Here is a 56,601-nt window from a genome sequence, read left to right as displayed (position 1 = left end):
GGGCGCTATATCTGCGGTCGTGTAACGGTGAACGCGGACAGGATGCGACGCCAAACCACACTCCCGAGTTTCTCTAGCGTACGGGGATTCCATTCGATTCCCGGCATTTAAGCGATCCACTCTATAGACGGGAGGCCGCAGCTGCACGCGGATTCTGCGAACGTGCCCCGAAGCGGCGCAAAGGTTACGAAGAATTAATCCTCGCGGCAACGGGTCGACGCTCTCCCCCGGGGAAGGGGGCGGCAATTTCGCATTTCGGATTCCGCGGTGCCGCGCGTTATGCTGTCGGAGGGTTTGAAGCCGTTGAACAAGGCCGTGCGACAGGATCTGACGGAGAACGACCGGCGCCTGCGCCGCGCCCTGATCGCGTTCTTCGCGCGGCGCGTCCAGACCCTGCCGGAAGCCGAGGACCTTACTCAGGACGTCTTCTTCCGCATCGTGCGTGATCCGAAGCGCGAGGCGCCGATGGCGGATGCCTATGTCTTCCGGATCGCGGCGAACCTGCTGCGCGACAAGGGGCGGCGCGAGCGGGTGCGCACCAGCTATCGGGAAGCCCGGGCGATCGAGGATTTCCTGGGCATCGATCCGCTGGACCCGCACCGGGTTGCCGAGGGGCGGGAGAATCTCGATCTCGTCGCGCGCACGATCGCCGAACTCCCCGAGAAGACGCGAAGGATTTTCACGCTGTATCGCATCGAGAACATCGACAAGCGCACGATCGCGGACAGCTTCGGCCTGTCGGTTCGCATGGTCGAGATTCATGTCCAGCGCGCCCTGGGGGCGCTGGCCGGGGCGATGGAGGAATGCCGGTGAGCGGCGGCGATCCGGAAGCGGCCCGCGAGCAGGCGGCGGCATGGCTGATGCGGTTCCATGAAGGGCCGATCGCCCTGGAGGAGGAGCTCGAGCTGGAATTGTGGCTCGAGGCTCATCCGGCCAATCGCGAGGCGCTCGCCAGCATCGCGCGAGCCTGGCGAGGGGCGGGCGAGGCCGCCGAAGTCCCCGAGCTGGTCGCGGTCCGCGCCGACGCGTTGAAGGCGCTCAGCCAGACCGATCGTCGCGCCCCGCGCGGCTGGAGACCGGAGCTGCGCCACGCGCTGGGGGCGCTCGCCGCCTGCCTGCTGCTGATCGTTGCCACCTTCCATTTCTATCCGCGCGGCGAAACCTATCGGACCGGGATCGGCGAGCGCCGCGTGGTCCTGCTGGACGACGGATCGCGGCTCTCGCTGGACGCGGCGAGCGCCGTCGAGGTGCGCTATGACGGCGAGCGTCGTGCGCTGCGCCTGCTCGGCGGGCGGGCGCGGTTCGAAGTCGCCAAGGATCCGCGGCGGCCCTTCACGGTCACGGCCGGCGATCGGATGGTGGTCGCGACGGGAACCGCGTTCAGCGTCGAGCTCTTCCGGGCCGAGGTGCGCGTGGTGCTCTACCAGGGCTCGGTCGCGGTACTCGAGGACGGACCCGCGGACCAGGCACCGCGCCACGTCCTGCTCCAGGGGGACGGCCGAACGCCGGCGGACCGGATGCTCGCACCCAGCACCGCGCTGATCATTCCCACCGGCGCTTCGGCGGCGGCGCGGCTCGAGGCGGTGGACACGGCACGCAGTTCCGCCTGGGAACAGGGGCAGCTCGTCTTCTCGGACGAGCCGCTGGGCGTTGCCGTGGAGCGAGTCAATCGCTATTCCGGCGCCAGCCTGGCGATCGAGGATCCCGTCACCGCGGCGCTGCCGGTAAGCGGCACGTTCAACGCCGGCGATACCGAAGCCTTTGTCGACGGCGTCGTCACGCTCTACGGGTTGCGCAAGTTGCGGCGCGGCGAAACCCTGATCCTGCGCGCGCCCGAACGCTAGGTCGGGGCAGCGATTCCTCTGATGACTGAGGGGAAAACGCCATTCGGCCCGGGCGTTTCGCGATATCGCCCCTCGTGCGTCTTTCTTCCCGGAAGCTCCCGGCGAACGAGGAGCGATGCAGGGGAACAGGGATGAGGGGATCGATGGCGCTGCTTCGCATGGGGGCCGCCGTGATGGCGGTCGCGAGCTGCCTCCCGCCGGTGTCGGCGCAAATGCAGGCCAGCTATCGGCTCGACATTCCCGCACAGGACATGGAGTCCGCGCTCAAGACCGTCGCGGGAGCGACTCATGAGCAGATCGTGTTCCGCGGCGAAGCCGTGCGCGGCAAGCGGAGCAATGCGCTGCACGGCTCCTATACCGCCGATGTGGCGATCGCGGCGCTGATCCGCGGATCGGGGTTGAGCGTCTCGCGCAGCGCGCGCGGCGTGTTCGTCGTCGTCGCCGGGACGGCCGGCACGACCGTCGCGCAGGACGGGGAGCCGGACCTCGAGAAAGCCGTCGCGGCCGAGCAGGAGATCGTCGTCACCGGCACCCACATCGCCGGGGCCCCCATCGCCTCGCCGGTGGTCCGGATCGACCAGCGCCAGATGCGCGAGGCCGGGCAGCGCGACCTGGGCGAAGTGATCCGCAACATCCCCAGCAACTATAATGGCGGACAGAATCCGGGCGCGCGGTTCCAGGCGGGCACGGCCGCCAACACCAATGCGTCGGGCTCCTCCGCGCTGAACCTGCGCGGCCTCGGCCCGGACGCGACGCTCACCCTGCTGAACGGCCGCCGGCTTCCCTATGACGGCACCGCGCAGGCGGTCGATGTCTCGGCGATTCCGCTCGATGCGGTGGCGGAGCTCCAGATCATGCCCGATGGCGCCTCCGCGCTCTATGGGTCGGATGCCGTCGGCGGCGTCGCCAACATCATCCTGCGGCGCGACTTCGAGGGTGTGAGCACCTCGCTGCGTTTCGGCACCGCAACCGACGGCGGCGGGTTCCTGCAGGAATATGGCGTGGTCGGCGGTGGCCGCTGGAGCGGCGGCGGTGCGCTGGTCGCCCTGCAATATGACCGGCAGAACGCGGTGCGATCGGATCAGCGCGACTATACTCGCTATGTCATCGGCCCCAACACGCTGCTCGATGCGCACAAGCATTTCAGCGGCCTCGTCACCGCGCACCAGGATCTTACCGATCGCCTGACCTTCAGTATCGACGGCCTGTACAGCTGGCGCCACAGCGACGGCGCCGAATATTCGACCGTCGCCTTCGCCGCGACGACTCGCTTCAGCAACGAGAATTACGCGATCTCGCCGACGCTGACATGGCGCCTGCCGGGCGATTGGAAGGCGTCGCTGAGCGCGTCCTACGGCGCCAACAAGACCCGACGTTTCGACGATTATATCGACAAGGTCAGCGGCTATAATGACGGCGGCAGCAGCATCTATGACAACTACGCCTATGGCGGCGAGCTGGACGCGGACGGCAAGCTGTTCGCCATTTCCGGCGGCGATGTGCGGCTGGCGGTGGGGGCGGGGTATCGCTTCAACCATCTCAAGGTCTATTCCGCCACCTCCGCCGTGCCCACCGGCGACGGGCGCGGCAATTATTATGGTTTCGGCGAGCTTTCCGTGCCGCTGGTCTCCGCCGCCAACGCTTCGCCCTTCCTGCACCAGCTGACCATCTCGGCGGCGCTGCGCCATGAGGAATATGATCGCTTCGGCGGCGTCACCACGCCCAAGCTCGGCCTGGTCTATGCGCCGGCGCCGGATTTCGATCTCAAGCTGTCCTGGGGGCGCTCGTTCAAGGCGCCGACGCTGCGCAACGAGTTCCAGCTGTTCCGGGTCGGGCTCCAGCCCGCATTCTATTATGGGGGCAATTATCCCGCCGGATCGACCGTCCTGTTCACGTCGGGCGGCAATCGCGACCTGAAGCCGGAGCGCGCGCGAACCCTGTCGACGACGCTCGACCTGCATCCCCGGGCGGTGCCGGGCCTGAAGCTGTCGGCCACCTATTTCGACATCGACTATACCGATCGGGTGATCCAGCCGGTCAGCAACGCCACGCTCAAGGTGCTGGACAATCCCGCGCTGCAGGAGTTCATCGACTATGCTCCGACCCCGGCCCAGCAGGCCGCGCTGATCGCCCGCGACAGCAGGGGCCTCGGCAACTACACGGGCACGCCCTATGATCCGGCCAAGGTGGTGGCGATCATCCGTAACCAGCTCGTCAACGCCGCGCGCCAGCGGATCAGGGGCGTGGATCTGGTCGGCAGCTATCGGATTCCGGTCTCGAGCGGCGACGTGACGCTTTCGGGCCAGGCGAGCTGGTTGCGCAGCAATCAGCGGAACACCGCGAGCGCGCCGCTCACCCAGCTCGCCGGGGTCAATTTCAATCCGCCGCGCTTTCGCGGGCGCGGCGGCGCGACCGGGCATTTCGGCGGATTCACGGCGGCGCTGTTCGCCAACTATACGGGGCCCATCACCGATCTGAACGTCGCGCCGCCGGTGCAGCGAGGCGACATGACCACGCTCGACCTGTCGCTGATGTGGAAGGCGCCGGCGGCGCATGGCCCGCTGAGGGGCTTCGAGATCGGGCTGTACGTGAACAATCTCACCGACGCGCGGCCGCCCTATCTCGCGTCGTTCGACGAGACCACCGTCAACTATGATTCGACCAACTATTCGCCGCTGGGCCGCTTCGTCAGCGTCTCGCTGCGCAAGGCATGGTGAGCGACATGAAGAATCAATCGCACCGCATCCTTCTGCGCGGCGGCGCTGCCCTGGCCGCGCTGGCGCTCGGCGTCTCGCCGCTCATGGTCCGGGGGCAGGCCGTGGACCTCGAGATGACCGACCGCATCGTCGACGAGGGCCAGCGGCGGGGCGAGGTGATGGAGATCGCGCGCTATCTGAGCGACGAGATCGGCAGCCGGCTCACCAATTCGCCCGGCGCGCGCAAGGCCGAGGCCTGGACGCAGGAGAAGTTCCGCGGCTGGGGCCTCGCCAATGTCCACAAGGAAGGCTTCCCCTTCGGGCGCGGCTGGTGGATGGAGCGCGCCAGCGTGCGGATGATCGCGCCCCGGCCGCTCGCGCTCACCGCAATCCCGATCAGCTGGACGCCGGGGACGAACGGCGTGATCACCGCTCCGATCGTCTTCGCGCCGATGACTAGCCGGGCCGATTTCGCCAGGTGGAAGGGCAAGCTGGCCGGCAGGATCGTCCTGGTCTCGAGCCCCGACGAGGCGCGGACTCCACCGGCCGCGTCGCCCGTCACTGCCGAGGAGTTCGCCAGGCTGGCCGCCTATGAGCCGCCCAAATTCACGTCCGATGGCCTGGCCCGGCTGGAGAAGTCCTATTTCTTCCCGCGGCAGATGGAGGAGTTCCTGAAGGCCGAGGGCGCGCTCGCCTATGCGCGGATCGCCAATCGCGACGGCAAGCTGGTGATGGGCGACGGCCATCGCTTCGCGCCGGGCGACGAGGCGCCGCTGCCCGCGGTCGAGATCGCCGCGGAGGATTATCGACGCCTCGTCCGCCTCGCCGATGCCGGGCGCGAGCCGACGCTCGCGATCGAGAGCGTGGTCCATTATGACGACAGCGATCCGCAGGCCTACAACATCTTCGCCGAGATTCCCGGCAGCGACCCGAAGGCCGCCTATGTGATGGCCGGCGCGCATCTCGACAGCGCGGCGGCGGCGGACGGCGCGGCGGACAATGGCGCGGGCGTGGCGATGGTGATGGAAGCGGCGCGCATCCTCTCGAAAATGCCGCGCCCGCGCCGTGCCATCCGCTTCGCGCTATGGGGTGCCGAGGAACAGGGGATGATCGGCAGCTCGGCCTTTGTCGAGCAGCGCCTGGCCGAGCGGGTGCCGCCGGCCGAGCCCAGGGTGGGCGCGGGCGGGCGCTTCTGGCTCCGCTCGATGAGCTGGCCGATCGTGAAGCGGCCGACCTGGGGCGAGATGTCGGTCTATTTCAATCTCGACAACGGCTCGGGCAAGATCCGCGGCGTCTATGCCTATCGCAACCTGGCGGCCGTGCCGATCTTCCAGGCATGGCTCGCGCCCTTCGCGTCGATGGGGGCCACCACGGTCGCCGCGTCGGACAATACCGGGCCGGACAATGAATATATGCAGATGGTCGGCGTGCCGGGCTTCCAGTTCATCCAGGACTGGAACGATTATGGCCGCATGCACCATACGTCGATGGACACGTTCGACCATCTCGACGCCGACGACATGCGCCAGGCCTCGATCATCCTGGCGAGCTTCCTGTGGAATGCGGCGAATGCGGACAGGCCCTTCCCGCGGCGCCCGTTTCCGACCGAGCCGCGGCGGAGCGGGCCGGCGAAGTGATTGTCGGGGTCAGGCGGCGGCGCTGGCGCCGCCTGGCGGGCGCGTGGCGAGCGCCCGCGCTTCCTGCACGGGGAGCGGGCGGCCGAAATAATAGCCCTGCACCTTGGTGCAGCCGAGCTGCTGCACCATGTGGTGCTCCTCCTCGGTCTCCACGCCTTCGGCCGTGGTCGCCATGCCCAGGCTGTCGGCCAGCGCCACCACCGCGCGGATGATCGCGATCGCTTCCTTGGTGCCCTTGGAGGCGCCCTGGACGAAGCTGCGGTCGATCTTGATCGAACTGAATCGGGTGTGCGCCAGATAACCGAGCGAGGAATAGCCCGTGCCGAAATCGTCGAGGCTCAGGCGCACGCCCAGCTCGAGCACGCGCTCGAGCACATGGATCGCCTGGGTCCCCTCGCGCATGAACACGCTCTCGGTCACTTCCAGCTCGAGCCGCTCGGGGGGCAGGCCGGACTGGGCCAGGGCCTGCGCCACCATGGTGGCGAAGCTCGGCGAATGGAGCTGCTCGGGGCTGACATTCACTGCCACGCGCACTTCCGAATCCCAGCGCGCGGCTTCCTTGCAGGCAGTGCGCAGCACCCATTCGCCGATAGCCGGAATCAGCCGGGCATCCTCGGCCAGCGGCACGAACTTGGCGGGCGAGACCACGCCGAATTCCGGGTGGGTCCAGCGCAGCAGCGCCTCGAAGCCGGCCAGCGAGCCGGTGTCCGCCAGCACCACGGGCTGGTAGTTGAGGTGCATCTCGCCATTCTCGACCGCGCTGCGCAGCGCGATCTCGAGCACGCGCCGCTCCTCGGCGGCCATGTGCAGCTGCGGCTCGTAGCAATGGAAGGCGCCGCCGCCGGTGTCCTTGGAGCGATAGAGCGCCAGGTCCGCCGAGCGGATCAGCATCTCGGCGGTGCGCCCGTCGCGCGGTCCCACGGCAAGGCCGACCGAGGCGCCGATGAACAGCGTGTTCTGGTCTATCTCATAGGGGCGCGAGACCGTGTCGATGATGGCCTGGGCCAGCCGCTCGATGCCCGCCGTGTCGGTCGCGTCGCGCACCACCACGGCGAACTCGTCGCCGCCGAGCCGCCCGACCATCTCGTTCTCGCTCATCAGCTGCTTGAGCCGCTCGGAGACGCGCATCAGCAGCCGGTCGCCCACCGGGTGGCCCAGCGTGTCGTTCACTGCCTTGAAGCGATCGAGGTCGATCATCATGAAGGCGCAGCGCGAGCCCCATTTCTCCGCCTCGGCCATCGCGCGGGCCAGCGTCTCGTTGAGCAGCAGCCGGTTGGGCAGGCCAGTGAGCGTGTCGAACCGCGCCATCTTGCTGATCTGGTCGGCCGAGGCGCGCGCCTCGGTCACGTCCGAGCCGACGCCGCGGAAGCCGATAAAGGTGCCGCCCTCGTCGTAGCGCGGGCTGGCGGACATTTCCCACCAGCGCTCCTCGCCATTGACGAAGACCGGCAGCAGCAGGTCGTGAAAGGGATCGCGCGTCTTCAGCTTCTCGGCGAGGTCGCGCAGGCCGGCGGCGAAATTGCCGTCCTCCCAGGTCGGCCCGGCGAGCACCTGGAGGAAGGGCATGCCGTTGATCGCCTTGGGATCGACGCCCAGCGACTTGGAGAAGCGCGGATTGGCGCGGGCGACGCGGCGCTGCGCGTCGATCTCCCACAGCCAGTCGGCCTCGCCCTCGCGCTCGTTCTCGCGCAGGAGCAGGCTCAGCGTCTCGTCGCGCTCGGCGATCGCCATCTCGCCGGCGCGGATCACGACGAGCGCCTTGCCGCGCGCGAAGGTGGCCATGACGAGCAGCACGGTGAACAGCGCGGAAGCGGCGGCGAGCATCGGCGAGGCGATCAGCGACAGCGTCACCACCAGCGCGGTGCCGACGATCGCGACGAAGGTGATGGTGGCGAGCGGCAGCGCGGCCATGGCGACGGCACTGGCGGTCATCAGCAGCGAGACGACGATCCACAGGCCGAGCGCGGCGCTGGCATCCACCAGATGGCCGAAGGCAAGGGGCGGGATCGACCAGGCCGCGCCCAGCGCCACCCCGTCGAGCACAGTGTCGCGCACATCGCCCAGCGTGGCGGTGACGGCGGTGCGGTGGCGCCTGGCGAGACGGCGGAAGGCAACCGCGGTGCCCGCGGCGGCGACGATCGCCCCCCAGCTCGCCAGCTGCCAGAGCGGGACCAGCGGGGCGAGGAGGATCGTGACGAGCGAGGCGCCGATCACATTGGCGGCGAGCATGAACAGCGCCAGCTGGCTGCCGGCATGCAGCTGGGCGGCGCGGATCGGCCCCCAGTCGGTGGTGTCCGCCGGGTCGTACAGGCCCAAAAGCGCACGCGCATCGATGCGCGGCCGGGCGAATTGCGAGGTCGTCTGGCTGTTCACCCGGAGGGTGTAGCCCGGCGCTGGTTAGCGAGTGGTTAGGCTGGGAAGCGGGATGTGCGGATTTTTCCTCAGACTCCCCTCCCTTGCAGGGAGGGGCGCGCGTTCCTCACCCCGTGATCCAGTTCCCATGGAAGCCCGGCGGCACCCGGTGCGGCAGGTGGATGCTCGCCACCGGCGCGCCCGCGAAGTCGCGCGCGTCGAGGATCACCAGCTCGGTCGTCTCGCGCGGCAGGTCGACCACCAGGCCGATCAGCCAGCCCGCGTCCTCGGCCGAATCGGGCGCGGCGGGGACGAAGACGAACTCGCCCGGATGCCGGCCCGGGCCGAAATCGTGGATCTGGCGTGTGCCGGCCTCCAGGTCATGCTTGTAGAGCCGGGTCCCGGCGATCGCGAAGCCGTTCCCGGGCAGCGCCATCGTATAGGCATAGCGATAGGGCTGGCCGAAGCGCCGCTCGTCGGGGCGGGGGAATTCCTGCGGCGCGGAATCGAGGATGCGCCGCTCGGCGGTGCGCGTCGCCGGATCGAGCACGAACCGCTCGAGCCCGCGCGGGCTCTGGTCGGGGCCGCCCGGCGCACCTGCGAACATGCTGTCATAGGTCACCGCGTCGAGCACCACCCGGCCGTCGGGCAGGTCATAAGCGTTGGCGACATGGAAGATGTAGCAAGGATCGATCTCGATCCAGATCGTCTCGTCGCCCCGCCCGTCGCGGGCGAGCAGGCCGATCCGGGCGCGATGCTCAGGGTTCCAGCGATAGGGGAAGCGGGTCCCCTGCATCGCTTCCGCCAGCGAGAAGGTCACCGGCAGGTCCATCACCACCGCATAGCGGGCGGTGAAGGCGCAGTCGTGGATCGAGGGGCCGTGCTCGACTGCGATCGGCTCCTCGCGCACCACCTTGCCCTCGGCCGAGATCACGACATGGTGCACGGTGTCGGGCACCATCGCGGCATAGGTGATCGCATGCTGTTCGCCGGTCAGCGGATCATGGTGCGGATGGGCGGTGAAGGTGCCCGCCAGCGTGCCGCCGAAGTCGCCATAGGCCTGGCGCTCCATGTCGCGCGACAGGGTGACCGGCGTGCTGCCGGCCTCGACCAGCGCCAGGATCTCGCCGGCGATCTCGACGACATTGGTGTTCACCGTGTCGAAGCGGCCGTGGCGCGGCCCGGGGGCAGGGGATTCGCCCAGCGCCGCCGCGGCTGGAGTCGAGCGGATCCAGCGGTTGCGATACCATAGCGCCTTGCCGTCCCGGATCGCCAGGCCATGGACCATGCCGTCGCCGACGAACCAGTGATAGCCCTTGGGGTCCGGGTTCACCGGATTGGGGCCGATGCGCATGTACTGGCCATTCAGCGCCGGCGGGATCGTGCCGGTGACGGGAAGCTCGGTAAGAGTCAGTTCCGCGCGCATCGGCGCGTGGATGCCGGTGAGGAAGGGGTGATCGGTCGCTTGGTCCAGTTCGATCGCGCTTGCCATTGTCGCCTCCGGGGCTATGTTGACGCTGTTCACATAGCGAGCAAATGGTAACAGTGTCAACATCTGAGAGCGGCAAGGCCTATCATCATGGCGATCTGCGCGCGGCGGCGCTGGAGGCCGGGCTGAAACTGCTCGAGACACGCGCCGCCGACGATCTGGGCCTGCGCGAGATCGCCCGGACGGTTGGCGTGAGCGCGACGGCGCTCTACCGGCATTTCCCCGACAAGAAGGCGCTGATGATCGCGCTCGCGAGCGAGGGGCTGCGGCGCCTGTCGGAGGCGCAGCACGAGGCGGCGGATCGCGCGGGCGGCGGCAAGGCGGGTTTCGCGGCGACGGGTGCCGCCTATGTCCGCTTCGCGCTGGCCAATCCGGCGCTGTTCCGGCTGATCTTCGCCAATCCCGATGCCGATCCCTCGGCGCTGGAGCATGAGGATGGCGCGATGGCGTTCCTGAAGGAAAATGCCCGTGCCGCGGCGGCCGAGCATGGCGGTGACGCCGATATGGTCGCCATCCACGCCTGGTCCTGCGCGCACGGCCTGGCGATGCTGATGCTCGACCGGCAGATCCCGGCGGACGATGCGATCATCGATCGGGTGGTCGGCGGGCGGTGGTGACGGGGCGCCTGCCGTTCCGTGACGGGAGGGGAATGGCCTGGGACAGATCGATATTTGGAGGGAGTCGTGCTGGCCCTTTCCACCCCGTCACCCGGCCTTGTGCCGGAGGCACCGGGAGGTACCGTGGAGCCTGGCAACGGCCAGGAGGACGGCAGGGGCGGGCCGAAGCGCCTGAAGGCCGATGCAGCCTGGCTCGTCGCGATGCAGGACTTCGCCCGCTTGCCTCGAACGGCTATGCGAAACCTCTATCAGAACCTTGAGTCTGTTGGAAAAATAGGATCGCGCCGCGCAATTTTCCTGCGCAGTGGCGCTGGCAGGCATCCGATCGCTGCGCGCGCCGGGGAAGAATCGGGGGCCCATAATGTAAATTTCGGAAACTTCCGGCGCGCGCTCGGCGCCTACCCCTGGAGGAATCCCCCTCCCCGAAGGGAGGGGAATCACCTAGCCTTACGCGGCGAGCGCGTAGGGCTTGATCTCACCGTTGAGATAGAGGTTGCGCGCCTTGGCGCGGCTGAGCTTGCCCGAGCTGGTGCGCGGCAGAGTGCGCGGCGGGACGAGCTCGATCACGCAGTTCATGCCGGTCACCGAGCGGACGCGCTCGCGAATCTCGTCACGCAGGCGCAGGCGCTCCTGCTCGTCCGAGGTGCGGCACTGCACCAGCACGGCCGGCGTCTCCTCGCCGCCCGGCGTGGTGATCGCGAAGGCGGCGACGTCGCCCTGCTTGAACGCCGGCAGCTGCTCCACGGCCCATTCGATGTCCTGGGGCCAGTGGTTCTTGCCGTTGATGATGATCATGTCCTTGGCGCGGCCGACGATGTAGATGTAGCCGTCGGACATATAGCCCATGTCGCCGGTGTCGAGCCAGCCGTCGACCAGGCAGGCATCGGTCGATTCCTGGTCGCGGAAATAGCCGACCATCACGCTCGGGCCCTTGCACCAGACCTTGCCGATCGCCTTTTCGGGGAGCGGCGTGCCGTCTTCCTCGCGGATCTCGATCGTCATGTCGCGCGCGGGGACGCCGCAATTGACGATGGCGCGGAACCGCTGCGGGCGATCGCCGCGGGCGGTGTCGCCGCCCGAGAGCTGGGTCTCCTCGACCAGCTCGACCATGATGCCTTCGCCCGGTGGCATGATCGAGACGGCGAGGGTGGCTTCCGCCAGGCCGTAGCTCGGCAGGAAGGCGGTGGCCTTGAAGCCCGCATCGGCGAAGGCGTCGACGAACGACTGCATCACGTCCGGGCGGATCATGTCGGCGCCGTTGCCGGCGACGCGCCAGCGGCTCAGGTCGAAACGGTCGCTGGCCTTGGTCTGGCTCGACATGCGGCGGGCGCAGATGTCGTAGCCGAAGGTCGGCGAGTAGCTGAGCGTGTTGCCCTGGTTGCGGCTGATCAGGTCGAGCCAGGCGAGCGGGCGCCGGGCGAAATCCTCGGTCTTGAGATAATCGGTCGAGACCTGGTTGGCGACGACCGAGAGCAGGCAGCCGACCAGGCCCATGTCATGGTACCAGGGCAGCCACGAGACGCAGCGGTCGCCATCGGTCACGTGCATGCCGTGGCTGTGCGCCGCCAGGTTGTTGAGCAGGGCATGGTGGGTGATCACCACGCCGTGCGGGAAGCGGGTCGAGCCGCTCGAATATTGCAGATAGGCGATATCGGTCGTCTTCGCCTCGGGCAGCGGCGTCGGCACCGCGTCGCGCTGGACGAACTCGGACCAGTCCACGCCCGGCACGCCCCGGCCGCGCGCAGCCTCGGCGCACATCGCGCCGATCTCGGGCGGGAAGAGCAGCATCGAAGGGTCGCAGCTCTGCAGCTGGACGGTGAGCTGGTCGATATAGGATTGGGCGCCGCCGAAGCTGGTGGGCAGCGGCAGCGGCACCGGCCAGGCGCCGGCATAGATGACGCCGAAGAACAGCGAGGCGAATTCAGCGCCCGTCTCCGCGATCAGCGCGATGCGGTCCTCGGGCTTCACGCCCGCGGCGATCAGGCGCCAGGCCTGTTTCAACGCATCCTCGCGCAGCTCCGCGAAGGGATAGGGGCGCACGAGGTTGCCGCGCGCATCGTGGAAATTGAGCCCGCGCTTGCCCTTGGCGGCATAGTCGAGCGCTTCGCCCAGCGTTTCGAAATCCGCAAGGCGACGCGGCAGGCTGTCATCGGTAGGCGTAGGCGCGAGCGTTCCCGCTTCCTTTTCTGCCTCGAGCGATCCCGTAACGTCCAATACCATTCTTTATTCCGTGCCCCTGCGTGGTAGCCAACGTCGTGCCCCCACGACGAATTTTTTGAGGCTAGCCTCTGCTACGCACTGTCGTTCAAAATCGGTTGCCACTGTGGCACAATCATGGCGCATGCCTGCCCCGAGACGCCCCCTGCCACCGCTGAATAGCACCGATCTGGAGCGTTACGCGCTCCGCTATGTCGAACGTTACGCTACGACAAGGGCCAAACTTGCGGCCTATCTGTCCCGAAAACTGTGCGAGCGCGGCTGGGAGGGAGAAAAATCGCCCGATCCGGAGGCTTTGGCCGAGCGCATGGCCGGACTCGGCTATGTCGACGACCGCCTCTATGCCGAATCCAAGGCTGGGGCGATGGCCCGGCGCGGGTTGGGCGCGCGCCGGGTGCGCGAGGCGCTGCGGTTCGCCGGGGTGGAGGAAGCCGATGCCGCCGCGCTGGCGCCGGCGCTCGCGGCGGAGGCGCTTGCGAGCGCGATCGTCTTTGCCCGGCGCCGGCGCATCGGCCCCTATGCCCGCGAGATGGCGGACCGCGCGCTCCAGGAAAAGCAGATGGCTGCGATGATCCGTGCAGGGCATGCGCCGGGACTGGCCCGCGCGATCGTCCGCATGGCGCCGGGGGAGGACCCGGAAACCACATTTGGCGGCGCTTGATGCCAGATCGGCAACAAAGGCAATTCCATTTATGGAAAATACCATGTTAATGTGACCGTTCGGGGGAACAGGAAATGCGTGCTGACCAACAGGTTGCGCAGAACGACTATACAGACACGCCGAACGATAACGGGGGGATTGGCGAGGACCCGGTGGATGAAAGCCAGGTCTTTGCCGGTGTCGTGAAATGGTTCGACGTTACGCGGGGATTCGGCTTTCTCGTCGCCGATGACGCCGCCGTGGGCGACATCCTGATCCACTTCACCGTGCTCCAGGACCATGGCCGCCGCTCGCTGCCCGAGGGCGCGCGGGTGGAGTGCACGGCGGTGCAGCGTCAGCGGGGGCTGCAGGCGCGCGAGATCCTCTCGATCGACCTCAGTCAGGCGATCGAGGCGCCCAAGCGCCAGGCCGAGCGCGCCGACCGGGTGAAGCTGATCGCCACCGCCGGCCCGTTCGAGCCGGTGGCGGTGAAATGGTTCAACCGCCTGAAGGGCTATGGATTCCTGGTGCGCGAGTCTGACTCGGCCGATATATTCGTCCATATGGAGACGCTGCGCCGCGCCGATATCGAGGAGGTCGAACCCGGCCAGTCGCTAGTCGCGCGCATCGTCGATGGCGAAAAGGGGCCGCTCGCCGTGGCGGTCGAAAGGACCGGCTGAGACGATGAGGTTCCTGCATGGGTTGGGCGCGGCGCTCGCCGCGTCGGTGCTGCTCGTCTCGGGTGCGTGCCAAAGCGAGGCGGAGGCCGGGCCCGCCGCGGCGCAGGCGGTGCGCAAGGTCGAGGTGACGGTCGACAGCGCCGGCGGCCCGCGCGTCTTCCGTGTCGAGCTCGCCCGCACCACGGCCGAGCAGGAGCGCGGGCTGATGTTCCGCACCAACATCCCGCGGGACGGCGGCATGCTCTTCGCGCCCTATCCGGCCGACGGCCCGCCGCGCGAGGCGAGCTTCTGGATGAAGAATACGCCCACTGCGCTGGACATATTGTTCATCCGCGCGGACGGAACCATTGCCCGGATCGGCGAGAATGCCGTGCCGTTCTCGGAGGAGAATGTGAAATCGGGCGAGCCGGTGGCCGCGGTGCTCGAGCTCAATGCGGGCGTTTCGGCGAAGCTCGGCATCCGGGCCGGCGACAAGGTGCGCTGGGAGAAGCAGTAAAGATTGCCTACACTCGCGCTCCTCGCTAATCCGCGCCCATGGGTCTAAATCTCAATCCCTTCACTTGGTGGAACGGCGCCACCTTCGGCACCTGGATGGGCCTGCGCGGCAAGACGCGCGTGGGCGAGGACGATCTGGGCAACGTCTATTACGAGGGCGGCCAGGATCCCAACGGCATTCCGCGCCGCTGGGTCATCTATAACGGCTCGAACGACGCCAGCCGGGTGCCGCCGGAATGGTTCAGCTGGCTGCATCACCAGATCGATTCGGCCCCGGACCAGGCGCTGCCGGCGCCCAAGGCGTGGGAGAAGCCCGCCGAGATGAATCTGACCGGCTCGCAGCTCGCCTATCGCCCGAGCGGCGCGCTGGAAAAGGGCGGCTACCGCGCCCGCGCCACCGGAGACTACGAGGCCTGGACCCCCGGCGCATGATCCGCTGCCGTGCCGGAGCCGGCGCGGCCGGGCTGTTGCTCGCGCTCGGCGCCTGCTCGGGCAGCGGCGGCGGCCCGACGAACAATGTTGTTTCGGACGAGATCGTCACTGGCGGTGACGATTCGGACAAGGCGGCCGGCGTGATCACGGTCGATCGTGACGGCAAGGCGATCGAGGATGCGGCGGCGACGCCGATGAAGGACCGTATCGCGGTGCTCGGCATCCTCAACAAGCGCAACGGCGAAGCGCGCGAGTTCAAGCTGAAGCCGGGCCAGGCAGTGCGGATCGGCGATGTGATCGTCCGCCTCAAGGCCTGCGACAAGACTGCCCCCTGGGAGGCGGACCAGCTGACCGGCGCTTTCGTCCAGGTTGACGTGCTCGAACTCGACAAGCAATGGCACCGCGTCCATTCGGGCTGGCTGTTCGCCGAGCGTCCGGCGCTCAACGTGGTCCAGCATCCGATCTATGACGTCTGGCCCAAGAGCTGCGCGATGACTTTCCGCGATAGCGGGCCGGACACGGTGCCGGCGCCGGCGGCGGGCGGCAGCGGATCGGGCAACGCATCGAGCGCGAAGAAGTCGCCGTCGACGGAGGGCGCGCCAGCGGAGAGTCCGGCCGCCGAATCGCCCAGCGCCCCGGCCAGTAACGCGACATAGTCGTCGCGGGGAATTTCGACCGCGCCGAGCGTGGCGAGATGCTCGGTGATGAACTGGCAGTCCAGCAGCGTGAACCCGCCGGCCCCGAGCCGCGCGACGAGATGCGCGAACGCGACCTTCGAGGCGTTGGGGACCCGCGTGACCATCGACTCGCCGAAAAAGGCCCGGCCCAGCGCCAGGCCGTACAGGCCGCCGGCGAGTATATCGCCGTCCCAGCATTCGAGCGAATGGGCGAAGCCGCGGCGGTGCAGCTCGAGGAAGACGCGCTCGATCGGGCCGTTGATCCAGGTGTCCGGCCGATCGGCTGCGCTCTCCGCGCAAAGCTGGATGATCCGCTCGAACGCGGCATCGACGGTCAGGTGGAAGCGGCCCGCCTGGATGAGCTTCCTGAGCGAGCGGGAGAAGTGGAAGCCGTCCAGCGGCAGCACGCCGCGCAGCTTGGGCTCGACCCAATAGACGCTGGCCGCGCCGCGATGATCGGCCATGGGGAAGACGCCCATGGCATAGGCGCGCAGCACCAGGTCAGGGTCCAGCTCCTGCTGGGGCGGCTGGGCGCGGCTCAACGCTTCTTGCCCGCCAGCCGGCGCTCGATCGCTTGCCACAGCCCGGCAAAGGCCTGGGCGCCGGGTGTGCGGGGGGCATAGGCGCCCACCGCGGCGCGGCGCACGCTCATCGCCTCGACGATGCTCGCCATCGGGATCACCGGCCAGTCCGGATGCGCGGCCACGGCCTCGGCATGGAGCTTGCGCCTGCGGTCGACCATCGAATGGACCGGCATCAGCGGCACCTTGCCGCCCTTGCGGACGAGATGCGCGGAGACTTCCTCGAAGGCACGGGTGGAGAGCGGGGAAGGGATCACCGGCACCACGATCAGGTCGGCGGCGCGCATTACCTGCTCGCTCGTCTCGGTCAGGCCGGGCGGGCAATCGAGCAGCATCCGGTCATAGGCCCGGTCGAGCTCGGCGAGCAGCTTGGCCAGCCGCTTCTTCTTGTCGAGCTCGTGGAACGTCAGGTCGAGGCCGCGCAGCGACGTGTCCGCGCCGATCAGGTCGAGCCGCTCGGTGCCGGTATGCTGGACCAGCTTGGCCGGCGCCACGTCCTTGGTGAAGATCGCCTGGGCCTGGTCGCGGGTCTTGCCCTGCGGCTCGACCAGGAAAGTGGCGGCGGCCTGGGGATCGAGATCCCAGAGCAGGGTGCGCCGCGCGGACAGGGTAGCGGCGGCCCAGGCCAGGTTCACTGCCAGCGTCGTCTTACCGACACCGCCCTTCAGGCTGTAGATCGCGACAGTCGCCACCCGGATTCGCTCCCTTCGCCTTCAAGCCTCGCATGAAAAAGGGCCGGCGGGAATGCCCGCCGACCCCTGGATGAAAACGCTGGGTGCCGCGATCAGGCGTGGCAGGCGCGCGAGCCCTTGCCCGGAATCTCGATCGTGGCGTTCTTGGCGGTGCCGGTGACCTTGTAGCCGCCCTCGGCGACGAAGGGCTGGCCGGCTTCCGGCGCCTTGAGCATCTTGCCCGGGCCGTCCTTGGCCTCCTTGATCAGGACCTGCTTGTCGCCCTTGTAGAAGTCGGCGAACACGACGGTGTTGTCCTTGCAGCGCATCGAGACCGAGGAAGCGATCGACGGCGGCAGTTCGACCTTCGGGGCGTTCTTCAGCGCTTCGGCCTGGGGGTCGGGAGCGGTACCCGTGACTTCCTCGGGCTTGTTCTCACAGGCCGCGAGCGACAGGAGCACGGCGGCGGCGGCAAAAAAGGGGGCTTTCTTCATAGCGGGCAGGAGCTTTCGTTCACCATGCAAGAATCGTCAAGCGATTCGTGTTATAGAGTTACATTCCAATTGTGCGGTGCGGTATCACGTCAGGAATATTACGATCCGATGACGGACACCGATGTCATTCATGGAATTCGCTCATTTCCGGAATACGTCCGAAAGCGATCTTTGTCCCCACCCGGTCGATTCTGCCGCCGTGCAACGGGCCGACCGAAACGGCGTTGCGGCCGAATCTATGGTTAATCCGGTCCATCGCGCGGCTGAGCGCGAGCGTGCGCGTCTCGCGGGCCAGCGGATCGTCCGGATCGAGCGCGGCGAACAGCGAGCCCTGCTCGCCCTCCACCGCCGCGATTTCGCAGAGCGTCACGCCCACCATGCGCAGCCGGAAGCCGCCGGGCCGGCGGCGCCCCGCTTCGGCCAGGCGGGGGAAGAGCTGGTCGAGCGCATGGAGGATGACAAAGCTGTCCTGCGTGTCCGGCAGGCGGATCGATGCGCGCCAGCCGGACTTGTCGTCCTCGAACTTGCCATGGAGCACCAATAGCCGGGCGCGATAGCCCTTGCGGCGCAGGCGGCTGGCCGCCTTGAGCGCGAGGCGGCGGGCGGTGAGCCGGGTGGGCTCGAGCCCGCGCTTCTGCGGGCTGAGCACATGGCTGTGTCCAATCGTGCGGCTCTGCGTCGGCTTGTCGGGCAGCTCGACACCGTGGAGCAGATACCAGAGCCGGTCGCCATTGACGCCGCCCCAGGCATTGCCCGCGTCGCGCGGGCGGCGCTCGCAATATTGCCGGATGTCGAGAATGCCGTCCTGCGCCAGCCGCTTCTCCATCTTGGCGCCGATGCCCGCGATGTCGCGCAGCCGCAGCGGATAGAGACATTGGGGAAGCCTGTCCGCCGTCAGCACCACCAGGCCATCGGGCTTCTGCATGTCCGAGGCGAGCTTGGCCAGCAGCCGGTTCGGCGCGATGCCCACCGAGCTGGTGAGACATTCGCCGACATGCCTGCGGATGCCCGCCTTGATCCGATGCGCGAGCGCCACCGCGGCGGCCGGATCATTCTCGTTGTCGAGCAGCCGGCAGGCGACCTCGTCGATCGAGCACACATGGGTGACGGGAACGTGCCGCCAGATCTCGGCCAGCACGGCCTCGTGGAACTCGACATATTTCTCGTGCCGGGCAGGGGTGATCCGCAGGTCCCGGCACAGGCGCCTGGCTTCCCAGACCGGGGTGCCGGTGGAGATGCCGTACCGCTTCGCCTCGACCGAGGCGGCGATGGCGACGGTGGTGTCGCTGTCCACCGGCGCGACGATCACCGGATGGCCGCGCAGATCGGGGTTCAGCTGCTGCTCGACGCTGGCGAAATAGGAATTGAGATCGAGATAGAGCCAGCGCAGCGGCCGGGGCGGGAAGGCGAGGATCGGCGCCGGAAGTTTACAAGGTTTACGGAACGGGGGGGCGGTTTCGCTCTCCTGGAGCGGCGGCGAGGGCGGCGAAAGGGCAGCGGCAAGGCGACTCGCGTCAGGCATGGATTGGAACAATACAGGAACATCATCTCGTGTAACAGCCGGAACCGGGAACTCCGGGCGAGGCCCGTGGCTTGACCCGGTGTGCGTGGCCCGTGCAGGGTCGCGGCCAAGGGAGGATGGTAAATGCGCGCATTCGCCATTGTCGCGTTGCTCGCGCTCGCGGGCTGCGGATCGAGCGAGAAGACCGAAGCGCCAGCGGCCAGGCCCAGCCCGGCCGGGCCGCGGCTGGGCGAAGTGCCGCTCGACCAGCCGTTGCGCGCCACCGACAACGCGCTGACCTGGTCGCTGGAGGTCGCGCCGGGATCGATCACGCTCACGCGCTTCGCCGGGCGGGGGGCCGAGGGCAGCGTGACGCAATTCTATCCGGTCTCGCCGCAGGTCGGTGGCGGCAAGGCGGTGTGGACCACCAAGGACGTCGCCGGCGCGCCCGTGACGATCAGCTTCAGCGATGCACGTTGCATCGAAGGTGGCGATCCCGCGATCGAGCGGCCGCTCACTGCCGATATCCGCATCGGCGACAAGCAGCTCCATGGTTGCGCGGGCGCGCGGCCGGCGGACGGATTGAACTCGCAACCGGCGGTGGCCGGAGGGAATGTCGCCGACAATGCGGCCGTGGCGGACGATGCGGCGGGGAACCGGCGCTAGGGACGCCGCGCAATCGGCAAACCCCGTCATCCTCGCGCAGGCGAGGATCAGGAGCCAAGGGCAAGGCGCGCGAGGCTCGGGTTGCCGTTTCCGGCAAGCACGCGCGTGATTGCTTCGATCATCCCGTACTACTCTGGATCCCTGCCTGCACGGGGAGGGCGGGGGAGATGGCGTGGATGACGACTTGCTCATATGAAGTGAACGGGAGCCGCGGCCCGGCCTTCAGGGGATGAAAGGCCGGGCCGCGGCGGCCGGCGGCGCCCTGGATCGCCGCCGGATGCAGGGGACTAGAGTGCCCGGTCTTCCCCGCGGTGCTCCGCCGAAGCGGTGCGCGTCTGGGCGTCCGCGCGATCGACCAGGCGCAGGAACTCGCTCCGCCACCAGGCCTGTTGGCTGAAGCCCCATTGCGTGCCGGCGAGGCGCTTCACGTCGGCATAGCCCCAGTCGCCGAGCAGGTCGTCGCCGCGCAGCTTCTGCGCGAAGCCCGCCACCGCCACCGCAAAGGCCAGGTCGCCGCGCGGCATCGGCGCGTTCCGCAGCTGGCCGGCGTCGATCGGCCGGGTGATCAGGCGCGAGGCGCCGCCCTCGGGCAGCTTGTAGCGCAACCGGACCTGGGCGAGTTCGCCGCTCGCCGTGCCGCCGCCCGCGCCCTCCGGTCGGCGATTGGCGGCGAAATGGCGATCGGGCAGCCAGCCCTTGGCGCCGGCGGGAACGATCTCGTAGATCGCGGTCACCTGGTGCCCCGCGCCGATATCGCCCGCATCCACCTTGTCATTCTGGAAATCCTGTTCGCGCAGCGCGCGATTCTCATAGCCGATCAGGCGATACTGGCTCACCGCCGCCGGGTTGAACTCCACCTGGACCTTCACGTCCTTCGCGATGGTGAAGAGAGTGGAGGCCAGCTCGGTATCGAGCACTTTCCGCGCCTCGTCGATCCCGTCGACATAGGCATAGTTGCCATTCCCCTTGTCGGCGATCGACTCCATCATCGCATCGTTGAGATTGCCCTGGCCGAAGCCGAGCACGGTGAGCGTGATGCCGTCGTCGCGGTTCTTCTCGATCAGCTGCTCGAGCTGGGTCTGGTCGGTGACGCCCACGTTGAAATCGCCGTCGCTGGCGAGGATCACGCGATTGACCCCATCCTCGCGGAAGTTCCGCCGCGCCATCGCATAGGCGAGCGCGATCCCTTCGCCGCCCGCCGTGGAGCCGCCCGCGCTGAGATCGGTCAGTGCCGCCCGGACCGCGGCGGGGCTGGAGGTCGGCTCGAGCACCACGCCGGCCGCTCCGGCATAGACGACGATCGAGACGTGATCGCCGGCCTTCATATTGTCGGCGACCATGCCGAGCGCGCGCTTCACCAGCGGCAGCTTGTCCGGCTCGTCCATCGATCCCGAGACATCGACGAGGAAGACGAGATTGGCCGGCGGACGCTGGGCGCGGCTCAGATCATAGCCGCGCAGGCCGATGCGCAGCAGCCGCGTCTCGGGGTTCCACGGCGTCTGCGCGACATCGGTGGTGATGCTGAACGGCGCGGACCGATCCTGGGGCAGGGGATAGTCATAGCGGAAATAGTTGATCAGCTCCTCGGCGCGAACGGCGTCCTTCGGCGGCAGCTGGCCCTGGGTGAGGAAGCGCCGGACATTGGCATAGGCGGCGGTATCGACATCGACCGCGAAGGTGGAGACCGGCTCCTGCGCGACCGCGCGGACCGCGGCCACATCGTTCCGCGCATAGCGCTCCGCATTTTCGGGCGCCGCGGCCTGGTCGGCTTCCACCATCTCCTGCGGGGCGGACTGGTAGCTGGTCGAACTGCCCTGCTGGCTGTTGCAGCCGGCCAGGAGGACGGCCGGAATGGCGACGGAAATCAGGAAACTGGCACGCATGCATTCTCTCCTTGCCCGAATATTGCCTCAATCTTGCCGTAAATGTGGCATGATTGTGGCGAAGTCGGCAAGTGGAAAATTCACAGCGTTTCGATAGGATTATTCGAGCAGGGCGCGCAGCGCCTCCCATTGCGGCAGCTTCTTCTCGAAGCCGATGGTGTGGAGAGGGCTCGACGAGGGCAGGGCGATGGTTGCGTAGCGCCGGGTTGCGTTGCCCAATTGCCGCGCGCCGGTCCGGAAGGCGGTGCCGCCGTTGAAGGCGATCGCGCGCAGATCGGGCAGGGTCGCGGCGAGGGCGGCGATGTCATGTCCCTCGACGTCGCGCAGTGCCGCATCGGTGCTGCCGGTGCGCCGCGCGCTGGCGACCACGTCCCACAGGCCGATATGCGCATCGAGCAGGGCGGCGAGGCGTGCCGGATAGTCGAGCGCGGCAAGATCTCGGCCGGCGGCGGGCGAGACCAGGCGCCAGAACTGGTTCTGCGGATGGGCATAATAGCGCTGCTCGGCGAGCGAGCGCTCGCCCGGGAGCGAGCCGAGGACGAGCAGGCGGACCTGGGCATCGACCACCGGCGGAAAGCTGTGCTTGCGTGGATCCATCAAGCGGCGTTAGCCTCTCGCAATGGCAGGCACCATCACCACCTATCGCGACTTCTGGCCCTTCTATCTTCGCGAGCATGCGAAGCCGAGCACGCGGGCGCTCCATTATGTGGGCACGATCCTGACGCTCTGGTTCCTGTTGCTGGCGCTGGGCGGCGCCGGACTGTGGTGGTTCGCGGCGATCCCGCTGGCGGGCTATGGCTTTGCCTGGGCCGCGCATTTCGGCGTCGAGAAGAACCGGCCGGCGACCTTCACCTATCCGCTCTGGTCGCTGGTCTCGGACTATCGGATGTTCTTCCTGTGGTTCGCTGGCCGGCTGGACATGCATCTCCAGCGGGCGGGCGTGCCCGCCTAGGCGCCGGGCGCTAGCCGTTGGCGAGCACCCGGCCGCCCAGCCGGGCGAGCGCCGCGCCGAGGGGGCTGCAGGGATAGGGCATCGGTTCCGACAGGAAGATCAGGTCGGCGGCGCCGTCATGCTCCGCGGCGAGCGCGGCGATCGGCTCGGCGATCTCGAAGGCGAGGCTGGTGGACGGGTGCGCCTGGACCTCGGCCTGCCAGCGGGCGTGGCGGATGCCGGCGGTCCACAGCGATACGCCGCGCCCCTCGATCGCGACGAAGCCGAACTCGCGGGCCTTCGCGGCGGCGCGGAGCAGGCGGCCGCCATCGGCGCAGTCGAGATCGAGCATGCGCACCGCGCGGTGGCCATGGTTGCGGAACTCGGCGAGCGCGCGGGCGATGCGCGCGTCGCAGGGGCCGCGCCGCGGTCCCTCCGGCTCGGTCGACAGGCCGGCGCGGCGCAACAGGCCGCCGAGCGAGAATTGCGTGGCGATCATCGATCCTTCTCCTGGCTGGTGGGCCGGATCCTCAGTGACAGGGATCCCGAAATCCGGCGATGGGGTGAGGCGCCTCGCCGCACGGCAGGCGGAGCGGCGCGATCGGGGCGAGCGTGCGCGCGAGATGCGCGGTCATGGCCGGACATCAGTGCGACAGGATCGAGCGGAGCGGCGCGGTGGCGAGCACCATGCGCGCGCCGGGAAAGGCCCGGCATTCGGACAGCGCGAAGCGAACCGCCGCCTCGCGCGAACGGAACAGGCCTTCGAGCAGCCCGCCTTCTTCCTGCACGACCCAGTGGCCCTGGCTGTCCTGGCCGACGCGCAGGACATGTTCGGAATGGGAAACCATATGCACTCCCCGAGTGGAACGAAGCGAGAGATAGGGGGCTTGCCCGTTAAGCTTCGAGACGGATTTTGGGGCGCGGGCATAAGGGTTCCGTAAAGGCGGAAAGCCCGGCTTCGCCGCGCCCTGCCAGCGCTTGCTTGCGGCGCGGCGGAAAGCGCTCCATCTAGCGGCCATGCATTCGACATCCGATACGCTGGCACTGATCGGCAACACGCCCCTGGTGCGCCTGAAGGGGCCGAGCGAAGCCACGGGCTGCGAGATCTACGGCAAGTGCGAGTTCGCGAATCCCGGCGCGTCGGTGAAGGACCGGGCGGCGCTGTTCATCGTCAAGGATGCTGAGGAGCGCGGCCTGATCGGGCCCGGCGGCTGCATCGTCGAGGGGACGGCGGGCAATACCGGCATCGGCCTGGCGCTGGTCGCCAACGCCAAGGGCTATCGCACGATCATCGTGATGCCCGAGACGCAGAGCCGCGAGAAGATGGACACGTTGCGCGCGCTCGGCGCCGAGCTGGTGCTGGTGCCGGCGGCGCCCTATTCGAACCCGGGGCATTTCGTCCACACGTCCCGGCGGATCGCCGAGGAGACGCCCAACGCGATCTGGGCCAACCAGTTCGACAATACCGCCAACCGCAAGGCCCATATCGTCGGCACCGCCGAAGAGATCTGGGCGCAGATGGACGGGCGGATCGACGGGTTCACCTGCGCGGCGGGCACCGGCGGCACGATTGCGGGCGTGGGGCTGGGGCTCAAGGCGCGGGACGAGAATGTCCGCATCGCGCTCAGCGACCCGCACGGCGCGGCGCTCTACAGCTATTATGCATGCGGCGAGCTGAAGGCTGAGGGCAGCTCGGTCGCCGAGGGGATCGGCCAGGGGCGGATCACCGGCAATCTCGAGGGCGCGCCGATCGACGCGCAGTTCCGCATCTCCGACGAGGAGGGGCTGGAATGGGTCGAGCGGCTGCTCAAGGAAGAGGGGCTCTGCCTGGGCCTGTCCTCGGGAATCAACGTGGCCGGCGCGGTGCGGCTGGCGCGCGAGCTGGGACCGGGCAAGCGAGTAGCGACAATCCTGTGCGACACTGGTTTTCGTTATCTATCAACGCTCTACAATGCGGAATGGCTCGCATCCAAGGGATTGCCGGTCCCGGAGTGGCTCGCACGGGAGTGAACGCCCCATCTTGGCAACGGGGCAGTTCGGCGTTACATTTATGCAACAGATATGAGCGTGGGTTCGCCTGATACTGCCCAGACGATGCAACGTATCTACGTTGGTCTGACGGGGCTCGCCGTGGTTACGGTGCTGATCGTGCTGGCGAGCGCGGTCGTCGCGTGGCGTGCGAACGACATGCCGGTCTCCGCGGTCGGCGCTTCCAACTCGGCCGTCGTTGCCAACATGACTGCCCCGGGCAACTCGCTTGGCGAAAAGACCAAGGAAGAGCCGCTCGCCGAGCTGGGCGCCGCGCCCAGCACCACCTCGACCGAAAAGGTCGACGCCGCCGCGATCGCGCGCCGGCAGCAGGAAGCCCAGCAGAACGGCGAGGCACGCTGATTTCCGATGCCCGTGCGGCCCGGGGATTTGGCCCCACCGGCGCATGGACATCACCTGGATTCTTCGCCCCGCGGTGACGAAGCGGGCATGGGCGGCTCAGCTATCCACAATTTCCTTGCAAGCCCTGCCCGAAACACCTTGAATCCCGAGGAAACTGATTGCGCGCGCCGGTTTTCACGGCGACTCGCGGGATTTCTGCGATTTCTTGCAGGCGCCGGTGCTGGCCGGGCGAATGGGGGCCTGCTAGGCGCGGAGCAGGAAAAGCGAGTAATTTGCGGCACTTGGCGATTTCCCGGGATCGGGCGGGATGGCGCCCCACTTTCCGGAATTATCCGTAGCGATTGGGTTCATTTACGGAGGTGTTTATGAAACAAAAGAAGAACAAAAGCCGATTCTAAGTAAAACATGGCCTGGAATTGGGGCTTGGTGGGGCAAATTCCCGCCCTATCCCCAATTCTCCCGTTGTATCCCCGAGCGCTTGTTGGTAAAACGAGATGCTTAAAGGGGGCACACCCTTTTCACCGTCATTTTAAGCGCCGGGCCCGGCCGTGGGGGCTGATTCCGGAGACGGGAAAGCTGTGCCCATTGGGGTATTGGCGTGGTGGACAGGGAGCTCTTCGAGGGATTTGCGCTCCAGGCGGTGGACCAGAAGGGCCGCGTCGCCATCCCCGCCGACCTGCGCAACGCCGCCGAGCGCAATTCCGACATCCGCCAGATCGTCGTGGGCCTGCACCCCTATGATCCGTGCCTGTCGGCGCACGACCTCTCCTGGTCCAAGGAGAAGTACGAGCGGATCGACCGCAAGGAGCAGCAGGCCGCCGATCGCGGCGAGGAGGCCGATTACCGGGCCAAGCGCCGCGCCTTCGGCCAGGTCGAGAAGGCGCCGTACGACGATAGCGGCCGCTTCGTGATCCCGCCCTTCTTCCGCATGAAGGCGGGCATCCAGAAATGGGCGCTGTTCTACGGCAGCGGCGAGACCTTCGACATCTGGGCGCCGGAGCGCCTGATGAACGACGCGCAGGCGGATCCCATGCTGCGCGAGATCTGCGAATATCTGTGCCAGGCCAAGGGAGTGACGCTGTGAGCTCCCCGACCCAGCCGCATATCCCCGTGCTGCTCGACGAAGTGGTCGACGGCCTCGCCCCTGTGCCCGGCGAGCGCCATGTCGACTGCACGTTCGGTGCCGGCGGCTACACCAACGCCATCCTCGAGCGGGGTGCCGAGGTGGCCGCCTTCGATCGCGACCCCCGTGCGATCGAGGGCGGCCAAACTCTCGTCTCCCATGCGGATGGCCGGCTGATCCTGATCGAAGCGCCGTTCAGCCAGCTGGAGGGCGAGCTCGCGCGCCGCGGCCTGGTGCCCGTCGACGGCGTGACGATGGACATCGGCGTCTCGTCGATGCAGCTCGACCAGGCCGAGCGCGGCTTCTCCTTCCAGCAGGAGGGGCCACTCGACATGCGCATGGCGGGCGAGGGGATGACCGCGGCGGAATGGCTCAACTCGGCCGACGAGAGCGAGATCGCCGATATACTCTATCAATATGGCGAGGAGCCGCGCGCCCGCCGCGTCGCGAGCGCGATCGTGCGCGCCCGGCCGCTCGAGACGACCACCGATCTCGCCAATGTCGTCCGCCGCGCGCTCGGCCACAAGCCGCATGACAAGAAGGACCCCTCGACCCGGACGTTCCAGGCAGTGCGCATCTTCATCAATCGCGAGCTCGACGAGCTGGCCGAAGGGCTGGCCGCGGCCGAGCGGGTGCTCAAGCCCGGCGGCCGGCTGGCGGTAGTGACTTTCCACAGCCTGGAGGATCGCCTGGTGAAGCGCTTCCTGCGCGAGCGCAGCGGCAGCGAGCCCGCCGGCTCGCGCCACCGCCCGGCGATCGGCCCGCGCGCCGAGCCCAGTTTCGAGCCTCCCGCCAAGGCCGTGCGGCCGGGCGATGACGAGGTTGCCCGTAATCCGCGTGCCCGTTCGGCGACGCTGCGCGTGGCGCGGCGGACCGCGGCGGCGCCGTGGCCCAGTGAAGGAGTAGCGTGAGATGGCGGTTCAAAGCTTCAAGGGACTGGGGTGGCTCCTCTGCGCCGTTGTGGTGGCGCCGGCGTGCTACATGGTCAATTCGCACGGCGCGGCCGAGCAGGCCAAGCTCAACGCGATGAAGGGCGCGATCCTGCAGGCGCGGAAGGATATTCGCGGGCTGGAGACCGAGTTCCAGACGCGTGCCAACCTGGCCCAGATCGAGCGCTGGAACGGCGATGTGCTGGCGCTTGCCGCGCCGGCGCCTGGCCAGTATCTGGCGAGCGAGACGGCGCTGGCCAGCCTCGACCAGCCCGCGCAGATCCAGAATGCTTCGCTGATCGTTCCGGCCGGCGCGCCGGCGGCTCACTCCGTCGCAGCAGTGGCGACGGCGGCGGCAGCGCCGGTGCAGGCGGCCCCGGCGCCCCAGCCGGGCTCCGCCCCGGCGCCGTCGGGCAAGAGCGTGGCGCAGCAGGACAGGGAACTTCACGACCTCATGAAGAAGGCCGACAGGCACGCGGTGGCGATGGTGGACAAGGGCGTGCTCAGCACCTCGACCATCGATGATCTGAAGAAGCTGGCGCAGCGCGAGAAGCTGGCGCTCCGTTGATCGTCGTCGTCGCCCCGCCGGCCCGCAAGGGCCGTACGGGCGATGCCCGTCAGGCGCTTGTCGCCACCGCCCAGGTGCGGCTGATGATCCTGTCGATCCTGTTCGGGTTCGGCATGCTGGTGGTGATCGGCAAGCTGGCGCTGCTCGCGCTGTGGGCGGAGCCGGCGACCGCGCGCGACATCGCCACCACCCTGGTGCCGCCGCGCGGCGACATCACCGACCGGCGCGGCGCGCCGCTCGCCCGCTCGATCGATTCCTGGACGATCGCCATTCATCCCAACCAGGTGATCGGCGACAAGGCCGAGCTGGCGCACCGGCTGGCCGAGTTGATCCCCGATCAGAGCGCCGAGCGCTATTTCGCGCTGCTCAAGTCCGGAGGCAGCTTCGCCTATCTGAAGCGCCGGGCCATGCCGGAGCTGGTGGGCGCGGTGAATGCGCTGGGCCAGCCGGCGATCGAGTTCCAGCGCGAGAACGACCGGCTCTATCCGCAGTCGACGCTGGCCGCGCACGTGCTCGGCTATATCGATAGCACCGGCCATGGCCGCTACGGCATGGAGCGGGTGCTCGACGCGCAGCTCAGCGATCCCGCCCGCCGCGGCGAGCCGGTGGCGCTGTCGCTCGACCTGCGGGTACAGGCGGCGCTGGAGAACGAACTGGGCACGGCGATGACGCAGCTTCAGGCGCGCGGCGCCGCGGGCGTGATCCTCGACGTGCAGACCGGCGAAGTGATCGCGATGACTTCGCTGCCCGCCTTCAATCCCAATGCGATCGCCGGCCCGCCGCCGCGCAACAACGTGACGCAGAGCGTCTATGAGCTGGGATCGACCTTCAAGCCGATCGCCGTCGCCGCCGCGATCGACACCGGCACGATCACTTCGATGTCGCGCCGCTTCGACGCGACCGTGCCGTTGCAGGTGGGGCGCTTCAAGATCCATGACGATCCGGGCGACGAGCAGTTTCGCTGGCTCAACATCCCCGAGACGCTGATCTATTCCTCCAACATCGCCACCGCGCGCATCGCCGACGAACTGGGCGCGGAGAAGATGCAGGAGATCTTCCGCCGCTTCGGCTTCGACCGGAAGCCCGAGATCGAGCTCGATGCCAGCGCCAAGCCGCTCTGGCCGTCGAGCTGGGGGCGGATCACGGTGATGACCACGGCCTATGGCCATGGCATCGCGGTGACGCCGCTGCACCTCGCCACTGCCTATGCCGCGATGGTCAATGGCGGAATCCTGCGCCCCGCGACGCTGCGCAAGGTCGATCCCGCACGCCCGCCCGAGGGCAAGCGCGTGCTCCAGCAGGCGACGAGCGACCGGATGCGCCAGCTGCTCCGCCTGATCGTGCTCAAGGGCACCGGCCGCAAGGGCGAGGCGGCCGGCTTCCGCATCGCCGGCAAGACCGGCACCGCCGAGGCGGCGAGCGAAGGTGGTTACGACAAGCATCGCAACGTTTCGACCTTCGCAGCGGCTTTCCCCATCGACGCACCGCGCTATGTGATGATCGCCATGCTCGATTCGCCCAAAGCCAACCCCTCGATCGGCGTCTATCGCACGACCGCCGCCTGGACGGTGGCGCCCGTGGTCGCGCGGGTGGTGAGCCGCACCGGCTCGCTGCTCGGCGTGGTGCCCGATGCCAATCGCGACATCGACGAGCGCGAGCTGCTGCCGCTGATCTGGGCAGGGCCGAACGCCGACAAGAAGGATCCCGAATGAAACTGGGCGCGCTGACGGAAGGCGGGGGGGACGCCGTCGTCACCGGATTTGCCATCGACCACCGCAAGGTGGCGCCCGGCACCATATTCGGCGCGTTCGAAGGCGCGCGCTTCAATGGCGAGGATTTCATTCCCGACGCCGTGAAGGCCGGTGCCGTCGCCATCGTCGCGCGGCCGGGGGCCAGGGTCGAGGGCGCGGTGCACATCGCCGACGAGAACCCGCGCGAGAAATTCGCCCGGCTGGCGGCACGGTTCTTCGCGCCCTTCCCGGCGACTGCGGTGGCGGTGACGGGCACCAACGGCAAGACATCCACCGTGGAGATGACGCGCCAGCTGTGGCGGATGCGCGGGTTCCACGCCGCCTCGATCGGCACGCTCGGCGTCACTACCGCCGACGATACCGTGAGCACCGGGCTGACCACGCCCGATATCGTCACGTTCCTCTCCAATGTCGCCGGGCTGGCGCGCGAGGGCGTGAGCCATGTCGCGTTCGAGGCGTCGTCGCACGGCCTGTCGCAATATCGCACCGAAGGCCTGCCGGTGCGCGCGGCAGCGTTCACCAATCTCAGCCGCGACCATCTCGACTATCATGGCGACATGGCCGCCTATTTCCACGCCAAGCTGCGCCTGTTCGCCGATGTGCTGGATCCGGACGGGGTGGCGGTGGTGTGGGCGGACGATCCGCACAGCCCGCGAGTCGAGGAACTGGCGCGGATGCGCGGCAACCGGCTCGTCACCGTGGGCGAGCATGGCGAAACGCTCAAGCTGGTCGCGCGCGATCCGACGCTGCTCGGCCAGGGGCTGACGATCGAGGCGGGCGGCGAGACCTATCGGGTGAACCTGCCGCTGATCGGCGCCTATCAGGCCGCCAATGCGCTGGTCGCGGCGGGGCTGGTGATCGCGACCGGCGGCGACATCGTCCAGACGCTGAGCGATCTCAGCCGGTTGCAGCCGGTGCGCGGGCGCCTGGAGCGGGCGGTGATCACCAAGCTCGGCGCGCCGGTCTATGTCGACTATGCGCACACGCCGGACGCGCTGGAGGCGGCGATCGCGGCGCTCAAGCCGCATACCGGGGGGCGGCTGATCATCGTGTTCGGCGCGGGCGGCGACCGCGACACCGGCAAGCGCGCGCCGATGGGTCAGGCCGCGGCGGCCGGCGCGGACGTGGTGATCGTGACCGACGACAATCCGCGCTCCGAGGATCCGGCGGCGATCCGCGCCCAGGTGCTGGAAGGCGCGCCCGAGGCGATCGAGATCGGCGGCCGGCGCGAGGCGATCCGCGCGGCGATCGACATGGCCGGAAGCGAGGATATCGTGCTCGTCGCCGGCAAGGGCCATGAACAGGGCCAGATCGTCGGCGACATGGTGCTGCCCTTCGACGACGTCGCCGTGGCGCGGGAGTGCGCGGCGTGAGACTGTGGACCGCAGACGAGATCGCCGCGGCGACCGGCGGCACCGCCTCGGCCGCGTTCGAGGCTTCGGGCGTGACCTTCGATTCCCGCGAAGTGGGACAGGGCGACCTGTTTCTTGCGCTGAAGGGCGAGGCCACCGACGGCCATCGCTATCTCGACCAGGCATTCGCGCAGGGCGCGGCCGGCGCGCTGGTTTCCGAACCCACGCCGCACCCGCATGTGGCCGTGGCGGACACGATCGCGGCACTCGATGCGCTGGGCGCGGCGGCGCGCGGGCGGATGCGGGGCCAGGTGATCGGCGTCACCGGCTCGGCCGGGAAGACCGGCACCAAGGAAGCGCTGTTCGCAGCGCTCGATCGCAATGCGCCCGGCGAGGCGCACCGCTCGGTCAAGAGCTATAACAACCATACCGGCGTGCCGCTCAGCCTGGCGCGCATGCCGCGCACGGCACGCTATGGCGTGTTCGAGATGGGCATGAACCATGCCGGCGAGCTGGCCGCGCTCACCCGGCTGGTGCGCCCGCACGTCGCGATCGTCACCACCGTCGCCCCGGCGCATCTGGGCTTCTTCGCGAGCGAGGAGGCGATCGCCGACGCCAAGGGCGAGATCTTCCAGGGGCTGGAGCCGGGCGGCGCCGCGATCGTCCCGTTCGACAGCCCGCACCGCGACCGGCTGATCGAAGCCGCGAGGCCCTATGCCGGGAAGATCGTCACCTTCGGCCTGAAGGAGGGTGCCGACTATCGCGCCGTCGAGACGATGCGCACGCGCACCGGCGCCACTTTCGTGACGGCCCGTTTCGGCCAGCGCGAGCTGAGCTTCACCTTGTCCCAGCCGGGCGCGCACTGGGTGTCGAACGCGATGGCGATCCTCGCGGCCGTCGACGCCGTGGGCGGCGATCTCGAGCTGGCGGGCCTCGCGCTCGCCGAGCTGGGCGGGCTGGCGGGGCGTGGGGCGCGGCTCATGGTGCCGGCGGCCGGCGGCGAGGCGCTGGTGATCGACGAGAGTTACAACGCCAATCCCGCCTCGATGCGCGCGACGCTGGAAGTGCTGGCGCACGAGCAGGGCCGCAAGCTGGCGGTGCTCGGCGAGATGCGCGAACTCGGCGTGCATTCGGCCGCCTTCCATGCCGAGCTTTCGGGCCCGATCGAGGCGGCGGGCGTCGATTATGCCATTCTCGTCGGCGAAGCGATGCTTCCGCTCGCAGAGGCGCTTGAGGGGCGCGTCGATTTCGTCCATGTGCCCGACGCGGTGACCGCGCTGGGCAGGCTCGACGACATGCTCCAGGCGGGGGACGCGGTTCTCATAAAAGGGTCGAACGGCGTGCGGCTTGGGTCGGTGGTCGCGGCATTGGCGGAAAGGGCACCTGCCTGATGTTGTACTGGATTGCGGATCTGCTGGGCTTTCCCGGCGTCTTCAACCTCTTCCGCTATCTCTCCTTCCGCACCGGCGGCGCGGTGGCGACGGCGTTGCTGATCGGGCTGGTGATCGGGCCGCGGTTCATCGGCTGGCTGCGCATCCGCCAGGGCAAGGGGCAGCCGATCCGCGACGACGGGCCGCAGAGCCACCTTGCCAAGCGCGGCACGCCGACGATGGGCGGGCTGATGATCCTGACCAGCCTGATGCTCTCGCTGCTGCTGTGGATGGACCTGCGCAACCCCTATGTCTGGGCCTGCATGTTCGTCACCTTCGGCTTCGGGATGATCGGCTTCCTCGACGACTATGACAAGGTGCGGAAGCAGAAGACCGCGGGCGTATCGGGCAAGGTGCGGCTGCTGGGCGAGTTCCTGATCGCGGGCGTCGCCGCCTGGATCATCTGCTCGCAGAACGGCACCCAGCTCTACGTGCCCTTCTTCAGCTGGATCCATCCGGACATCGGCTGGTTCTACATCGCCTTCGCCGCCTTCGTGATCGTGGCGTTCGGCAATGCGGTGAACCTCACCGACGGGCTGGACGGGCTGGCGACCATGCCGGTGGTGATCGCCAGCATGGCCTTCATGCTGATCGCCTATCTGGCCGGCAACAAGATCTATGCGATCTATCTGGGCATCCCGCACGTGCCGGGCGCGGGCGACCTGGCGATCTTCTGCGGCGCGATGGTGGGGGCGGGGCTCGCCTTTCTGTGGTTCAACGCGCCCCCGGCGGCCGTGTTCATGGGCGATACCGGCAGCCTCGCGCTCGGTGGCGCGCTCGGCACCATCGCCGTCACCACGCACCATGAGCTGGTGCTCGGCATCATCGGCGGCCTGTTCGTGATGGAGGCGCTGAGCGTCATCATCCAGGTGTTCTTCTTCAAGCGCACCGGCAAGCGCATCTTCAAGATGGCGCCGATCCACCACCATTTCGAGCAGCTCGGCTGGTCGGAGCCGACGGTGGTGATCCGCTTCTGGATCATCGCGTTCGTGCTGGCGCTGGCGGGGCTGGCGACGCTCAAGCTGCGGTGATCACGAGCACGGCCTGGCGCGGCAAACGCTATGCGGTGCTCGGGCTCGCGCGCTCGGGCGTGGCGACCGTGCGCGCGCTGATGGCCGCGGGTGCCGAAGTCGTGGCGTGGGACGCCAACGAGAAGGCGCGTGACGCGCTTTCTCCCTCTCTCCGCTCGCGCGGAGAGGGCCGGGGAGAGGGGGCCACCGATGGCGCATCGCATGTGCCCCTATCCCTGACCCTTGCCGATCCCGTCGAGATCGACTTGACCGGCCTCACGGCCGTAATCGTGTCCCCCGGCGTGCCGCTCAATACCCATCCCATCGCCACCAGGGCCGCTGCTGCCGGCGTGCCCGTCATCGGCGATATCGAGCTGTTCGCGGAAGCGCGTGCCGAGATGCCCGCGCATCGCGTGATCGGCATTACCGGCACCAACGGCAAGTCGACCACCACGGCGCTGATCCACCACATCGTCGACACCGCCGACATCCCGGCGCGGCTCGGCGGCAATATCGGGCTGCCGATCCTGGGGCAGGACCCGCTGCCCGAGGGCGGCGTCTATGTGCTGGAGCTCTCCAGCTACCAGATCGACCTGACCCAAAGCCTCGATTGCGACGTCGCGGTGCTGCTCAACCTCACGCCCGATCATCTCGACCGCTATGCCGGGTTCGAGGCTTATGCCGCGTCCAAGGCCCGGCTGTTCGCGATGCAGGCGCCCGGACACGCCGCCGTGATCGGCATCGGCGATGCGCCTTCGGCGGAGATCGCGCGCCAGATCGCCGCATCGGGCCGGAGCGAGGATCTCGTCAGGATCGCTCCCGGCGCCTGCCTCGACCAGTCGCGCTGGCCCGCGCTGCAGGGTCTGCACAATGCCCAGAACGCGCTCGCCGCGATTGCCGCGTGCAAGGCGCTCGGCATTGCGCAGGATGCGATAGACAAGGGGCTGGAGACTTTCCCCGGCCTGCCGCACCGGATGGAGCGGGTCGCCACGCGCCGCGGCGTGCTGTTCGTCAACGACAGCAAGGCGACCAACGCGGACTCCGCCGCTCCGGCGCTCTCCGCGTATCCGAAGATCCACTGGATCCTGGGCGGCAAGGCCAAGGCGAAGGATCTCGATGCCTGTCGCCCGGGCTTTCCCCATGTGGTGCGGGCCTATACGATCGGCGAGGCGGGCGAGATGTTCGCCCGGCTGCTCGAAGGCGAGATGCCGGTCGAGCGATCGGGCACGCTCGAAGCCGCGGTGCAGAGCGCGGCGGCGCGGGCGAAGGAAGGGGAGACGGTGCTGCTGTCCCCCGCCTGTGCCTCGTTCGACCAGTTCACGGATTACGAAGCCCGGGGCCAGGCCTTCCGCGACGCGGTGGAGGCGCTGGGATGAACGAAACCGTCGAGGTGCCGGAAGCTGGAAGCGAGGTTCGCCGCCGCGTCCAGCAACAGCTCGGCCGTGCGAGCAAGACGCGTGCCGGCATGTGGTTCTGGGAAGTCGATCGGGTGCTGCTCACGCTGGCACTGCTGCTGATCGCGATCGGGCTGGTCGCGGTGGCCGCCGCCTCGCCCGCTACCGCGCGCCGCTATTCCGACGCCACCCACATCATGGCGCCGATGTATTATTTCTGGCGCCAGCTGATCTGGGTGTGCATCAGCGTGCCGGTGCTGATCGCGGTCTCGATGCTGCCGGTCACGGTGGCACGCCGGCTGGCGCTGATCGGGGCGGGGATATTCCTGATCTGCCTCGCGCTGGTGCCGGTGATCGGGCATGAGGTGAACGGCGCCAAGCGCTGGATCGGAGTCGGGCTCGCGGAATTCCAGCCCTCCGAGTTCCTCAAGCCGCTGTTCATCGTCTCGACCGCCTGGATGCTCAGCTTCCGCGCCAAGGATCCGCAGCTGCCGGTGCTGTTCGTCACCGGCGCGCTCACCGCGCTGATCGGCGTGCTGCTGATGCTCCAGCCCGATTTCGGCCAGACGATCGTGTTCGGCAGCGTATGGATCATCCTGCTGATGATCTCGGGCATCTCGCCCGCGGCGATCGCCGGCCTGTTCGGCACGGCGGTGGCGGGCGTGATCGCGGCCTATCTGTTCTACGGCACCGCCCGCACCCGCATCGACAATTTCCTGTTCCCCACCAAGGATGCCGCGCTCGCCGAGCGCTATCAGGTGGAGATGGCGCACGAGACGCTCACCGCCGGCGGCCTGCTGGGGCGCGGGCCGGGCAACGGCATGATGAAGTTCAAGCTGCCCGAGGGGCATACCGACTATATCTTCTCGGTGATCGGCGAGGAGTTCGGGCTGATCGCCTGCGCGGTGATCGTCACGCTCTATCTCGCTATCGTGATCCGCGTGCTGATGAAGCTGCTGGACGAGGAGGACGCCTTCCGCCTGCTCGCCGCCGCCGGCCTCGCCGCGCAGTTCGGCGTGCAGTCGCTGATCAACATGGCGGTGAACACCGGCATCGCCCCGTCCAAGGGCATGACGCTGCCCTTCATTTCCTATGGCGGATCGTCGATGATCGCGCTGGCGATCGGCTATGGGTTGCTGCTCGCCTTCACGCGGCGAAACCCGTATTTGAAGCGCTCGCCCTATACCGGCCGCTGGAGCACCAACGCATGACTCAGTCCCGAAGCTATGTTCTCGCCGCCGGCGGCACCGGCGGGCACATGGTGCCTGCGGCCGCGCTGGCGGCGGAGCTGACCGAACGGGGCCATCATGTCGCGCTGGTGAGCGACGATCGCGGCGTTCGCTTCCCGGGCCTGTTCGAAGGGGTGGAGACGCATGTCCTCCCGGCGGGGCGGCTGGGCGGCGGCCCGCTCGGCTATGTCCGCGCGGCCGGCAAGATCATGGCGGGCCGCGCGATGGCGCTGCGGCTCTACAAGGAGATCCAGCCCGCCGCGGTGATCGGGTTCGGCGGCTATCCGGCGCTGCCGGCATTGCTCGCGGCCTTCCGCGCCGGCGTGCCGACGGTGATCCACGAGCAGAATGCCGTGCTCGGCCGGGTCAACCGCTTCGTCGCGGGCCGGGTCGACGCCATCGCCACTTCCTATGACCAGGTCGACCGGCTGAAGCCCGGCTGGCAGGCCAAGGCCCATCTCGTCGGCAACCCGGTGCGCGAGGCGGTGCTGAACCTGCGCAACCGCCCCTATCCGCTGCTGGAGGAGGACGGCATCTTCCGCGTGCTCGTCACCGGCGGTAGCCAGGGCGCGACCGTGCTGAGCCAGGTGGTGCCCGACGGGCTGGCGCTGCTCCCGGTGCATTTCCGCCGCCGCCTGCAGGTGACGCACCAAGCACGCGTCGAGGATATCGAGACGGTGCGGGCGAAGTATCAGAACCATGGCATTCCGGCCGATGTCTCCACCTATATCACCGACATGGCCGATGTGCTGGCCTGGTCGCACATCGTGATCGCGCGCGCGGGCGCCTCGACCATCGCCGAGCTCACCGCGGCCGGCCGGCCGGCGATTCTCGTGCCGCTGCCCAGCGCCACCGACGACCACCAGACCGCCAATGCGCGCGAGATCACCGCGGCCGGCGGCGCGCGGACGATCCAGCAGCGCGCCTTCACCGCGGCGGAGCTGGCCAAGCAGATCCAGAAGCTCGGGCTCGACACGGTTGGGCTCGAGAACGCCGCGGCGCGCGCGCGCAGCGTGGGCCGTCCCAACGCCACGCGCGATCTCGCCGATCTCGTCGAATCCATCCACGCGCCGGAAGCCCCGATCGGCATCCGCCGCGCCGCAATGCAGGGAAGGCCAGCGTTCGCATGAGTGAGTTTGGCGCATGAAGGGCGTCGCAACCGACATCGGCATCATCCATTTCGTCGGCATCGGCGGCATCGGCATGTCCGGCATCGCCGAGGTGATGCACAATCTCGGCTACAAGGTGCAGGGTTCGGACGTGGCCGAAGGCTATGTCGTGCAGGGCCTGCGCAGCCGCGGCATCCCCGTCACCATCGGCCATGACGCCGAGAATCTGGGCGATGCGGCGGTGGTCGTGGTCTCCACCGCGATTGTGCGCACCAATCCCGAGGTCGAGGCGGCCTATCAGCGCCGCATCCCCGTGGTGCGGCGTGCCGAGATGCTCGCCGAGCTGATGCGGCTGAAATCCACCGTCGCGGTGGCCGGCACGCACGGCAAGACCACGACCACCTCGATGGTCGCGGCGCTGCTCGATGCGGGCGGGGTGGATCCGACCGTGATCAACGGCGGCATCATCAACCAATATGGCTCGAACGCGCGCCTCGGCGACAGCGAGTGGATGGTGGTCGAGGCCGATGAGAGCGACGGCAGCTTCCTGCGGCTCGACGGCACCTATGCCATCGTCACCAACATCGATCCCGAGCATCTCGACCATTACGGCTCGTTCGATGCGGTGAAGGACGCGTTCGTCGAGTTCGTCGAGAACGTGCCCTTCTATGGCGCGGCGCTGCTGTGCCTGGATCATCCCGAGGTGCAGGCGATCATCCCGCGCGTGCGCGATCGCCGGATCGTGACCTATGGCTTTGCCGCCAGCGCGGATGTGCGCGGCGTCAATGTGGTGCCGCATCATGGCGGCAACCGCTTCGAGGCGATCATCCGCCACCGCGACGGCACCACCCGCTCGATCGAGGGCATCGAGCTGCCGATGCCGGGCCGCCACAATGTCCAGAACGCGCTCGCCGCGATCGGCGTGGCGCTGGAGCTGGGCATTCTGGATGCGACGATCCAGCAGGGCTTCGCCAAGTTCGGCGGGGTCAAGCGGCGCTTCACCAAGGTTGGCGAGACCGGCGGCACCACGATCATCGACGATTACGGCCATCACCCGGTCGAGATCCGCGCGGTGCTGGCGGCGGCGCGGGAGAGCGCCGAGGGCAGGGTGATCGCCGTCGTCCAGCCGCATCGCTTCACGCGCCTGAAGAACCTGATGGACGAGTTCGCCCAGGCCTTCAACGATGCCGACATGGTCTATGTCACGCCGGTCTATGCGGCGGGCGAGCTGCCGCTCGAGGGCGTGAGCGCGGAGGCGCTGGTCGAGAACATCCAGCGGCGCGGGCATCGCGCGGTGGCGTCGATCGAGGGCGAGGACGCGCTGGCGCGCGCGCTCGCCGGAGTGATCCAGCCCCGGGACATGGTCATCTGCCTCGGCGCGGGCGACATCACGAAATGGGCGGCGAACCTGGCGGGCGCGATCGAGGAAGCGAAGGCAGTCGCATGAAGGACTGGCTGACCCTGGGCATCGAGATGCAGCGCGACCTGATCAAGGCGCAGCAGGCACAGATGGATGCAGCGCGGAAGATGCTCGATGCCGGGCGCGACGTGATCAAGCTGCAGCAGGCGGGGCAGAGGGCGGCCGAGGCCAATCTGGCGGCGTGGAAGCAATGGTCGAGCATGTGGGGATGGAAGTGAGCCCGGTCTGCACCGCGCTGCCACCGCTGCGCGGGACGGTCCAGCACCGGGGCAGCCTTGCCGACTTCATCTGGTTCCGCACCGGCGGGCCGGCCGAATGGCTGGTGCGTCCCGATGACGTAGAGAGCCTGGCGGCGTTCGTGGCGGCGCTGGATCCGGAGGTGCCGGTGCTGCCGGTGGGCGTCGGCTCGAACCTGATCGTGCGGGACGGCGGCGTGCCGGGGGTGGTGGTGCGGCTGCCCAAGGCGATGGCCAGGGTTTCGATCGAGCCGGGCGCCGAGGAAGGTTCTTGGCGTGTGCGCGCCGGCGGGGCGGCGATGGGGATCACGGTGGCGAGTGCCGCGCGCGACGCCGGTATTGCCGGGCTGGAGTTCCTGCGGGGGATTCCGGGCACGGTCGGCGGCGCGGTGCGGATGAACGCCGGAGCCTATGGCCGCGATGCCAGCGATGTCCTGGTCGAGCTGACTCTCGTGACTCGAAACGGGACGGTCGAGACCTGGCCGGCGGCGAAACTGGGCTATACCTATCGCCATTCGGAGCTGCCCGCGGGAGCCGTGGTGGTCGAGGCGCTGTTCGAGGGCACGCCCGGCGACAAGGCCGAGATCGGTGCCGAGATGGACAGGATCGCGGCGGAACGCGAGGCTTCCCAGCCACTTAGGTCGCGGACTGGCGGCTCGACCTTCAAGAATCCGGACGGCGGCAAGGCCTGGGCGCTGATCGATGCGGCCGGCTGCCGCGGCCTTGTGCGCGGCGATGCGCAGGTCAGCGAAAAACACTGCAATTTCCTGCTCAATCTGGGCAATGCTTCCTCGGCCGACATCGAAGCGCTGGGCGAGGAAGTCCGCGCCAGGGTCAAGGCGCAGTCGGGCATCGAGCTGGAATGGGAAATCCAGCGTGTGGGGGTGGCGGAATGATCTTCGACAAGCTGCGCCGCCTCACCGATTATGAGCGCAAGATCATCGCGAACGTGCGCGATCATGGCTGCCACATCACTTCCGTCGCCTCTGAGGATGACGAGGAATGGGAGCCGCCCTTCAGCTATTCGACCGGCTTCCTCGAGACGGTGCGCCAGCCCGAGGTGATCGTGCTGGGCCTGCCCGGCCCGCTTTGCGGGGCGATGGTGAACGATCTGCTCCGCATGTGCCGCGAGGGTCTGGCACTTGCTGACGGAGCGGAAATCGAAGGATTGTTGCAAGGGCATCGGGTGATCGCCAGGACGATCGATCCGAGCCGCATCGTTCGCGAATATTTCAACTCGGCGATCTGGTACGAGGAACGTCGCACCGGCCGCGCCCTGGATTGCGCCGTGCAGCTTGTCTGGCCGGGCGCGGTGGACGGACTCTTTCCCTGGGACGAAGATTGCAGCCAGGATGTGCGCGATCTTCAGCCGGCACTTTACGAACGGAGCATGAATTCGTGACCCCCCTCCACATCGCGGTTCTGATGGGTGGCTGGTCGGCCGAGCGCGAGGTCTCGCTGATGTCCGGCGCGGGCATTGCGGAGGCGCTGGAGAGCCTGGGCCACCGGGTGACGCGCATCGACATGGACCGCGACGTCGCGCTGAGGATCGCCGAGGCGCGGCCGGACGTGGTGTTCAACGCGCTGCACGGCACGCCGGGGGAGGACGGCACGGTGCAGGGCATGCTCGACCTGATGGGCGTGAAATACACCCATTCCGGCCTGGTCGCCTCGGTGATCGCGATCGACAAGCAGCTGACCAAGCAGGCGCTGGTGCCGCACGGCATCCCGATGCCCGGCGGACGGATGGTGAAGACCGAGGAACTGCACCAGGCCGATCCGCTGCCGCGCCCCTATGTGCTCAAGCCGGTCAACGAAGGCTCGTCGGTGGGCGTCGCCATCGTCACCAAGGAAGGCAATTACGGCAATCCGATCTCGGCCGACGCGATCGGCCCGTGGCAGGAGTTCGACGAACTGCTCGCCGAGCCCTTCATCCGCGGCCGCGAGCTGACCACCGCGGTGCTGGCGGGCGAGGCGCTGGGCGTGACCGAATTGAAGCCGAAGAGCGGCTTCTACGATTACGACGCCAAATATACCGACGGGCTGACCGAGCATGTCTATCCGGCGCAGATCCCCGACGAGATCGCCGAGGCGTGCCGGCGCATCGCGCTCGAGGCGCACAGGCTGCTGGGCTGCAAGGGCACGTCGCGCTCCGATTTCCGCTGGGACGACAGCCAAGGTGTCGAGGGCCTGTTCCTGCTCGAAGTGAACACCCAGCCCGGCATGACGCCGCTCAGCCTGGTGCCCGAACAGGCGCGGCATCTCGGCATCTCCTATCCGCAGCTGTGCCAGCGCATCGTCGACGAGGCGATGGGCGGAGGCTGCGCGGGATGAGCCGGCCCCCCGCCAGGCGAGCGGCCACCCGGCGCGGCGGGAAGCCGGCGCAGAAGCGCAAGCAGGTCGCGCGCAAGAAGCAGCCGGGGCTGATGGACCAGGCGCTGGCCGCGCTGCCGTTCAGCCAGGCGACGCTCACGCGCATCGCCACCTGGGGCATCGTCGCGCTGTTCTCGGTCGGGCTGATCACGGTCGCGACCTGGTTCGGGGTGCCGCAGGTGATCGGCGTGGGCGCGGCCCAGGCGGTGGGCGAGGCGGGGCTGCGCGTCGACACGATCCAGATCAACGGGCTCAAGCGGATGAACCGCATGACCGTGTACCAGCAGGTGCTCGACCAGAATGCGCGCGCCATGCCGCTGGTCGACCTGGCCGATGTGCGCACCCGGCTGCTCGCCTATCCCTGGATAAAGGATGCGCGCGTCTCCCGTCGCCTGCCCGACAAGCTGCTGATCGACATCGTCGAGCGCGAGCCCGCGGCGATCTGGCAGAACCATGGCCAGCTGATGCTGATCGATCCCACGGGCGTGCCGCTGGAGCCGGTCTCGCGCGAGGCGATGCCCGATCTGCCGTTGTTGATCGGGGACGGGGCCAATGCCCAGGAGCCGGCACGCCGCGACCTGATGGACAGCGCTCCCGCGCTGAAGCCGCTCGTCCGCGCGGCGACCTGGGTGGGCAACCGGCGCTGGGACATCATCTTCGACACCGGCGAGAAGCTGCAGCTGCCCGAGGGCGAGAAGGAAGCCAGGGACGCGCTGAAGACCTTCGCCGAGAAGGACGGCGCCTATCGCTTGCTCGGCCGCGGCAATCTGGGGTTCGACATGCGCGATCCGGATAATCTCGTGATCCGGCGCCCGGCGGCGATCGGCGCGCCGGCAGCGACCGGGTTATGATGAACACCGGAGTTGCCATCCGGGGAAAATACTGATTCATAAGCTGAATCGGGAGTTGAGCGTTTTTTGGAATGAGGGGCAAATGGCGAAGGCTGCACCGGAAGGACTGATCACGGCGCTGGACGTGGGTTCGTCCAAGGTCTCGGCGCTGATCGCGCAAAAGGCGGATGACGGCTCGCTGGTGGTGCTCGGCACCGGCCAGCGCGAGAGCCGCGGCGTCAAGCGCGGCTATGTCGCCGACATGCACGCGACGGAACTGGCGATCCGCGAGGCGGTGGAGCAGGCCGAGCGCATCGCCGGGCAGAATATCGAGGACGTTTGGGTGAGCTTCTCCGCCGGCGGGCTGATCTCCGACATCGTCCGGCTGGAATCCGACCTGGGCGGCCACCGCATCGAGCAGAATGACGTGGACGAGCTGCTCCGCGCCGGCCGCGACGCGATCGATCCGCAGGGCAAGATGGTGCTCCACGCCCAGCCGACCCGCTACACCGTCGATGGGCTGGCCGGCGTGCGGCGCCCGCTCGGGCTCCATGCGGAGCGCCTGGGCGTCGACATCCATGTCGTCGCCACCGATGGCGCGCCGGTGCGCAACCTGGATCACTGCGTCCGCTCGGCGCATCTGGAAGTCCGCTCGATCATCGCCGCGCCGGTTGCCACCGGGCTGGCCTGCCTGACCGACGAGGAGCGCGAGCTGGGCGTCGCGCTGGTCGAGATCGGCGCGGGCGTGACCAATGTCAGCGTCTTCTCGCAGGGCGTGCTTTCCGGCCTCGCCTCGATCCCCATGGGCTCGGCCGACATCACCGACGACATCGCCTCGTCCTTCGGCACCGCGCGCGCCTGGGCGGAGCGGACCAAGTGCTTCCATGGCTCGGCGAACCTGTCTCCGCGTGACAATCACGAGATGATCGACGTGGTGCCGGCGATCCCGGACGACGGCACCGAGGGGCCGCGCATCACCAAGGCGCAGCTCAACGCGATCATCCGCAAGCGGCTGGAGCGGCTGATGGGGGAGATCCAGAAGGAGCTGAAGAAGCTTTCGTTCGAGGATCCGGCCGGCCGCCAGATCGTCCTCACCGGCGGTGGCGCCGAGCTGAAGGGCGTGGCGGACTATGCCCAGCAGTTCCTCGGCAGCGCGGTGCGCGTCGGCCGGCCCAAGGGGCTGGTGGCACTGCCCGAGGCGCATGCGGGCCCCGCATTCGCCACTTTGGCGGGCCTGGCGCGCTTCGCCGCGGCCAATCCGATCGACCTGCGCGCGCTCGAGCCGAACCACCAGATGGTGACCAGGACGAACCCCGGAGCCCTGATCCAGCGGCTGATCGCGGCATTCCGGGCAAATTATTAGAAGAAATGCGTTGGTAACTTCGCGTTCCCTCTAGAGTCGCCCTCTGCGTTCGTGCAGAACGGGGGCCAGATTACGCGCCTGTGACAGCCACCCGGGCGCAGGGAGACCAAGGCGATGAGTATCGATTTCCTTCCGCCCGATGTGGACGAGCTGACCCCGAAGATCACCGTCGTCGGTGTGGGCGGCGCGGGCGGCAACGCGATCGCGAACATGATCCGCGCGGATGTGCAGGGCGTCGACTTCATCGTCGCCAACACCGATGCGCAGGCGCTCAAGCAGTCGAGCGCCGGCCATCGCATCCAGCTCGGCGCCAAGATCACCCAGGGCCTGGGCGCGGGCTCGCGGCCCGAGATCGGCCGCGCCGCCGCCGAGGAGACGATCGACAACGTCCAGAAGGCGCTCGAGGGCGCACACATGGTGTTCATCGCCGCCGGCATGGGCGGCGGCACCGGCACCGGTGCGGCCCCCGTCATCGCCAAGGCCGCGCGCGACATGGGCATCCTGACGGTGGGCGTGGTCACCCGGCCGTTCGCCTTCGAGGGCAAGCGCCGTGCGGCTTCGGCCGAAGCGGGCATCAACGAACTGCAGAAGTACGTCGACACCCTCATCGTCATTCCGAACCAGAATCTGTTCCTGATCGCCAATGCGAACACGACCTTCAAGGAAGCGTTCGAGATGGCCGACGAGGTGCTGCAGCAGGGCGTGCGCGGCATCACCGACCTGATGGTCATGCCCGGCCTCATCAACCTCGACTTCGCCGACGTCCGCTCGGTGATGCAGGAGATGGGCAAGGCGATGATGGGCACCGGCGAGGCCGAGGGCGACGACCGCGCGCTCATCGCCGCGCAGAAGGCGATCGCCAACCCGCTGCTCGACGGCGTGAGCATGAACGGCGCCAAGGGCGTGATCGTCTCGATCACCGGCGGCGAGGACATGCGCCTGCTCGAAGTCGACGAGGCGGCGAACCATATCCGCGAGCTGGTCGATCCGGACGCGAACATCATCTGGGGCTCGGCCTTCAATCCGGAGCTCGAGGGCAAGATCCGCGTCTCGGTCGTCGCGACCGGGATCGACGCCGATGCGCAGCCGATGGCCGCGCCGCGTGCCGCCGAGCAGCCGCGCGTCTTCTCCTTCTCCACACCGCGGCGCACCGCGGCCGCCGAGCCGGCCCCGGCTCCGGTCGAGCCGGTGGCCGAGGAAGCGCCGCTCGAACCGCCGGTGCCTCAGGCCTATACTCCGGAAGTGGCCGCCGAGCCGGCACCGCTCTCCCCGCCGATTCCCCAGGCCTATGAGCCCGAGCCGCAGCCGGCCGCGCCGGTGCAGGCGAGCTGGGTCGACGACGGCAAGGACAGCGACGAGGACGAGCTGGTGCTCGGCGCCGAGAGCCTGGTGCCCGAAGCGCCGCGCGCGCCTGTTGACGAGCCGGCGCCCGCGCCGACCACGCGCCGCCGCTGGCTGACCGGCGGCGACGAAGAAGAAGCCGCGCCCTCGATCCCGGCCGAGAAGCCGAAGAAGAGCGGCGGCACGCTGTTCGAGCGCATGGCGATGGCGTCGCGCGGCGCCTCCAAGTCGGACGATGACGACGACAAGGATCCGCTCGACATTCCGCGCTTCCTGCGCAGCCAGAACAACCAATAGGCCATTCGTCGCCGGCCGGCCTCGCTTTGGCGAGCCGCGCCGGCGCCGTAATCGGCGGTTCAGCGCAACACGGTGCAAGCTGGCGGGAATATGGACCGGATTCGCTTCATCGGTGCTGCGGCACTCGCGCTGGTCGCGGCCCAGGCGGCGCCCGCCCTTGCCCAGACCGAAGTCGTAGCCCAGCCCAATCCCGATGCGGACCGGCTGGCCAATGATATCCGCATGCTCGCCAGCGATCCGCGCGACCTGCGCACGCTGCTCGATGCGGGGATGACCAGCGCGCGGCTGGGAGACACTTCGGCGGCGCTTGCCTTCTTCCAGCGCGCGGAGACGCTCAGCCCTGGCGATCCGCGCATTTCGGCGGGCCGCGCGATGGTGCTGGTGCGCCTGGAACGCCCTGGCGAGGCGCTCCGGCTGTTCCAGGCCGCCGAGGCGCGTGGGCTGGATCCGCGCGAATATGCCGGCGATCGCGCCTTCGCCTATGATCTGCTCGGCCAGCCGAGCCTTGCCCAGCGTGACTATAAGCTCGCCCTGTCAAGCAACCGCGACGATGCCGAGACGCTCCGTCGATATGCTCTTTCGCTCGGCATCACGGGCGACAAGGACGAGGCGATGCGCGCGCTCGACCCGTTGCTCCGCCGCAGCGATCGCGCCGCCTGGCGGGCGCGGGCCTTCATCCTGGCGATGAACGGCGACACGACGGGAGCGGAGAAGATCGCCTCCAGCATGATGCCGGGCACCATGGGCCAGGCGTTGTCGCCCTTTTTCCGCCGTCTTGCCGATCTGGGGCCCGCCGACCGCGCCTTCGCGGTGCATTTCGGCGAGCTTTCGCCCAGCCAGGCGCGGCTCGCCGATGCGCGACTGGCACCGGAGCTGCCGCGCTACGTGCCGGCGGTGCGGCCGGTGCAGCTGGCGGCGGCCGCGCCGGTAACCGCACCCGCGCCGGCACCGAAGGGAAGCGACCGCCGCTCGCGCCGGGATCGCGAGCGTGACGAGAAGCTCGCTGCCGTTGCCGCGGTGCGGCCGGCCGCGGCGCCGGTGCCGCAGCCAGCGGCCGACGACAGCCTCCCGCCGCCGCCGCGCTTCGTGCCGCCGCCCACGCCGATCGTGCAGCCCATCCCGGCGCCGAAACGCGAGGAGGAACCGGCGGAAGCGACCGAGCGTCCGGCGCCGGTCCCCGTGCGGCCGGCGCCCGCTCCGGTGCGCCCGGCTCCCACGCCGGCGCCAGCGCCCGTGCCCGTGCCCGTGCGCCTGGCTTCGGTCGCCGCGCCCATTTCCATGCGCGCGGAGCCGGCTCCGGCGCCCGCCACGCCGGCCCGTGCCGAGCCGGTGGTGCAGCCCGTGCGCCCCGCGCCGAAGCCCGAGCCGACGCCCCCGGGCCCGGCCAGGGTAGGGCAGGAGGATTCGGTGCTTGCCGCGATCGTCGGCGGCATCACGATCCCCGCCGACGAGCTCGCCGCGGTCACCGCGACGCCGACCGAGCCGGTGGAGGTGGCGGCTCCGGCACCGGTGCACGTCCCCGAAGCCAGGCCTGCCGCCCCGTCCAGGCCGAAACCGGAACCGGTCGCGGCCAAGCCGAAGCCCGAACCGGCGGAGGCCAAGCCCGATCCAAAGGCCAAGCCCGATCCAAAGGCCAAGCCGGCGCCCGAGGAAGCGAAGAAAGGCAAGCCCGATCCCAAGGCGACGGCGAAGAAGCCGGAGCCCAAGAAGCCCGATCCGGCGAAGACCGATCCCAGTCGCATCTGGGTGCAGGTGGCGGGCGGCGCCAATGAGGATTCGCTCGCCAAGGCCTGGAAGGGCGTGGTCGCGAAGGCGCCCGCGGCGATGAAGGGCAAGAGCGCGTGGACGACGCCGTTGCGCGCAACCAACCGTGTGCTCGCCGGCCCGTTCAAGACCAGCGCGGAGGCGCAGGCGTTCGTCAACACGCTGGGCAAGGCGGGCGTCTCCGGCTTCGTCTTCACCAGCGAGGCCGGGCAGAAGGTGACCAAGCTGGCGCCGTAGCGCTTCGCCAAGGATCCAAGCCGTCATCCCCGCGTAAGCGAGGATCCATCTCCCGGACTAGCCCAATCCGCACCGGCGGTTTGTGCTGCCATCGCCGGAGATGGCCCCGCTTTCGCGCGGGTGTCGCAAGAGGGTGGGATGACGGGTCGGGATTGGGCTGATAGGAGCCGCCCAGTGAAAGCGATCTCTCCCTGGGCCTCCACGCCCGAAGCCAGCCGTGGCCGCCTCCATCCCGAGCCCGGCGGTACCGCGCGGGGGCCGCGCGATGCCTTTCAGCGCGATCGGGACCGGATCATCCACTCGATCAGCTTCCGGCGCCTGCGTCACAAGACCCAGGTGTTCATGGCGCCCGATGGCGATCATTTCCGGGTACGGCTCACCCACAGCCTGGAAGTCGCGCAGATCGGCCGGGCGATCGCGCGCACGCTGGGGCTCAACGAGGACCTGACCGAGGCGCTCTGCCTGGCGCATGACATTGGCCATCCGCCCTTCGGCCATGCCGGGGAAAAGGCGCTGAGCGCGGCGCTGGCCGGGCAGGGCGGGTTCGACCATAACGGCAACACGCTCCGCACGCTGACCGTGATCGAGCGCCCCTATCCGGCCTGGGATGGGCTGAATCTAACCTGGGACACGCTGGAGGGCCTCGCCAAGCACAATGGCCCGATCGACCATCCCGAATGGGCGCTGGCCGAGGCGGACGCCGCGTTCCCGCTGGAGCTTGCGAGCTGGCCCTCGCTCGAGGCCCAGGTCGCGGCGATCGCGGACGACATCGCCTATGACAATCACGACATCGATGACGGGCTCCGGGCGGGGCTGCTCCAGCTCGATCAGCTGTTCGAAGTGCCGATGATCGCCCAGGGCTGGCGCGAGGTGGAGGTGAAGTTCCCCGGCTGCGAGCGCCGGCGCCTGCTCAGCGAGCTGATCCGTGCCCAGATCGGCGCGATGGTCAACGATCTCATCGGTGCCACGCAGCGCCGCATTGCCGAGAGCGGCGTGGAAACGGTGGCGGACGTCCGCGCCGCTGGCCAGGTGCTCGCGCACTTCTCGGATGGAATGCGCGAAGCCGAACGCGGCCTCAAGCGCTTCATGTACGCCAATCTCTATCACCATCCGAGCCAGCTCGCCGCGGCGGAAGCGGCGGGCACGGTGGTGGCGGGCCTGTTCGACGTATATCGCGCCGATCCGTCGCTGATGCCGGCGCAATGGACCGAGTCGCTGCCCGCCGGCGAACCCGCCCGCAGCCGGCATATCGCCGACTTCATCGCCGGCATGACCGATCGCTATGCCGTCGCGCGCTACAAGGAACTGGTCGGCACGATCGACTTGCCCGAGGGGTTCTGACGCGGCGTGGAGCCGGAGCGTCGCCGCCCCGGCCCCACGCTGCTCCGGACAGGTTCAGCGCGCGGCGATCTGCGCCGGCGCCTTCTCCCTGGGCGCGCGGAACGAGACGCGGGTATCGTTCACATAGCCCTCGACCCAGCCATTCTTCACGTTCAGGCGGAATTCGCCGCCCTGGCTCGTGCGGCCCTCGAGGATCTGGGCCTTGTCCCTGGTGGTGATCGAATAGGTATAGGTCACGCCCTCATGGGTGAAGCTACGCTCGCTCGCGATCGCCATGGGGGCGGTAAAGGTCAGGACGGCGGCGGCAGCCGCGAAAAGAAACTTCGACACGATCTTTCTCCTTGATGGATCAGGAGCCAGACCGGCATCCGGTTTGTTCTGTTATTGCGTCGATCTTTGTTGCGGCGCAGCAAAATCGGCAATCGCAAAGGTGGCCGGCGCCGGTTGCAGGAAATGCATGCGAGGAAAATGACGAAGCGCCGCGTCGAACCGAAAGTGTGGCAAACTTCTGCGACATTTGGCGCGTAGTCCGGACACATAACGGACAGGGGAGTCGCATGTCGGACGCCAGTATTGCGCTCAACCGCTTCGGTCTCGGTGCCAGGCCGGGCGAGGATACCGGGGCCGATCCCCGCAAATGGCTCGCCGGGCAGATCGCTGGCTTCGATCCGCGCCCGCAGATGATCGCGGCGCAGGTGCCCAGCACTCGAGTGGCGAGTGACCTCGCGGATTTCTACGAGCGCCAGCGGCAGATCCGCCAGGCCGAGGGACCGCGCGACCGGCAACCGCAGCAGCCGCCCGCCATGCCGGCGAGACCCGCAGGCGCGCAGCCGCCCATGGCGGAAGGCGGGGCGATGCAGGACATGCAATCCGCGGCGCCGGCGATGCAGCCGGGCATGCAGCCGAGCGCGAAGCCGCTCTATCAGGGCGAGGACGCGGCAATGATGGCCCGGCGCGAAGCGCGGCGCCAGCAGCAGCAAATCTATGTCGGCATGGTTTCCGCCCGCGCGTTGAGCGCGATCACCTCGCCCACGCCCTTCGCCGAGCGGCTCGTGCATTTCTGGGCGAACCATTTCGCCGTCTCGGCCGACAAGCTCGAACTGGTCGGGCTGGCGGGCACGATGGAGTTCGAGGCGATCCGCCCGCATGTGATGGGCAGGTTCGGCGACATGCTCAACGCGGTCGAGCGCCATCCGGCGATGCTGCTCTATCTCGATCAGGCCGTGTCGATCGGCCCGAACAGCCCCGCCGGCCAGCTCGCCGCCCGCCGCCAGGCCCAGCGGCGCGCCGGGCTCAACGAGAATCTGGCGCGCGAGATCATGGAGCTCCACACGCTGGGCGTGCGCAGCGTCTACACCCAGGCGGACGTGACCGAGTTTGCCCGGGCGATGACCGGCTTCACCGTGGCGGGGCTCGGCCGCGGCGCCGGCGCGCGCTATGCCGGCACCGCCGATGGCGAGCCCGGCAGCTTCGTCTTCGCTCCGCGGCTGCACGAGCCGGGCACCCGCACGATCCTGGGCCGGCAATGGGCGCAGGAAGGCGAGCGGCAGGCAGCCGCGGTGCTCGACCATCTCGCCACCCATCCGGCGACCGCGAAGCATATCGCGACCAAGCTGGCCCGGCATTTCGCCAGCGACGATCCGCCCGCGCCGCTGGTCGCGCGGCTGGAAAAGGCGTTCCTGAGCTCGGGCGGCGACCTGCCGACCGTCTATCGCACATTGATCGCGTCGCCCGAATGCTGGGCGCCCCAGCCGGCCAAGTTCAAGTCGCCCTGGGAATGGTCGATCTCGGCGCTGCGTGCGCTCGGCACGCAGCAGGTGCAGGGCAATGCCGTCAACGGGCTGCTGGGCCAGCTCGGCCAGCCGACCTGGAAGCCGGGCTCGCCGGCGGGCTGGGACGATGTCGCCGGGGCCTGGGCCGGGCCCGATGCGGTGATGCGGCGAGTCGAGGCGGCCGAGCGCATGGCGCAGCGCGCCCGCGACACGATCGATGCGCGGCAGCGCGCCGCCCAGCTCTTCCCCGGCACGCTGAGCACCGGCACCGCCCAGTCGATCGCGCGCGCCGAAAGCCCGGGCCAGGGCCTCGCCCTGATGCTCGTCTCGCCCGAATTCATGCGGAGGTAAGCCCGATGACCGCATTTTCCCGCCGCCGCTTCGTCGCCCTTGGCGCCTCGGCCGTCTTCGCATCCACCTTCGGCGCCCGCATGGCCTTTGCCCGCGCGGCGACCGAGCGGCGCTTCGTCTTCATCATCCAGCGCGGTGCCGCCGACGGACTGCATACCGTCGCGCCGGTGGGCGATCCCGCCTATGCGAGCCAGCGCGGCCAGCTCGCCGAGGACTTCGCCTCGGCACCGAAGCTCGACTCGATGTTCGCGCTCCATCCGGCGCTCAAGAACGTCCATGGCCTTTACGGCGCCAAGCAGGCGTTGTTTCTGCATGCCGTCGCCTCGCCCTATCGCGACCGCTCGCACTTCGACGGGCAGAACGTGCTGGAGACCGGTGGCACCTCGGCCTATCAGCTCAAGGACGGCTGGCTGAACCGGCTGCTCACCCTGCTGCCCGCCGACGACAAGGCGATCGCGCTTGCCGCGACGGTGCCGCTGGCGCTGCGCGGGCCGGTGGAAGTGGCGAGCTACGCCCCTTCGGCACTGCCCGACGCCTCGGACGACCTGCTGACGCGCGTCACCCAGATGTATCAGGGCGACGCCCAGCTCCATGGCATCTGGGAACAGGCGACCGCGACCAAGATGCTCACCAGCGATCTCGCATCGGACAATGGCCGCAACGCGGCGGCCACGGGCGATCTCGCCGCCAAGATGCTGTCGGCCGAGAACGGCTCGCGGATCGCGATGATCGAGACCGGCGGCTGGGACACGCATGCCGGCCAGCGCGGGCGGTTGGCGGGCCAGCTCAACGGGCTCGACCAGATGATCGGCGCGCTGCAGAAGGGGCTGGGGCCGTTGTGGAGCAACACGGTGGTGCTCGTCGCCACCGAGTTCGGACGCACGGTGAAGGTCAACGGCACGCAGGGAACCGATCACGGCACCGGATCGGTCGCGATGCTGATGGGGGGCGCGGTGAACGGCGGGCGTGTGGTCGCCGACTGGCCGGGCCTCGCCGACGCGGCGCTCTACGAGAATCGCGACCTCAAGCCCACTACCGGGCTCGATGCGGTGATCGGCTCGACGCTCTCGGCGCATTTCGATCTCAGCCCCCAGGCCACGGTGCGAAAGCTGTTCCCCGACGTGCAGGCGGCCCAACCGCTCCGGGATCTGGTCCGCGCCTGACAACCGGGCATTAAGCCATCCGCGCTATCGCTCGCCCGGATTTCCGGCAGCGAGGCGCGGGCGGCATGACCGAACTGGAACAGATTCTCTCGACTGGTACGGGCAGGCGCGCGCTCGACCGCTATTTTGCGGGATTGATCCGCGCGCCGGATTTCGCCGCGCTCGAAGCCGAGCTCTCCGCGCTGCTGGAGGAGCATCCCTCGGCATTCGCCCCGCTCTGCCGTGCAAGCGTGCGCGAGGGCGTCGAGATCGTCGGCTGGGAACGCGTTCATGCCGATATCCTTGCGATGGACCGCAAGGGCAGTCGCTGTACCGCACTGGGCATCGATCTGACCGGCCATTGGGAAGGCGAGGGGCCGGGCTTCGAAGTCTCGCTCTATGACGATGACAGCTTTGCCTTTTCCACCGCCAGCCGCGAGACGCTGCTGGACGCCTGCAAAGGCTATCCCACGCCCTGGCAGGGCTGCTTCGCCGAGATCGAGACGCCGCTCGAATGCCGCGGCCTCGTGCTGCTCGACGGTGCGATCCGCGCCTATCCGGATCGGCATACCGTTCCGAGCGGCGCATTGCCGCGCGACTATGCCGGTTTCGTCATCGCCCTGTGGTGGCTCTATCTGCGGGTCCATCAAGGCGTTGCCGATGCGCTTGCCCGCCACGGCTTGCCCCGCGCGATGCCGGTGCTCGTCGACGAGCATGATTTCGGCCCGCAAATCGGGGGAGTCTTCATGTGCGAGCGGGTCGCCGACAGCGCGGAGCGCAGCGCCCAAATTCTCGCTCAACGGGCGGTGGAGAAGCGCCTAGCCTATGATCGCCTCACCGAGCAGTTGATCCTGGAGATGCGCGAGAAGCGGGCCGTGGTCCGCAACTGGAGCTTCTGGCGCAACCGCGCGCACCGCCGCAACGCGATCGAGCTGCTCGAGGCGAGCGACAAGGTCATGTTCCAGGATGTCGTCTCGACGCGCGGCCAGCTGTCGGTGTGGCTGCTCTCCGATCGCGAGTTCGAAATGCTGCTCGACCGCTATCGCGAGCATCGCCGCCCGGGGTCCAGCGGCAAGCCGCATCCCGATCCGGGCGAGGAGCGCACCCAGCTCCACCTGCTGTTTCTCCAGCACGCGCTGCAGTTCGGCGGTCGCATGGTGCAGCGCGAATTCCCGGCACGCCGCGGCCGGGCGGCGTGAGGCGTCGGTCCGACATCCGGGATCATTGCTCCCATGACGGTGAGCGGTCGGATAAAGTCTTGATATTGCGACCCTACCGGAAAACCCGGCTTTAACCTTCGTGCCGCAATATGGGCCGATCAAGCGTTGAGGACCGAACGTGCCGTCGTCACCTGGACCGTCAACTCCGCTCGGCATCGCGCTTGCCACGCTCGGCAAATGCGCCCTTGCGCTTGCCGTGTTCACGGCGATCTTCGGCGGGTGGCAATGGGTCCTGGCGCGCCAGCCCCTGCCCGGCGCCTCCAATCGCGAGGGTGCGTGCGTGCTGTGGTTCGTCGGCAGCTCGACGATGAGCCGCTGGTCCTCCCTCCAGGACGATCTCAAGCCCTGGATCGCGCAGAATCGCGGCATGGGCGGCGCGACCATGGCGGAGATCAACCTCCACATCGCGCATGATCAGGCCAAGCGTGCTCCCCAGGCGATCGTCTATTATGCCGGCGACAATGATCTCGCCTTCGGCCGTTCGGTGGACGAGACCGTGGCGGACCTGCGCGAGTTCCTTGCCATCAAGTCGCGCCTGTTCGGCCAGACGCCGGTATTCGTCATCTCGCTGAAGCCCAGCCCCACCCGCTGGGACCGGCGCGACCAGCAGGACCGCTATAATCTGGTCGCGCGGACGATCGCCGGGCAGCGACCGGACGTCACCTATGTCGATATCGTGCCGCTGCTGCTTCTGAACGGGCGGCCGGGGCCCTTCTATAATGAGGACGGCCTGCACCTGAACGACGAAGGCTATCGGCGCTGGACGATCGCGCTGCGCCGCGCTCTGGACGAGAACCTGCCGCAGCGCGTCCTGCAACGATGCCATTCTGAAGTCCCCCAGAGGGGAGCGTGAATCGTGGTAGATGCCGGGAAGGTTACGGCAGAATTCATACCGTTTCGACGCTGCAAGGAACGGCTGATTAAGCAATTTGATCTAGATTAAGCCCCAGTCAACTGCACCCGTAGTTGCTCAGGGGGCGAATTTGCGAGGCGAGCGGATTGCCGGTTTGGACAACTGGCGCGCGCTGCTGATGCTTGCCGGGATCTTCCTGCACGCCACGACCGTGCAGGAGATCGACCGGCCCGTCTTCGTGCTGATCGCCAAGACCTCCTCCAATTTCCGCATGGGCACTTTCTTCGCGGTTGCCGGGCTGCTCAGCCTGCTCGCCATCGCCAAGCGCGGGGCCGATCCCTGGCTGGCGCGCCGCAGCTTCCAGATCGGCATCCCGATGCTCTTCGGGCTGTTCGTGCTGGCCCCGTTGATGAGCGCCTGTGCGAGCTGGCATGCGTTCGGCACCATGATGCCGGCGTTGCCGGAACTCGGCTGGTGGCATTTCTGGTTCCTGGTCGACCTGCTGGCCTATGCTCCGATCACCTTCTGGCTCTTCCGTGCGGACCGGGCGCATGCGATCTTCGCTCGCATCGATCGATGGGTGGAGCGCGATCGCCCCTCGGTGACGCTGATCATCCTGGCCGTGGGCGTGGTGGCGGCAATGAGCGTCCTGCTCGTCGCGCGGCTGGCGAGCATGGCCGGCATGCTCGCCGAGCCGGTCTGGGCGGCCCATCAGATACTGGGCTATGCGCCGCTCTACGCGTTCGGCGTGATCCTGGCGGGTTCGCCGGCATTGTTCCGCCACATGACCGCGCGCACCGGCCCCGCCTTCACGGTGCTGGCGATGGTGTTCGCGCTCTGCCTGGCCTCGCGGCTGCTGCCGGGGGGCGGGAAGAGCCTTTTCGACGGGCCGGCCAGCCTGCTGAACGTGGTGACCTCCTGCCTGTGTCCGCCGGCGGTCACCGTGCTGATCCTGCGGTCGGCGATCGCGATGCGCGGAACGCCGCCGCTGTTCCGGCGGATATCGGACGCGGCCTTCACCATCTACATGGTGCATTTTCCGATCATCCTCGCGCTCGACCCGTTGCTCGATCCGCTGCGGCTCAATCCCTATGTCTCCTATCTGCTGCTCGTGGGATTGTCGGGCTGGCTCTCCTATCTGGTGCATCGCCTGATCGTCACGCGCGTCCCCTTCGCGGCGATGCTGCTCAACGGCGTCAATCCGGCCAAGCCGCGCGCGGCCATAGCCGAATAGAGCGGTCGCCCGCACGCCCGGGGCGTGCTTCCGTAATTTACATACGTTCTTGATTGCATGTAAATGTGCGCCTAGGCTGCCGTTACCGGCGAAGACCGGCGATCGGGGAGGAACAGTTGCGCATCGATTGCCCGATGGGCGCGGTGCGGCGTGCACGACAACCAGCCGGACTTCCCGCTCGCCACTCCGCGCGGCCGAACCGCTCGGCCGGCCTCGATTGATTCGAGGTCACCGATACGGTTCGAAGGAGAAAATCGATAAGCGCAAGGAGAGGCAGATGAAGACAATATCTCGGGCGATTTTCACCACATTGGTTTCCAGTATCGCTCTGGCCGCCGCCCTGCCGGCGTGCGCCCAGTCCGTTCCCAACGCGCCGACCGGCCCGGTGGAGACGCAATATTATGCCAATGGCAGCTATGCGACGACCACGACCCGCTCCGCCGCGGCCTGTGATTCCAAGGGCAATCAGTGCGATGTCTTCTATCCGTCGAACATCGCGTCGCTGAACACCCGCCTGCCGCTGGTGGTATGGGCCAATGGCACCGGCTCCACGCCGGACAATTACACCAACTGGCTGAAGCACCTCGCCAGCTGGGGCTTCATCGTCGTGGCCACGCGCGACCAGCAGACCGGCTATGGCAACACCGTGCTGGATTCGCTGGCCTATATGCGGGCCGAGGAAGCGAACCCGTCCAGCCCCTTCTATCACCGCGTCGATTTCGCCCATGTCGGGGCGGCGGGCCATTCGCAGGGCGCTTCGGGCGCCGCCAATGCGATGTTCCACTCGAGCGGCGTGATCACCACCACGGTGACGTTCGAGCTGCCGAACCAGAATTGGTGCAATCCGGCCGACAATTGCCTGCTCACGCCGACGCTGACCGGTGGCTCGGGATCGATCTTCTATGTGAGCGGCACGGCGGACAGCCTGATCGCGCCGGACACGCAGAGCGGCGGCACCCAGCTCAACTCGCAGACGGCCTATTACAACGCCACGCCGGGCACGATGCTCAAGGCCAAGGGCCTGCTGAAGGGCGCCAACCACAATGACGTCACCGGCACGCCGGGCTGCGGCGCGCTCGGCTTTCTCAAGGCCTGCGCGAACGGGGTCTATGGCTATCTCGGCTTCCCGACCGCCTGGCTCGCCTGGCAGCTGAAGGGCGATGCCGTCGCTGGCGCCGCGTTCAAGAACGGGACCGGCGAGTTCTTCACCGCGAACGCCTGGACCGGGCGGATCTCCAACATCCCTTGAGCTTCCGGCTCTGAGCTTCTGGTCGCGCGCCGCGGTCCGGGCGGCGCGCGGCCAACCCTTATCCACGGAAAGCAGGAACATGGTTCGTACCTACGGCATCATCGCGATTCTGGTCGTGGCGGCGGGCATCGCCTTCTTCGCCTGGCCACGGAGCGCTCCCGTCGCAGCCGATGCCGGTGCGGTCGTGGTGCATCCGGTCGAAGCCGAACCGGTGCCGGCGCCCATCGCCGAATCCGCTGCGCCGGCGCCGCAGCCGCGGCCGGCAGTGGAAACCGCGATCCTGGCGTCGATGGAGGATCCGCGCGCCGAGCTGCGCGATGTCGTCGTCCGGCGGGACGCGCCGCAGATCGCCTGTGGCGAGAAGCGGACCGCGCGGGATCCGGTGTTCCGGCGGTTCGTTTGGCTCGGGCATCTCAAGATGCTCGCAACCGATGACGGGACGAAGGACTTCGGCAATATCGCCGCGGTCTGCCGGGAAGGGCAGCCGGTTCCCTGATCGGTCAGCCGGCCGGCGGGACGATCGGGCGCCCGCGGGAGTCGATGACGCCCGCGTTCGTTGCGCCTTCGACCAGCAGGCGCAGGAAATCGACCGAGCGCCGCATGTCCGCGGGGTCCGGGGCAAGGACCTGCGCGATCGACAGGCCGCGCACGGCCCAGACGAACAGGCGGATTCCGGCGAGCATCTCGCTATCCTCGCCGCTGCCGAACTGCTGCTTGATCGTCTCGAGCGACATCTGCTCCACTCTCGCCTGCATCGGCGCGACGAGCGCGGCCAGTTCGGGATCGCTG

At 68.3% G+C, this 56,601-nt stretch carries 54 protein-coding genes and 1 pseudogene (2 of these 55 running past the window's edge); 41 read left to right on the top strand and 14 right to left on the bottom strand.

Features of this window, described 5'->3' with window-relative positions; translation table 11 throughout:
* A protein-coding gene (locus OMP43_RS10695) for an AraC family transcriptional regulator (protein ID WP_280279712.1) crosses the window boundary here: on the bottom strand, window positions 1–54 show its 5' portion. Its footprint begins 900 nt before the window's first position; the window shows 54 of its 954 coding nt (coding positions 1–54); the start codon lies at window positions 52–54; its stop codon lies beyond the left edge, outside the window.
* 261 nt (window positions 55–315) lie between these two features.
* Here OMP43_RS10695 and OMP43_RS10690 point away from each other — a divergent pair, with 261 nt between their 5' ends.
* From OMP43_RS10690 to OMP43_RS10675, 4 genes are all read left to right on the top strand, one after another.
* A complete protein-coding gene (locus OMP43_RS10690; RefSeq protein WP_280279711.1) occupies window positions 316–813 on the top strand; it encodes an RNA polymerase sigma factor in 498 nt (165 codons plus the stop codon).
* Window positions 810–1,844: a FecR domain-containing protein gene (locus OMP43_RS10685; protein WP_280279710.1), complete on the top strand. Its 1,035-nt coding sequence runs from the start codon at window positions 810–812 to the stop codon at window positions 1,842–1,844. Before OMP43_RS10690 ends, OMP43_RS10685 begins: the two co-directional genes overlap by 4 nt.
* Window positions 1,845–1,987: 143 nt before the next feature.
* On the top strand, window positions 1,988–4,561 hold the full coding sequence (locus OMP43_RS10680) for a TonB-dependent receptor (RefSeq protein ID WP_280279709.1): 2,574 nt from the start codon (window positions 1,988–1,990) through the stop codon (window positions 4,559–4,561).
* Between the two features lie 5 nt (window positions 4,562–4,566).
* Window positions 4,567–6,177: a M20/M25/M40 family metallo-hydrolase gene (locus OMP43_RS10675; protein ID WP_280279708.1), complete on the top strand. Its 1,611-nt coding sequence runs from the start codon at window positions 4,567–4,569 to the stop codon at window positions 6,175–6,177.
* A gap of 9 nt (window positions 6,178–6,186) precedes the next feature.
* Here the strand turns inward: OMP43_RS10675 and OMP43_RS10670 are convergent, their stop codons facing one another.
* Together OMP43_RS10670 and OMP43_RS10665 are read right to left on the bottom strand one after the other, a co-directional pair.
* Entirely contained in the window at window positions 6,187–8,550 is a 2,364-nt protein-coding gene (locus tag OMP43_RS10670; protein WP_280279707.1) for an EAL domain-containing protein, read from the bottom strand.
* A 106-nt stretch (window positions 8,551–8,656) separates the two neighbouring features.
* Window positions 8,657–10,021, bottom strand: coding sequence for a carotenoid oxygenase family protein (locus tag OMP43_RS10665; RefSeq protein ID WP_280279706.1), 1,365 nt, complete (start codon window positions 10,019–10,021; stop codon window positions 8,657–8,659).
* Window positions 10,022–10,065: 44 nt separating this feature from the next.
* On the opposite strand from OMP43_RS10665, the gene OMP43_RS10660 reads away from it, so the two are divergent.
* Entirely contained in the window at window positions 10,066–10,635 is a 570-nt protein-coding gene (locus OMP43_RS10660; RefSeq protein WP_280279705.1) for a TetR/AcrR family transcriptional regulator, read from the top strand.
* A 447-nt stretch (window positions 10,636–11,082) separates the two neighbouring features.
* Here the strand turns inward: OMP43_RS10660 and OMP43_RS10655 are convergent, their stop codons facing one another.
* Window positions 11,083–12,855: a fatty acyl-AMP ligase gene (locus tag OMP43_RS10655; RefSeq protein ID WP_280279704.1), complete on the bottom strand. Its 1,773-nt coding sequence runs from the start codon at window positions 12,853–12,855 to the stop codon at window positions 11,083–11,085.
* A 121-nt stretch (window positions 12,856–12,976) separates the two neighbouring features.
* Here OMP43_RS10655 and OMP43_RS10650 point away from each other — a divergent pair, with 121 nt between their 5' ends.
* From OMP43_RS10650 to OMP43_RS10630, 5 genes and pseudogenes are all read left to right on the top strand, one after another.
* Window positions 12,977–13,513, top strand: a complete 537-nt coding sequence (locus OMP43_RS10650) for a RecX family transcriptional regulator (protein WP_280279803.1) — start codon at window positions 12,977–12,979, stop codon at window positions 13,511–13,513.
* 74 nt (window positions 13,514–13,587) lie between these two features.
* Entirely contained in the window at window positions 13,588–14,172 is a 585-nt protein-coding gene (locus tag OMP43_RS10645) for a cold shock domain-containing protein (RefSeq protein ID WP_280279703.1), read from the top strand.
* Window positions 14,173–14,176: 4 nt separating this feature from the next.
* Window positions 14,177–14,668: a DUF192 domain-containing protein gene (locus tag OMP43_RS10640; RefSeq protein ID WP_280279702.1), complete on the top strand. Its 492-nt coding sequence runs from the start codon at window positions 14,177–14,179 to the stop codon at window positions 14,666–14,668.
* A 38-nt stretch (window positions 14,669–14,706) separates the two neighbouring features.
* Window positions 14,707–15,099 (top strand): NADH:ubiquinone oxidoreductase subunit NDUFA12, encoded by a 393-nt coding sequence (locus OMP43_RS10635; RefSeq protein ID WP_280279701.1) that lies wholly within the window; start codon window positions 14,707–14,709, stop codon window positions 15,097–15,099.
* Window positions 15,096–15,527, top strand: a pseudogene (locus OMP43_RS10630) (DUF2155 domain-containing protein); the annotation flags it as partial. The gene OMP43_RS10635 and the pseudogene OMP43_RS10630, both read left to right, overlap by 4 nt.
* A 35-nt stretch (window positions 15,528–15,562) precedes the next feature.
* Here the strand turns inward: OMP43_RS10630 and aat are convergent.
* The 4 genes from aat to OMP43_RS10610 form a co-directional block, all read right to left on the bottom strand.
* Complete coding sequence (gene aat / locus OMP43_RS10625; protein ID WP_280279700.1) at window positions 15,563–16,318, bottom strand: leucyl/phenylalanyl-tRNA--protein transferase; 756 nt, start codon at window positions 16,316–16,318, stop codon at window positions 15,563–15,565.
* Window positions 16,315–17,049, bottom strand: coding sequence for a ParA family protein (locus tag OMP43_RS10620; protein WP_280279699.1), 735 nt, complete (start codon window positions 17,047–17,049; stop codon window positions 16,315–16,317). Before OMP43_RS10620 ends, aat begins: the two co-directional genes overlap by 4 nt.
* A 92-nt stretch (window positions 17,050–17,141) precedes the next feature.
* Entirely contained in the window at window positions 17,142–17,522 is a 381-nt protein-coding gene (locus tag OMP43_RS10615) for a hypothetical protein (RefSeq protein WP_280279698.1), read from the bottom strand.
* A 124-nt stretch (window positions 17,523–17,646) separates the two neighbouring features.
* Window positions 17,647–19,044 carry a type VI secretion protein ImpB gene (locus tag OMP43_RS10610; protein WP_280279697.1) on the bottom strand — a complete coding sequence of 466 codons (1,398 nt, stop codon included), beginning with the start codon at window positions 19,042–19,044 and terminating at the stop codon, window positions 17,647–17,649.
* Between the two features lie 123 nt (window positions 19,045–19,167).
* Between OMP43_RS10610 and OMP43_RS10605 the strand changes: the two genes are divergently transcribed.
* Window positions 19,168–19,689, top strand: a complete 522-nt coding sequence (locus OMP43_RS10605; RefSeq protein ID WP_280279696.1) for a hypothetical protein — start codon at window positions 19,168–19,170, stop codon at window positions 19,687–19,689.
* A 287-nt stretch (window positions 19,690–19,976) separates the two neighbouring features.
* On the opposite strand, the gene OMP43_RS10600 is transcribed toward OMP43_RS10605, so the two are convergent.
* Window positions 19,977–21,572 carry a VWA domain-containing protein gene (locus OMP43_RS10600; RefSeq protein ID WP_280279695.1) on the bottom strand — a complete coding sequence of 532 codons (1,596 nt, stop codon included), beginning with the start codon at window positions 21,570–21,572 and terminating at the stop codon, window positions 19,977–19,979.
* A gap of 99 nt (window positions 21,573–21,671) precedes the next feature.
* Window positions 21,672–22,169 carry a DNA-deoxyinosine glycosylase gene (locus OMP43_RS10595; protein WP_280279694.1) on the bottom strand — a complete coding sequence of 166 codons (498 nt, stop codon included), beginning with the start codon at window positions 22,167–22,169 and terminating at the stop codon, window positions 21,672–21,674.
* A gap of 22 nt (window positions 22,170–22,191) precedes the next feature.
* Between OMP43_RS10595 and OMP43_RS10590 the strand changes: the two genes are divergently transcribed.
* On the top strand, window positions 22,192–22,524 hold the full coding sequence (locus tag OMP43_RS10590) for a DUF962 domain-containing protein (RefSeq protein WP_280279693.1): 333 nt from the start codon (window positions 22,192–22,194) through the stop codon (window positions 22,522–22,524).
* A 10-nt stretch (window positions 22,525–22,534) separates the two neighbouring features.
* On the opposite strand, the gene OMP43_RS10585 is transcribed toward OMP43_RS10590, so the two are convergent.
* Both OMP43_RS10585 and OMP43_RS10580 read right to left on the bottom strand, forming a co-directional pair.
* On the bottom strand, window positions 22,535–23,002 hold the full coding sequence (locus OMP43_RS10585) for a hypothetical protein (RefSeq protein WP_280279692.1): 468 nt from the start codon (window positions 23,000–23,002) through the stop codon (window positions 22,535–22,537).
* Between the two features lie 145 nt (window positions 23,003–23,147).
* Complete coding sequence (locus tag OMP43_RS10580; protein WP_280279691.1) at window positions 23,148–23,351, bottom strand: hypothetical protein; 204 nt, start codon at window positions 23,349–23,351, stop codon at window positions 23,148–23,150.
* A 169-nt stretch (window positions 23,352–23,520) separates the two neighbouring features.
* Between OMP43_RS10580 and OMP43_RS10575 the strand changes: the two genes are divergently transcribed.
* The 22 genes from OMP43_RS10575 to OMP43_RS10470 all read left to right on the top strand — a co-directional run bounded on the left by OMP43_RS10575 (window position 23,521) and on the right by OMP43_RS10470 (window position 47,991).
* Window positions 23,521–24,513 (top strand): cysteine synthase A, encoded by a 993-nt coding sequence (locus OMP43_RS10575; RefSeq protein WP_280279690.1) that lies wholly within the window; start codon window positions 23,521–23,523, stop codon window positions 24,511–24,513.
* Window positions 24,514–24,570: 57 nt separating this feature from the next.
* A complete protein-coding gene (locus OMP43_RS10570) occupies window positions 24,571–24,894 on the top strand; it encodes a hypothetical protein (protein WP_280279689.1) in 324 nt (107 codons plus the stop codon).
* A 601-nt stretch (window positions 24,895–25,495) separates the two neighbouring features.
* Entirely contained in the window at window positions 25,496–25,978 is a 483-nt protein-coding gene (locus OMP43_RS10565; RefSeq protein WP_280279688.1) for a division/cell wall cluster transcriptional repressor MraZ, read from the top strand.
* Window positions 25,975–26,928: a 16S rRNA (cytosine(1402)-N(4))-methyltransferase RsmH gene (gene rsmH, locus OMP43_RS10560; protein ID WP_280279687.1), complete on the top strand. Its 954-nt coding sequence runs from the start codon at window positions 25,975–25,977 to the stop codon at window positions 26,926–26,928. Before OMP43_RS10565 ends, rsmH begins: the two co-directional genes overlap by 4 nt.
* A gap of 1 nt (window position 26,929) precedes the next feature.
* Window positions 26,930–27,514, top strand: coding sequence for a hypothetical protein (locus tag OMP43_RS10555; RefSeq protein WP_280279686.1), 585 nt, complete (start codon window positions 26,930–26,932; stop codon window positions 27,512–27,514).
* A complete protein-coding gene (locus OMP43_RS10550) occupies window positions 27,511–29,226 on the top strand; it encodes a penicillin-binding protein 2 (RefSeq protein ID WP_280279685.1) in 1,716 nt (571 codons plus the stop codon). The genes OMP43_RS10555 and OMP43_RS10550 overlap by 4 nt, the downstream gene beginning before the upstream one ends.
* Window positions 29,223–30,638: a UDP-N-acetylmuramoyl-L-alanyl-D-glutamate--2,6-diaminopimelate ligase gene (locus OMP43_RS10545; protein ID WP_280279684.1), complete on the top strand. Its 1,416-nt coding sequence runs from the start codon at window positions 29,223–29,225 to the stop codon at window positions 30,636–30,638. Before OMP43_RS10550 ends, OMP43_RS10545 begins: the two co-directional genes overlap by 4 nt.
* Window positions 30,635–32,008 carry a UDP-N-acetylmuramoyl-tripeptide--D-alanyl-D-alanine ligase gene (murF, locus tag OMP43_RS10540; RefSeq protein ID WP_280279683.1) on the top strand — a complete coding sequence of 458 codons (1,374 nt, stop codon included), beginning with the start codon at window positions 30,635–30,637 and terminating at the stop codon, window positions 32,006–32,008. The genes OMP43_RS10545 and murF overlap by 4 nt, the downstream gene beginning before the upstream one ends.
* Entirely contained in the window at window positions 32,008–33,078 is a 1,071-nt protein-coding gene (mraY, locus tag OMP43_RS10535) for a phospho-N-acetylmuramoyl-pentapeptide-transferase (RefSeq protein WP_280279682.1), read from the top strand. Before murF ends, mraY begins: the two co-directional genes overlap by 1 nt.
* The gene (murD, locus tag OMP43_RS10530; protein ID WP_280279681.1) at window positions 33,075–34,433 is read left to right on the top strand and encodes a UDP-N-acetylmuramoyl-L-alanine--D-glutamate ligase; all 1,359 of its coding nucleotides are present in this window, start codon (window positions 33,075–33,077) and stop codon (window positions 34,431–34,433) included. Before mraY ends, murD begins: the two co-directional genes overlap by 4 nt.
* Window positions 34,430–35,662, top strand: coding sequence for a putative peptidoglycan glycosyltransferase FtsW (locus OMP43_RS10525; RefSeq protein ID WP_280279680.1), 1,233 nt, complete (start codon window positions 34,430–34,432; stop codon window positions 35,660–35,662). The genes murD and OMP43_RS10525 overlap by 4 nt, the downstream gene beginning before the upstream one ends.
* The gene (gene murG / locus OMP43_RS10520; RefSeq protein WP_280279679.1) at window positions 35,659–36,810 is read left to right on the top strand and encodes an undecaprenyldiphospho-muramoylpentapeptide beta-N-acetylglucosaminyltransferase; all 1,152 of its coding nucleotides are present in this window, start codon (window positions 35,659–35,661) and stop codon (window positions 36,808–36,810) included. The genes OMP43_RS10525 and murG overlap by 4 nt, the downstream gene beginning before the upstream one ends.
* Before the next feature lie 13 nt (window positions 36,811–36,823).
* Complete coding sequence (gene murC / locus OMP43_RS10515) at window positions 36,824–38,236, top strand: UDP-N-acetylmuramate--L-alanine ligase (protein WP_280279678.1); 1,413 nt, start codon at window positions 36,824–36,826, stop codon at window positions 38,234–38,236.
* Window positions 38,233–38,427: a hypothetical protein gene (locus tag OMP43_RS10510; RefSeq protein WP_280279677.1), complete on the top strand. Its 195-nt coding sequence runs from the start codon at window positions 38,233–38,235 to the stop codon at window positions 38,425–38,427. The genes murC and OMP43_RS10510 overlap by 4 nt, the downstream gene beginning before the upstream one ends.
* Window positions 38,400–39,341, top strand: coding sequence for a UDP-N-acetylmuramate dehydrogenase (gene murB, locus OMP43_RS10505; protein WP_280279676.1), 942 nt, complete (start codon window positions 38,400–38,402; stop codon window positions 39,339–39,341). The genes OMP43_RS10510 and murB overlap by 28 nt, the downstream gene beginning before the upstream one ends.
* Window positions 39,338–39,847, top strand: coding sequence for a DUF4262 domain-containing protein (locus OMP43_RS10500; RefSeq protein WP_280279675.1), 510 nt, complete (start codon window positions 39,338–39,340; stop codon window positions 39,845–39,847). The genes murB and OMP43_RS10500 overlap by 4 nt, the downstream gene beginning before the upstream one ends.
* On the top strand, window positions 39,844–40,779 hold the full coding sequence (locus tag OMP43_RS10495) for a D-alanine--D-alanine ligase (protein ID WP_280279674.1): 936 nt from the start codon (window positions 39,844–39,846) through the stop codon (window positions 40,777–40,779). Before OMP43_RS10500 ends, OMP43_RS10495 begins: the two co-directional genes overlap by 4 nt.
* Window positions 40,776–41,669 (top strand): FtsQ-type POTRA domain-containing protein, encoded by an 894-nt coding sequence (locus OMP43_RS10490; protein ID WP_280279673.1) that lies wholly within the window; start codon window positions 40,776–40,778, stop codon window positions 41,667–41,669. Before OMP43_RS10495 ends, OMP43_RS10490 begins: the two co-directional genes overlap by 4 nt.
* Before the next feature lie 82 nt (window positions 41,670–41,751).
* A complete protein-coding gene (ftsA, locus tag OMP43_RS10485) occupies window positions 41,752–43,011 on the top strand; it encodes a cell division protein FtsA (RefSeq protein ID WP_280279672.1) in 1,260 nt (419 codons plus the stop codon).
* Between the two features lie 114 nt (window positions 43,012–43,125).
* Entirely contained in the window at window positions 43,126–44,649 is a 1,524-nt protein-coding gene (gene ftsZ / locus OMP43_RS10480) for a cell division protein FtsZ (protein ID WP_280279671.1), read from the top strand.
* 90 nt (window positions 44,650–44,739) lie between these two features.
* Window positions 44,740–46,650 (top strand): SPOR domain-containing protein, encoded by a 1,911-nt coding sequence (locus tag OMP43_RS10475; RefSeq protein WP_280279670.1) that lies wholly within the window; start codon window positions 44,740–44,742, stop codon window positions 46,648–46,650.
* A 174-nt stretch (window positions 46,651–46,824) separates the two neighbouring features.
* Window positions 46,825–47,991 carry a deoxyguanosinetriphosphate triphosphohydrolase gene (locus OMP43_RS10470; RefSeq protein WP_280279669.1) on the top strand — a complete coding sequence of 389 codons (1,167 nt, stop codon included), beginning with the start codon at window positions 46,825–46,827 and terminating at the stop codon, window positions 47,989–47,991.
* 54 nt (window positions 47,992–48,045) lie between these two features.
* Here the strand turns inward: OMP43_RS10470 and OMP43_RS10465 are convergent, their stop codons facing one another.
* Window positions 48,046–48,321, bottom strand: coding sequence for a hypothetical protein (locus OMP43_RS10465; RefSeq protein ID WP_280279668.1), 276 nt, complete (start codon window positions 48,319–48,321; stop codon window positions 48,046–48,048).
* Window positions 48,322–48,548: 227 nt separating this feature from the next.
* Here OMP43_RS10465 and OMP43_RS10460 point away from each other — a divergent pair, with 227 nt between their 5' ends.
* The 7 genes from OMP43_RS10460 to OMP43_RS10430 all read left to right on the top strand — a co-directional run bounded on the left by OMP43_RS10460 (window position 48,549) and on the right by OMP43_RS10430 (window position 56,308).
* A complete protein-coding gene (locus OMP43_RS10460; RefSeq protein ID WP_280279667.1) occupies window positions 48,549–50,114 on the top strand; it encodes a DUF1800 domain-containing protein in 1,566 nt (521 codons plus the stop codon).
* 5 nt (window positions 50,115–50,119) lie between these two features.
* The gene (locus OMP43_RS10455; RefSeq protein WP_280279666.1) at window positions 50,120–51,277 is read left to right on the top strand and encodes a DUF1501 domain-containing protein; all 1,158 of its coding nucleotides are present in this window, start codon (window positions 50,120–50,122) and stop codon (window positions 51,275–51,277) included.
* Between the two features lie 65 nt (window positions 51,278–51,342).
* A complete protein-coding gene (locus OMP43_RS10450; RefSeq protein WP_280279665.1) occupies window positions 51,343–52,455 on the top strand; it encodes a hypothetical protein in 1,113 nt (370 codons plus the stop codon).
* A gap of 139 nt (window positions 52,456–52,594) precedes the next feature.
* A complete protein-coding gene (locus OMP43_RS10445; RefSeq protein WP_280279664.1) occupies window positions 52,595–53,329 on the top strand; it encodes a GDSL-type esterase/lipase family protein in 735 nt (244 codons plus the stop codon).
* 154 nt (window positions 53,330–53,483) lie between these two features.
* Complete coding sequence (locus tag OMP43_RS10440; RefSeq protein WP_280279663.1) at window positions 53,484–54,563, top strand: acyltransferase family protein; 1,080 nt, start codon at window positions 53,484–53,486, stop codon at window positions 54,561–54,563.
* Between the two features lie 277 nt (window positions 54,564–54,840).
* On the top strand, window positions 54,841–55,812 hold the full coding sequence (locus OMP43_RS10435; RefSeq protein WP_280279662.1) for a hypothetical protein: 972 nt from the start codon (window positions 54,841–54,843) through the stop codon (window positions 55,810–55,812).
* 79 nt (window positions 55,813–55,891) lie between these two features.
* Window positions 55,892–56,308: a hypothetical protein gene (locus tag OMP43_RS10430; RefSeq protein WP_280279661.1), complete on the top strand. Its 417-nt coding sequence runs from the start codon at window positions 55,892–55,894 to the stop codon at window positions 56,306–56,308.
* A gap of 4 nt (window positions 56,309–56,312) precedes the next feature.
* Here OMP43_RS10430 and OMP43_RS10425 read toward each other — a convergent pair whose 3' ends face one another.
* Window positions 56,313–56,601 carry the final stretch of a TetR/AcrR family transcriptional regulator gene (locus tag OMP43_RS10425; protein ID WP_280279660.1) on the bottom strand. Its footprint extends 365 nt past the window's final position, so the window shows 289 of its 654 coding nt (coding positions 366–654); its start codon lies off the right edge, out of view; it ends in the stop codon at window positions 56,313–56,315.

Origin of the sequence: Sphingomonas sp. CBMAI 2297, from assembly GCF_029870595.1 — a bacterium.
In the GTDB taxonomy this organism is placed as follows: Bacteria; Pseudomonadota; Alphaproteobacteria; order Sphingomonadales; family Sphingomonadaceae; genus Sphingomonas.
The sequence above is the reverse complement of the archived record's forward strand: the minus strand, read 5'-3'. Positions and strand labels throughout refer to the sequence as shown.

What these genes read in the sequence shown, in the direction of transcription:
- OMP43_RS10645 (WP_280279703.1), top strand. Translation starts at nt 13,588, where the DNA reads ATGCGTGCTGACCAACAGGTTGCGCAGAACGACTATACAGACACGCCG.
- OMP43_RS10575 (WP_280279690.1), top strand. Translation starts at nt 23,521, where the DNA reads ATGCATTCGACATCCGATACGCTGGCACTGATCGGCAACACGCCCCTG.
- OMP43_RS10610 (WP_280279697.1), bottom strand. Translation starts at nt 19,044, where the DNA reads ATGCCTGACGCGAGTCGCCTTGCCGCTGCCCTTTCGCCGCCCTCGCCG.
- OMP43_RS10615 (WP_280279698.1), bottom strand. Translation starts at nt 17,522, where the DNA reads ATGAAGAAAGCCCCCTTTTTTGCCGCCGCCGCCGTGCTCCTGTCGCTC.
- OMP43_RS10605 (WP_280279696.1), top strand. Translation starts at nt 19,168, where the DNA reads ATGCGCGCATTCGCCATTGTCGCGTTGCTCGCGCTCGCGGGCTGCGGA.
- murG (WP_280279679.1), top strand. Translation starts at nt 35,659, where the DNA reads ATGACTCAGTCCCGAAGCTATGTTCTCGCCGCCGGCGGCACCGGCGGG.
- OMP43_RS10675 (WP_280279708.1), top strand. Translation starts at nt 4,567, where the DNA reads ATGAAGAATCAATCGCACCGCATCCTTCTGCGCGGCGGCGCTGCCCTG.
- OMP43_RS10545 (WP_280279684.1), top strand. Translation starts at nt 29,223, where the DNA reads ATGAAACTGGGCGCGCTGACGGAAGGCGGGGGGGACGCCGTCGTCACC.
- OMP43_RS10580 (WP_280279691.1), bottom strand. Translation starts at nt 23,351, where the DNA reads ATGGTTTCCCATTCCGAACATGTCCTGCGCGTCGGCCAGGACAGCCAG.
- OMP43_RS10680 (WP_280279709.1), top strand. Translation starts at nt 1,988, where the DNA reads ATGGCGCTGCTTCGCATGGGGGCCGCCGTGATGGCGGTCGCGAGCTGC.
- OMP43_RS10640 (WP_280279702.1), top strand. Translation starts at nt 14,177, where the DNA reads ATGAGGTTCCTGCATGGGTTGGGCGCGGCGCTCGCCGCGTCGGTGCTG.
- OMP43_RS10590 (WP_280279693.1), top strand. Translation starts at nt 22,192, where the DNA reads ATGGCAGGCACCATCACCACCTATCGCGACTTCTGGCCCTTCTATCTT.
- OMP43_RS10595 (WP_280279694.1), bottom strand. Translation starts at nt 22,169, where the DNA reads ATGGATCCACGCAAGCACAGCTTTCCGCCGGTGGTCGATGCCCAGGTC.
- OMP43_RS10665 (WP_280279706.1), bottom strand. Translation starts at nt 10,021, where the DNA reads ATGGCAAGCGCGATCGAACTGGACCAAGCGACCGATCACCCCTTCCTC.
- ftsA (WP_280279672.1), top strand. Translation starts at nt 41,752, where the DNA reads ATGGCGAAGGCTGCACCGGAAGGACTGATCACGGCGCTGGACGTGGGT.
- OMP43_RS10585 (WP_280279692.1), bottom strand. Translation starts at nt 23,002, where the DNA reads ATGATCGCCACGCAATTCTCGCTCGGCGGCCTGTTGCGCCGCGCCGGC.
- OMP43_RS10600 (WP_280279695.1), bottom strand. Translation starts at nt 21,572, where the DNA reads ATGCGTGCCAGTTTCCTGATTTCCGTCGCCATTCCGGCCGTCCTCCTG.
- mraY (WP_280279682.1), top strand. Translation starts at nt 32,008, where the DNA reads ATGTTGTACTGGATTGCGGATCTGCTGGGCTTTCCCGGCGTCTTCAAC.
- ftsZ (WP_280279671.1), top strand. Translation starts at nt 43,126, where the DNA reads ATGAGTATCGATTTCCTTCCGCCCGATGTGGACGAGCTGACCCCGAAG.
- OMP43_RS10460 (WP_280279667.1), top strand. Translation starts at nt 48,549, where the DNA reads ATGTCGGACGCCAGTATTGCGCTCAACCGCTTCGGTCTCGGTGCCAGG.
- OMP43_RS10500 (WP_280279675.1), top strand. Translation starts at nt 39,338, where the DNA reads ATGATCTTCGACAAGCTGCGCCGCCTCACCGATTATGAGCGCAAGATC.
- OMP43_RS10635 (WP_280279701.1), top strand. Translation starts at nt 14,707, where the DNA reads ATGGGTCTAAATCTCAATCCCTTCACTTGGTGGAACGGCGCCACCTTC.
- OMP43_RS10510 (WP_280279677.1), top strand. Translation starts at nt 38,233, where the DNA reads ATGAAGGACTGGCTGACCCTGGGCATCGAGATGCAGCGCGACCTGATC.
- OMP43_RS10455 (WP_280279666.1), top strand. Translation starts at nt 50,120, where the DNA reads ATGACCGCATTTTCCCGCCGCCGCTTCGTCGCCCTTGGCGCCTCGGCC.
- OMP43_RS10660 (WP_280279705.1), top strand. Translation starts at nt 10,066, where the DNA reads ATGGTAACAGTGTCAACATCTGAGAGCGGCAAGGCCTATCATCATGGC.
- OMP43_RS10525 (WP_280279680.1), top strand. Translation starts at nt 34,430, where the DNA reads ATGAACGAAACCGTCGAGGTGCCGGAAGCTGGAAGCGAGGTTCGCCGC.
- OMP43_RS10430 (WP_280279661.1), top strand. Translation starts at nt 55,892, where the DNA reads ATGGTTCGTACCTACGGCATCATCGCGATTCTGGTCGTGGCGGCGGGC.
- OMP43_RS10450 (WP_280279665.1), top strand. Translation starts at nt 51,343, where the DNA reads ATGACCGAACTGGAACAGATTCTCTCGACTGGTACGGGCAGGCGCGCG.
- murC (WP_280279678.1), top strand. Translation starts at nt 36,824, where the DNA reads ATGAAGGGCGTCGCAACCGACATCGGCATCATCCATTTCGTCGGCATC.
- OMP43_RS10475 (WP_280279670.1), top strand. Translation starts at nt 44,740, where the DNA reads ATGGACCGGATTCGCTTCATCGGTGCTGCGGCACTCGCGCTGGTCGCG.
- OMP43_RS10435 (WP_280279662.1), top strand. Translation starts at nt 54,841, where the DNA reads ATGAAGACAATATCTCGGGCGATTTTCACCACATTGGTTTCCAGTATC.
- OMP43_RS10490 (WP_280279673.1), top strand. Translation starts at nt 40,776, where the DNA reads ATGAGCCGGCCCCCCGCCAGGCGAGCGGCCACCCGGCGCGGCGGGAAG.
- murB (WP_280279676.1), top strand. Translation starts at nt 38,400, where the DNA reads ATGGTCGAGCATGTGGGGATGGAAGTGAGCCCGGTCTGCACCGCGCTG.
- OMP43_RS10655 (WP_280279704.1), bottom strand. Translation starts at nt 12,855, where the DNA reads ATGGTATTGGACGTTACGGGATCGCTCGAGGCAGAAAAGGAAGCGGGA.
- OMP43_RS10555 (WP_280279686.1), top strand. Translation starts at nt 26,930, where the DNA reads ATGGCGGTTCAAAGCTTCAAGGGACTGGGGTGGCTCCTCTGCGCCGTT.
- OMP43_RS10650 (WP_280279803.1), top strand. Translation starts at nt 12,977, where the DNA reads ATGCCTGCCCCGAGACGCCCCCTGCCACCGCTGAATAGCACCGATCTG.